This window comes from Winkia neuii subsp. neuii DSM 8576, from assembly GCF_000420405.1.
GTDB classification, from domain to species: domain Bacteria; phylum Actinomycetota; class Actinomycetes; order Actinomycetales; family Actinomycetaceae; genus Winkia; species Winkia neuii.
This window is the reverse complement of sequence record NZ_ATUW01000004.1, coordinates 1-57,671: the sequence shown is the minus strand read 5'-3', so window position 1 is coordinate 57,671 and position 57,671 is coordinate 1. Positions and strand designations below refer to the sequence as shown.

The 57,671-nt window shown below is 54.1% G+C and carries 54 protein-coding genes and 1 tRNA gene; 38 read left to right on the top strand and 17 right to left on the bottom strand.

Going from position 1 to position 57,671, the window contains the following annotated elements:
• Positions 1 to 239 precede the first annotated feature (239 nt).
• From G437_RS0104855 to G437_RS0104845, 3 genes are all read left to right on the top strand, one after another.
• Positions 240 to 1,694, top strand: a complete 1,455-nt coding sequence (locus G437_RS0104855) for an amino acid permease (RefSeq protein WP_024331458.1) — start codon at positions 240 to 242, stop codon at positions 1,692 to 1,694.
• A gap of 2 nt (positions 1,695 to 1,696) precedes the next feature.
• Positions 1,697 to 2,689 (top strand): asparaginase, encoded by a 993-nt coding sequence (locus G437_RS0104850; protein WP_024331457.1) that lies wholly within the window; start codon positions 1,697 to 1,699, stop codon positions 2,687 to 2,689.
• A gap of 277 nt (positions 2,690 to 2,966) precedes the next feature.
• Positions 2,967 to 3,209 carry a hypothetical protein gene (locus G437_RS0104845; protein WP_024331456.1) on the top strand — a complete coding sequence of 81 codons (243 nt, stop codon included), beginning with the start codon at positions 2,967 to 2,969 and terminating at the stop codon, positions 3,207 to 3,209.
• A gap of 42 nt (positions 3,210 to 3,251) precedes the next feature.
• On the opposite strand, the gene G437_RS0104840 is transcribed toward G437_RS0104845, so the two are convergent.
• Positions 3,252 to 5,000 (bottom strand): BCCT family transporter, encoded by a 1,749-nt coding sequence (locus G437_RS0104840; protein WP_024331455.1) that lies wholly within the window; start codon positions 4,998 to 5,000, stop codon positions 3,252 to 3,254.
• Positions 5,001 to 5,111: 111 nt separating this feature from the next.
• Here G437_RS0104840 and coaE point away from each other — a divergent pair, with 111 nt between their 5' ends.
• The 4 genes from coaE (at position 5,112) to G437_RS0104820 (ending at position 11,354) form a co-directional block, all read left to right on the top strand.
• Complete coding sequence (gene coaE / locus G437_RS0104835) at positions 5,112 to 5,753, top strand: dephospho-CoA kinase (RefSeq protein ID WP_197409626.1); 642 nt, start codon at positions 5,112 to 5,114, stop codon at positions 5,751 to 5,753.
• Positions 5,753 to 7,846, top strand: coding sequence for an excinuclease ABC subunit UvrB (uvrB, locus tag G437_RS0104830; RefSeq protein WP_024331453.1), 2,094 nt, complete (start codon positions 5,753 to 5,755; stop codon positions 7,844 to 7,846). The genes coaE and uvrB overlap by 1 nt, the downstream gene beginning before the upstream one ends.
• On the top strand, positions 7,847 to 10,225 hold the full coding sequence (locus tag G437_RS0104825) for an HAD-IC family P-type ATPase (protein ID WP_024331452.1): 2,379 nt from the start codon (positions 7,847 to 7,849) through the stop codon (positions 10,223 to 10,225).
• A 142-nt stretch (positions 10,226 to 10,367) separates the two neighbouring features.
• Positions 10,368 to 11,354 (top strand): TerC/Alx family metal homeostasis membrane protein, encoded by a 987-nt coding sequence (locus G437_RS0104820; protein ID WP_024331451.1) that lies wholly within the window; start codon positions 10,368 to 10,370, stop codon positions 11,352 to 11,354.
• Positions 11,355 to 11,389: 35 nt separating this feature from the next.
• Here G437_RS0104820 and G437_RS0104815 read toward each other — a convergent pair whose 3' ends face one another.
• Genes G437_RS0104815 through G437_RS0104800 form a run of 4 tightly spaced genes read right to left on the bottom strand, consistent with a single transcriptional unit; the run spans position 11,390 to position 14,257 of the window.
• Positions 11,390 to 12,658, bottom strand: a complete 1,269-nt coding sequence (locus G437_RS0104815; RefSeq protein WP_051141887.1) for an alpha/beta fold hydrolase — start codon at positions 12,656 to 12,658, stop codon at positions 11,390 to 11,392.
• Between the two features lie 17 nt (positions 12,659 to 12,675).
• Positions 12,676 to 13,650 (bottom strand): bile acid:sodium symporter family protein, encoded by a 975-nt coding sequence (locus G437_RS0104810; protein ID WP_024331449.1) that lies wholly within the window; start codon positions 13,648 to 13,650, stop codon positions 12,676 to 12,678.
• Complete coding sequence (locus G437_RS0104805) at positions 13,647 to 13,940, bottom strand: YciI family protein (protein ID WP_024331448.1); 294 nt, start codon at positions 13,938 to 13,940, stop codon at positions 13,647 to 13,649. Before G437_RS0104805 ends, G437_RS0104810 begins: the two co-directional genes overlap by 4 nt.
• Entirely contained in the window at positions 13,931 to 14,257 is a 327-nt protein-coding gene (locus G437_RS0104800; RefSeq protein ID WP_024331447.1) for a YciI family protein, read from the bottom strand. Before G437_RS0104800 ends, G437_RS0104805 begins: the two co-directional genes overlap by 10 nt.
• 111 nt (positions 14,258 to 14,368) lie before the next feature.
• Here G437_RS0104800 and uvrA point away from each other — a divergent pair, with 111 nt between their 5' ends.
• A complete protein-coding gene (gene uvrA / locus G437_RS0104795) occupies positions 14,369 to 17,206 on the top strand; it encodes an excinuclease ABC subunit UvrA (RefSeq protein ID WP_024331446.1) in 2,838 nt (945 codons plus the stop codon).
• A 52-nt stretch (positions 17,207 to 17,258) separates the two neighbouring features.
• Here the strand turns inward: uvrA and G437_RS0104790 are convergent, their stop codons facing one another.
• Positions 17,259 to 19,067, bottom strand: coding sequence for an AMP-dependent synthetase/ligase (locus G437_RS0104790; RefSeq protein ID WP_024331445.1), 1,809 nt, complete (start codon positions 19,065 to 19,067; stop codon positions 17,259 to 17,261).
• 107 nt (positions 19,068 to 19,174) lie between these two features.
• On the opposite strand from G437_RS0104790, the gene G437_RS0104785 reads away from it, so the two are divergent.
• A complete protein-coding gene (locus G437_RS0104785) occupies positions 19,175 to 19,702 on the top strand; it encodes a methylated-DNA--[protein]-cysteine S-methyltransferase (RefSeq protein WP_024331444.1) in 528 nt (175 codons plus the stop codon).
• A 45-nt stretch (positions 19,703 to 19,747) separates the two neighbouring features.
• On the opposite strand, the gene glnA is transcribed toward G437_RS0104785, so the two are convergent.
• Together glnA and G437_RS0104775 are read right to left on the bottom strand one after the other, a co-directional pair.
• The gene (glnA, locus tag G437_RS0104780) at positions 19,748 to 21,172 is read right to left on the bottom strand and encodes a type I glutamate--ammonia ligase (protein WP_024331443.1); all 1,425 of its coding nucleotides are present in this window, start codon (positions 21,170 to 21,172) and stop codon (positions 19,748 to 19,750) included.
• A gap of 140 nt (positions 21,173 to 21,312) precedes the next feature.
• Positions 21,313 to 22,812, bottom strand: a complete 1,500-nt coding sequence (locus G437_RS0104775; RefSeq protein ID WP_024331442.1) for a L,D-transpeptidase — start codon at positions 22,810 to 22,812, stop codon at positions 21,313 to 21,315.
• A gap of 112 nt (positions 22,813 to 22,924) precedes the next feature.
• Between G437_RS0104775 and uvrC the strand changes: the two genes are divergently transcribed.
• The 9 genes from uvrC to G437_RS0104730 all read left to right on the top strand — a co-directional run bounded on the left by uvrC (position 22,925) and on the right by G437_RS0104730 (position 33,296).
• The gene (uvrC, locus tag G437_RS0104770) at positions 22,925 to 24,907 is read left to right on the top strand and encodes an excinuclease ABC subunit UvrC (RefSeq protein WP_024331441.1); all 1,983 of its coding nucleotides are present in this window, start codon (positions 22,925 to 22,927) and stop codon (positions 24,905 to 24,907) included.
• A 36-nt stretch (positions 24,908 to 24,943) separates the two neighbouring features.
• The gene (gene rapZ, locus G437_RS0104765; protein ID WP_024331440.1) at positions 24,944 to 25,882 is read left to right on the top strand and encodes an RNase adapter RapZ; all 939 of its coding nucleotides are present in this window, start codon (positions 24,944 to 24,946) and stop codon (positions 25,880 to 25,882) included.
• A gap of 8 nt (positions 25,883 to 25,890) precedes the next feature.
• Positions 25,891 to 26,883 carry a gluconeogenesis factor YvcK family protein gene (locus G437_RS0104760; protein WP_024331439.1) on the top strand — a complete coding sequence of 331 codons (993 nt, stop codon included), beginning with the start codon at positions 25,891 to 25,893 and terminating at the stop codon, positions 26,881 to 26,883.
• A 21-nt stretch (positions 26,884 to 26,904) separates the two neighbouring features.
• On the top strand, positions 26,905 to 27,885 hold the full coding sequence (whiA, locus tag G437_RS0104755) for a DNA-binding protein WhiA (protein ID WP_024331438.1): 981 nt from the start codon (positions 26,905 to 26,907) through the stop codon (positions 27,883 to 27,885).
• Between the two features lie 162 nt (positions 27,886 to 28,047).
• Positions 28,048 to 29,052, top strand: a complete 1,005-nt coding sequence (gene gap / locus G437_RS0104750) for a type I glyceraldehyde-3-phosphate dehydrogenase (RefSeq protein WP_024331437.1) — start codon at positions 28,048 to 28,050, stop codon at positions 29,050 to 29,052.
• Between the two features lie 81 nt (positions 29,053 to 29,133).
• Positions 29,134 to 30,327, top strand: coding sequence for a phosphoglycerate kinase (locus tag G437_RS0104745; RefSeq protein WP_024331436.1), 1,194 nt, complete (start codon positions 29,134 to 29,136; stop codon positions 30,325 to 30,327).
• Positions 30,328 to 31,104, top strand: coding sequence for a triose-phosphate isomerase (gene tpiA / locus G437_RS0104740; RefSeq protein WP_024331435.1), 777 nt, complete (start codon positions 30,328 to 30,330; stop codon positions 31,102 to 31,104). It begins immediately after the preceding gene.
• Between the two features lie 85 nt (positions 31,105 to 31,189).
• Positions 31,190 to 31,435, top strand: coding sequence for a preprotein translocase subunit SecG (gene secG / locus G437_RS0104735; RefSeq protein ID WP_024331434.1), 246 nt, complete (start codon positions 31,190 to 31,192; stop codon positions 31,433 to 31,435).
• A 247-nt stretch (positions 31,436 to 31,682) separates the two neighbouring features.
• Entirely contained in the window at positions 31,683 to 33,296 is a 1,614-nt protein-coding gene (locus tag G437_RS0104730; RefSeq protein ID WP_024331433.1) for an inorganic phosphate transporter, read from the top strand.
• On the opposite strand, the gene pgl is transcribed toward G437_RS0104730, so the two are convergent.
• From pgl to tkt, 4 genes are all read right to left on the bottom strand, one after another.
• Entirely contained in the window at positions 33,297 to 34,001 is a 705-nt protein-coding gene (gene pgl, locus G437_RS0104725) for a 6-phosphogluconolactonase (RefSeq protein ID WP_024331432.1), read from the bottom strand.
• Entirely contained in the window at positions 33,991 to 34,935 is a 945-nt protein-coding gene (locus G437_RS0104720; protein ID WP_024331431.1) for a glucose-6-phosphate dehydrogenase assembly protein OpcA, read from the bottom strand. The genes pgl and G437_RS0104720 overlap by 11 nt, the downstream gene beginning before the upstream one ends.
• On the bottom strand, positions 34,932 to 36,452 hold the full coding sequence (zwf, locus tag G437_RS0104715; protein WP_024331430.1) for a glucose-6-phosphate dehydrogenase: 1,521 nt from the start codon (positions 36,450 to 36,452) through the stop codon (positions 34,932 to 34,934). The genes G437_RS0104720 and zwf overlap by 4 nt, the downstream gene beginning before the upstream one ends.
• A 75-nt stretch (positions 36,453 to 36,527) precedes the next feature.
• A complete protein-coding gene (gene tkt, locus G437_RS0104710; RefSeq protein ID WP_024331429.1) occupies positions 36,528 to 38,603 on the bottom strand; it encodes a transketolase in 2,076 nt (691 codons plus the stop codon).
• A gap of 128 nt (positions 38,604 to 38,731) precedes the next feature.
• Here tkt and xerD point away from each other — a divergent pair, with 128 nt between their 5' ends.
• The 8 genes from xerD to G437_RS0104670 all read left to right on the top strand — a co-directional run bounded on the left by xerD (position 38,732) and on the right by G437_RS0104670 (position 46,149).
• Positions 38,732 to 39,655 carry a site-specific tyrosine recombinase XerD gene (xerD, locus tag G437_RS0104705; protein ID WP_316145262.1) on the top strand — a complete coding sequence of 308 codons (924 nt, stop codon included), beginning with the start codon at positions 38,732 to 38,734 and terminating at the stop codon, positions 39,653 to 39,655.
• Positions 39,656 to 39,816: 161 nt separating this feature from the next.
• Positions 39,817 to 40,572 carry a ParA family protein gene (locus tag G437_RS0104700; protein ID WP_391592318.1) on the top strand — a complete coding sequence of 252 codons (756 nt, stop codon included), beginning with the start codon at positions 39,817 to 39,819 and terminating at the stop codon, positions 40,570 to 40,572.
• Entirely contained in the window at positions 40,556 to 41,332 is a 777-nt protein-coding gene (locus G437_RS0104695) for a segregation and condensation protein A (RefSeq protein WP_024331426.1), read from the top strand. Before G437_RS0104700 ends, G437_RS0104695 begins: the two co-directional genes overlap by 17 nt.
• The gene (scpB, locus tag G437_RS0104690) at positions 41,325 to 41,891 is read left to right on the top strand and encodes an SMC-Scp complex subunit ScpB (RefSeq protein WP_024331425.1); all 567 of its coding nucleotides are present in this window, start codon (positions 41,325 to 41,327) and stop codon (positions 41,889 to 41,891) included. Before G437_RS0104695 ends, scpB begins: the two co-directional genes overlap by 8 nt.
• A complete protein-coding gene (locus G437_RS0104685) occupies positions 41,884 to 42,630 on the top strand; it encodes a pseudouridine synthase (RefSeq protein ID WP_024331424.1) in 747 nt (248 codons plus the stop codon). Before scpB ends, G437_RS0104685 begins: the two co-directional genes overlap by 8 nt.
• Positions 42,627 to 43,730 carry a prephenate dehydrogenase gene (locus G437_RS0104680; protein WP_024331423.1) on the top strand — a complete coding sequence of 368 codons (1,104 nt, stop codon included), beginning with the start codon at positions 42,627 to 42,629 and terminating at the stop codon, positions 43,728 to 43,730. Before G437_RS0104685 ends, G437_RS0104680 begins: the two co-directional genes overlap by 4 nt.
• A complete protein-coding gene (der, locus tag G437_RS0104675; protein WP_029769290.1) occupies positions 43,730 to 45,841 on the top strand; it encodes a ribosome biogenesis GTPase Der in 2,112 nt (703 codons plus the stop codon). Before G437_RS0104680 ends, der begins: the two co-directional genes overlap by 1 nt.
• Positions 45,841 to 46,149, top strand: a complete 309-nt coding sequence (locus G437_RS0104670; protein WP_024331422.1) for a DUF4298 domain-containing protein — start codon at positions 45,841 to 45,843, stop codon at positions 46,147 to 46,149. The genes der and G437_RS0104670 overlap by 1 nt, the downstream gene beginning before the upstream one ends.
• 42 nt (positions 46,150 to 46,191) lie before the next feature.
• On the opposite strand, the gene G437_RS0104665 is transcribed toward G437_RS0104670, so the two are convergent.
• The gene (locus G437_RS0104665) at positions 46,192 to 46,428 is read right to left on the bottom strand and encodes a hypothetical protein (RefSeq protein WP_024331421.1); all 237 of its coding nucleotides are present in this window, start codon (positions 46,426 to 46,428) and stop codon (positions 46,192 to 46,194) included.
• Positions 46,429 to 46,689: 261 nt separating this feature from the next.
• Between G437_RS0104665 and G437_RS0104655 the strand changes: the two genes are divergently transcribed.
• Both G437_RS0104655 and G437_RS0104650 read left to right on the top strand, forming a co-directional pair.
• Entirely contained in the window at positions 46,690 to 47,568 is an 879-nt protein-coding gene (locus tag G437_RS0104655; RefSeq protein ID WP_024331420.1) for a pseudouridine synthase, read from the top strand.
• 68 nt (positions 47,569 to 47,636) lie between these two features.
• Positions 47,637 to 48,035, top strand: a complete 399-nt coding sequence (locus tag G437_RS0104650; protein ID WP_024331419.1) for a hypothetical protein — start codon at positions 47,637 to 47,639, stop codon at positions 48,033 to 48,035.
• A gap of 38 nt (positions 48,036 to 48,073) precedes the next feature.
• On the opposite strand, the gene G437_RS0104645 is transcribed toward G437_RS0104650, so the two are convergent.
• Entirely contained in the window at positions 48,074 to 48,667 is a 594-nt protein-coding gene (locus tag G437_RS0104645) for a DJ-1/PfpI family protein (protein WP_024331418.1), read from the bottom strand.
• 168 nt (positions 48,668 to 48,835) lie between these two features.
• Here G437_RS0104645 and G437_RS0104640 point away from each other — a divergent pair, with 168 nt between their 5' ends.
• The 7 genes from G437_RS0104640 to G437_RS0104610 all read left to right on the top strand — a co-directional run bounded on the left by G437_RS0104640 (position 48,836) and on the right by G437_RS0104610 (position 53,008).
• Positions 48,836 to 49,165: a hypothetical protein gene (locus tag G437_RS0104640; RefSeq protein ID WP_141739499.1), complete on the top strand. Its 330-nt coding sequence runs from the start codon at positions 48,836 to 48,838 to the stop codon at positions 49,163 to 49,165.
• A 15-nt stretch (positions 49,166 to 49,180) separates the two neighbouring features.
• Positions 49,181 to 49,882, top strand: coding sequence for a metal ABC transporter ATP-binding protein (locus G437_RS0104635; RefSeq protein ID WP_029769288.1), 702 nt, complete (start codon positions 49,181 to 49,183; stop codon positions 49,880 to 49,882).
• Positions 49,876 to 50,784 carry a metal ABC transporter permease gene (locus tag G437_RS0104630; protein ID WP_029769287.1) on the top strand — a complete coding sequence of 303 codons (909 nt, stop codon included), beginning with the start codon at positions 49,876 to 49,878 and terminating at the stop codon, positions 50,782 to 50,784. The genes G437_RS0104635 and G437_RS0104630 overlap by 7 nt, the downstream gene beginning before the upstream one ends.
• Entirely contained in the window at positions 50,784 to 51,689 is a 906-nt protein-coding gene (locus G437_RS0104625; protein ID WP_024331415.1) for a metal ABC transporter permease, read from the top strand. The genes G437_RS0104630 and G437_RS0104625 overlap by 1 nt, the downstream gene beginning before the upstream one ends.
• 58 nt (positions 51,690 to 51,747) lie before the next feature.
• A tRNA-Pro gene (locus G437_RS0104620) sits at positions 51,748 to 51,821 on the top strand.
• Between the two features lie 387 nt (positions 51,822 to 52,208).
• Complete coding sequence (locus G437_RS11510; protein WP_197409627.1) at positions 52,209 to 52,733, top strand: phospholipase A2 family protein; 525 nt, start codon at positions 52,209 to 52,211, stop codon at positions 52,731 to 52,733.
• A complete protein-coding gene (locus G437_RS0104610; protein ID WP_024331413.1) occupies positions 52,730 to 53,008 on the top strand; it encodes a hypothetical protein in 279 nt (92 codons plus the stop codon). The genes G437_RS11510 and G437_RS0104610 overlap by 4 nt, the downstream gene beginning before the upstream one ends.
• Positions 53,009 to 53,362: 354 nt before the next feature.
• Here G437_RS0104610 and G437_RS0104605 read toward each other — a convergent pair whose 3' ends face one another.
• Both G437_RS0104605 and nrdF read right to left on the bottom strand, forming a co-directional pair.
• Positions 53,363 to 53,929: an NADPH-dependent FMN reductase gene (locus G437_RS0104605; protein WP_024331412.1), complete on the bottom strand. Its 567-nt coding sequence runs from the start codon at positions 53,927 to 53,929 to the stop codon at positions 53,363 to 53,365.
• The gene (gene nrdF, locus G437_RS0104600; RefSeq protein WP_081638910.1) at positions 53,929 to 54,930 is read right to left on the bottom strand and encodes a class 1b ribonucleoside-diphosphate reductase subunit beta; all 1,002 of its coding nucleotides are present in this window, start codon (positions 54,928 to 54,930) and stop codon (positions 53,929 to 53,931) included. The genes G437_RS0104605 and nrdF overlap by 1 nt, the downstream gene beginning before the upstream one ends.
• A 634-nt stretch (positions 54,931 to 55,564) precedes the next feature.
• Here nrdF and G437_RS11320 point away from each other — a divergent pair.
• Positions 55,565 to 55,783, top strand: coding sequence for a hypothetical protein (locus G437_RS11320; RefSeq protein ID WP_155845683.1), 219 nt, complete (start codon positions 55,565 to 55,567; stop codon positions 55,781 to 55,783).
• Between the two features lie 405 nt (positions 55,784 to 56,188).
• Here the strand turns inward: G437_RS11320 and dtd are convergent, their stop codons facing one another.
• Positions 56,189 to 56,614, bottom strand: coding sequence for a D-aminoacyl-tRNA deacylase (gene dtd, locus G437_RS0104590; protein WP_024331409.1), 426 nt, complete (start codon positions 56,612 to 56,614; stop codon positions 56,189 to 56,191).
• 124 nt (positions 56,615 to 56,738) lie between these two features.
• On the opposite strand from dtd, the gene G437_RS0104585 reads away from it, so the two are divergent.
• Both G437_RS0104585 and G437_RS11315 read left to right on the top strand, forming a co-directional pair.
• Positions 56,739 to 57,023 (top strand): hypothetical protein, encoded by a 285-nt coding sequence (locus G437_RS0104585; RefSeq protein WP_024331408.1) that lies wholly within the window; start codon positions 56,739 to 56,741, stop codon positions 57,021 to 57,023.
• A gap of 98 nt (positions 57,024 to 57,121) precedes the next feature.
• Positions 57,122 to 57,274: a hypothetical protein gene (locus tag G437_RS11315; protein WP_155845682.1), complete on the top strand. Its 153-nt coding sequence runs from the start codon at positions 57,122 to 57,124 to the stop codon at positions 57,272 to 57,274.
• The last annotated feature ends 397 nt before the right edge of the window (positions 57,275 to 57,671 follow it).

Sequence of the window (57,671 nt, the reverse complement as noted above, 5' to 3'; positions counted from 1 at the left end):
GGCTCGTATTTTAATACCCGCAGTTCAGAAGGAGTGTGAAGGGTTCAAGAACAGTAAAATGACGCAGCGCTCAATGAGGAGCGTGAAGCTAGTTCAGATATCAGAGCTCCACGTGTTAATTATGAATCTTAGGTGCAGTCTTTGTAATCTCTTTACCGCCCGTGACTTAAGACTCAGAGGGAGCGATTGATTGGGTGGTAGATAGTTACTGTTTCAAATCTACAGAAAAGGACCTCAAAATGTCTGAGGTAGAACACCACGAAGTTAGACAAGACAAGTCAGACGTCGGCTACGAAAAAGCGTTGAAGAACCGACACGTCCAAATGATCGCGATTGGCGGATCGATTGGGACCGGGCTCTTCTTAGGGGCCGGTGGTCGATTAGCGCAAGGCGGTCCCGCGCTGGCGATCTCATATGCGCTTTGCGGATTTTTTGCATTCATTATGGTAAGAGCTCTAGGGGAACTTACAATTCACCGCCCCTCTTCGGGTGCGTTCGTATCTTACGCGCGTGAATTCTTAGGTGAAAAGGCAGCCTATACAACTGGCTGGCTATTCTTCTTGGATTGGGCGGTTACGGTGATGGCAGATATTACTGCAGTCGCCCTTTATCTACACTACTGGGCTGCATTTAGCCATATTCCGCAATGGATATTGGCGGCTCTTGCGCTTGCCGTGGTCTTCACTCTGAACATCTTTTCCGTAAAGTTCTTCGGCGAGTTTGAGTTTTGGTTTGCTGCCATTAAAATTGCGGCTATTTTGGCGTTCATGGTGATCGCGATTTGGGCAATTGTTACAGGAGCTGCAGTTGGCCAGGAAACTGCCGGCATTCACAATCTGACTGCAAACGGCGGTTTCTTCCCCATGGGGGTACTGCCAATGTTTACCCTTTCTTTGGGAATTATCTTCGCTTTTGGTGGCACCGAGATGGTAGGTGTAGCTGCAGGCGAGGCTGCCGAGGCGCGCCACGTGCTTCCCAAGGCAATTAACTCCATGATTTTCCGCATTGCCTTCTTCTATGTCGGCTCGGTCATTCTTATGACTTTGGTGCTCCCGTGGACTGCCTATTCTAAAGATGAATCCCCATTCGTCACCTTCTTTACCGGCATTGGAGTTCCGCACGCCGGAGACATTATGCAGGTGGTCGTGCTTACCGCGGCGCTGTCGTCGCTAAACGCCGGCCTCTACGCGACTGGTCGTACTCTCCGCTCAATGGCGGTTGCCGGGGAAGCGCCGCGAATTGCTGCGAAGCTGAACAAACACAAAGTTCCCACCGGGGGGATTGCAATTACCGCGCTGCTAGGCCTCCTCGGGGTTCTAATTAACTACATCTATCCCACAAATGCCTTCGAAATTGTCATGAATCTGGCCGCTATCGGCATCGCGGGGACCTGGATTTCGGTTCTGGTTTCCCACTGGGTGTTTGTGCGCAAAGCGAGGGCCGGTGAAGCGACGCGTCCGGATTACCGATTGCCGTTTGCACCGTGGTCTAACCTCATAGCAATCATTTTCTTCGCCGGGGTCATTGTTTCGATGGCATTCGATACAGAGGGTATTGGCAGGCAGACGCTGCTAATGTTCTTGGGGGTTGCCCTAGCGATGATAATTGGGTGGTTCGCCGTTCGAAATAGAATCGATCCAGACCTGATGGATTCGATGCTAGATAGCGAAATTGAGGAGCTTCCTAAGGAGTAAAAATGCGGATTTCGGTAATTTACACCGGGGGTACCATTGGCATGGTATCTTCCCCGAACGGTCTAGTTCCCGGGGCTGATCTGCAGGGATGGCTCGAAAAATTGCTTGCCGGCACTGACCTCGACGGCGTAGCCGAGCTGACTGAGCTTCCCAGGCTTATAGATTCTTCGAACGCAACCCCCGCCGACTGGCAGGCAATATTGGATGCCATTAAGGCGGAAGATGCGGATGCTTTCGTGATCTTGCACGGTACTGACACGATGAGTTATACGGCAGCAGCACTGTCATATGCCCGCGTGGGAGCAAAAGAGCCAGTGGTAATTACCGGTTCGCAACTACCTCTGGGAGCGCCTGGCTCTGATGCGGGCAAGAATGTTATGGGAGCCCTCACTGCTGCGTCTTCGGGGAAAGTGGGCGGTGTGAGCCTCTACTTTGGTGACCACCTACTTGCGGGCAACCGGACCACGAAAGTCTCTTCGTGGGGTTTCGAGGGGTTTGCTTCGCCGGTAATTCCACCCCTGGCCACGGCAGGCGGGCCCTGGCATTGGAATAGCCTTGAAATGGGAGCGACCGCAGGGAACCTTCCCAAAGAAGAGATACGCAGGTACGCCCGTCACGACGTAACAGTTGTAGATCTAGTCCCGGGTATTACGGCGCAGAGGTTGCGGGCGTTGCTTACTCCGGCTCCAGAAGCAGTGATAATTCGAGCCTTTGGGGTGGGAAACTGTCCCTCGGATGAACCGGGCTTTGTGGACGTGATAAAGGACCTGGTCTCGGGCGGAGTTCCCGTGGTTATCTCTTCGCAGTGTATGCAGGCTGAGGTGGTGCTCGGAGCGTACGAAACAGGCGAGGTGCTCGCCAAAGTCGGTTGCGTCGGAGCTGCAGACATGACCCTCGAGGCAGTGTACGCGAAACTCGTCTTTTTGCTTTCGCAAGGGCTGAGTGCCAGTGAAATAAGGGATTGGATGCAAAAGCCTATCTGTGGCGAGCTATAACAAGCAAGGAGCTAAAAGAGGGGAGGGGAACCTCCCCTCTTTTAGCGCGCTCTAAAAATCTTGAATTCTATAAATGTAACTAAGGTTACAAGGGTTACAAAAGGGTTGTGATTTGGCCAAACTGGAGCAGTGGCCGGAGCCTACGGGAAGTGCTTTTCCATGTTAATGAAAATAGCGCGCGCTAATGGAGAGCAGTGCACTTGTATGCGCGGGATTACTTCCCCCAAAATAATAAGCGCCTAGTAGGCAGAGGCTACGAGGATGGAAGGAAAATGCGATGGTAAAGGTAAAAGCAGTAACGGGTGTAAAGAAAGACGTGAGGTCGATTTGCTACGCCTGCGTATTTAGCGCAGGGCTACTGCTAATAATCGCTGGAGCAGTGCTGTCTTCGCCGATTCCTGCGATTATCGGGGCCCTTTTGTTGGTAGGTTGCTCAGTGGCCGTTATGATAACTGAACCCGAAGCCCTGGATATCTACGCGCAGACCTATTCAGATTCAGATGCCTATTCTCTAAAGTAGACATAAAAATACTCCCCGCAAGGGGAGTATTTTTATGTCTACTTACTTATGCCTTCTTTGGGCGCGGAAGGAACGCAGATACCGTCGCACTTCGGGGGCAACCGTGATTGGCCTGGGGCGGTGTCGCGTACCGGCCTTCTCTGAGGTGATGTTTTCGGTAACCTCCTCGGATATTGCCTGTACTAGCATGGCGTGGCGAATCTGCCGATCCTGCTTGTCCAGCTCTTTTTTGGTTTTTCCGAGGTTTTTCCAGATAGATACCGCCATTCCAATTATTACCAGCGAGAATGGTAGCGCTCCCATAATAGAGAGCGACTGCAGCGCAGCCAGTCCGATATCTGCCGAAGCCGAGCCCAACACTGCGGCGGTTACGATTCCCGTCATAGCTGCCCAGGTTAGTCGCACCCACAGTGAGGGATCCGGGTTGCCTGCGGTCGAGAGCATCGAGATTACGTATGAGCCCGAATCTGAAGATGTGACGAAGAAGATCACGATCACGATCATTGCCACACCGCACAGTATTTGTGAGGCCGGCAAATGCTCTAGCGACTGGAAGAAGGCGGTGTTGGCGTCTATATTCCCGTCAGCTCCTGCGAAAGTAACATTGCGGAACATCTCTTGGTAGAGCGCATTTCCGCCCATAATTGCGAACCAGACGAAAGTTACTAACGTGGGTGCCGCAATAGTTCCGACAATGAATTCGCGTACCGTGCGTCCTTTAGAAATGCGTGCAATGAACACACCTACGAACGAGGACCAGGCCATCCACCAGCCCCAGTAGTACGTGGTCCAAGAAGCAAGCCACTCGGTACCTTTTATTCCTTGGAAGGGGAAGGTTCTAAAAGACATGTCAATTAGATTTCCAAAATAGGTACCCAAATCTTGCACGAATTCGTTTAGCAAGAATGTGGTGGGGCCTAGAGCTGCTACTGCAAAGGCGAGCAGGGCAGCTACTACTAGGTTGGTGTTCGACAGAAATTTGATGCCAGCATCCAAACCAGAGGCTACGGAAAGTGCAGCCAGCGCAGAGATTACAATCACGAGGATGATTAGGACGGTCTTGGTGGCGTGGTATCCGGTTAGGTATTCGATTCCTGCAGCAACCTGGTTCACCCCTAGCCCTAGAGAGGTGGAAATGCCTAGTACGGTGCCAATTACTGCCACCGCGTCGACAACGTCTCCGAAGTGTCCTTTGACTCGTTTTTCGCCGAGTACGGGCTCGAGAGTCCAGCGGATGGACATGGGCCGTCCCCTTCGGAATCCGGCCCAGGCGATGGCGAGCCCGACTATCGCGTAGATGGCCCACGGGTGCATGCCCCAGTGCAAGAAACTAGTGCCTATTGCCATGCGTGCATGCTCTGCCTCGGTAGTGGAGGCTCCCGGCGGGGGAGTCATGAAGTGTGAAAGAGGTTCCGCTGCGCCGTAAAAAACCAGCCCAATGCCCATGCCTGCCGCAAAGAGCATGGCGAACCACGAAATTGTGGAATATTCAGGTTCCTCGTCATCTTTGCCTAGCTTTAGGTCGCCGAACTTGCTAAATGCCACGACGAGGGCGAAAATTACGCAGCCGGTGGCGACTAGGACGTAGTACCAAGAAAAGGAGTCTACGATCTGGCTAGAGACTGTAGAAATGGCGGCTTCGAATTGCTGCGGAAAAACGATCGCGCTCAGTACAAACAGTATTAGCAGCACCACCGACGGGTAAAACACCCACTTGGAAACCCCCGCTACTGCATAATCTACTTTTTTCCTTTTAGATTTGTTCTGCGAAACTTCGGTTGACGATGTCATTACGCTCTTAACTGTCAGGGAATAAAAAACATTTATCAGTGTTTCACTAATTATTGTCTCTGACTAGTGCTTTCGGCATGCATTAGCACACGTGCAGGATAGACTGGCATGGTGGGCTCTGAATCACCAATCTTGTTCTTAGACTTACCTACCGACACTGGCAGCGGGCTGCAAGTAGCTGTTTCTGGGGGAATCGGGGCCGGTAAGTCCACGGTATCAGCCGCGCTTGCCTCGTTGGGAGCAAAGGTCGTAGACGCCGACCAGATATCTCGCGAGCTCACGTCCAAGTCAGGGCTTGCACTGCCGCAGCTGTGGGAGGCGTTCGGCCCAGGCGTGTTCACTCCAGATGGGGCCCTGGATCGCCAACAACTCGCAAAGCTGGTGTTTGCCGACCCGGCGGCGCGCACTGAGCTAGATAGGATAATGCACCCGCTAATAAACCTGAGGGCACGCGATTTCTTAGCGCAGGCGGACCCGGGGCAAATATGCGTCTACGACATCCCACTGTTAGTCGAGACCGGTTTCCGGGCGGCGGTGAACGTGATCGTTTGGGCCCCGACCCCAGTGCGCATCCAACGGTTGGTAAAGCGGGGCCTGAGCGCAACAGACGCCCGCGCTCGGATTCGCGCCCAGGCTACCGACGCTCAACGGTTCGCGGTAGCGAACGTAGTGGTGAACAACGCTGGTGAACGTGACAAAGTAGAAAAGGCCGTGGCCACCGAGCTGTGGCCGGCACTGCTAGAAAGGGCATGATGAGCGATTTTCCAACTGTAGAACGCAAGGACAAGCGCTTTGAAGTCGTTAGCGAGTTCTCGCCCTCGGGCGATCAGCCTGCGGCAATTGCCGAACTTGCCGAACGCATTAATAACGGTGAAAAAGACATAGTGCTACTCGGTGCCACTGGCACAGGTAAGTCAGCTACGGCAGCGTGGCTTATAGAAAAAATACAGCGACCCACCCTGGTTATGGAGCCTAACAAGACTCTGGCCGCCCAGCTGGCGGCCGAGTTTAGAGAGTTGCTGCCAAACAACGCGGTCGAATATTTCGTTTCCTACTACGACTATTACCAGCCCGAAGCTTATGTGCCGCAGACGGATACCTACATCGAGAAAGATTCGTCTATAAATGACGAGGTCGAAAGGTTACGCCACTCTGCTACAAATTCGCTCCTTACCAGGCGCGACACCGTAGTAGTATCTTCGGTTTCCTGCATCTACGGTCTGGGCACTCCACAAGAATATGTAGAGCGCATGGTGGCTCTGGAGGTGGGGATGGAGATCGACCGCGACACCCTGCTGCGCCAGTTCGTGACTATGCAATACCAGCGCAACGACATGTCCTTTACCAGGGGCACCTTTAGAGTGCGCGGAGACACTATCGAGATCATCCCCGTCTACGAAGAGCTAGCCATCCGAATCGAGATGTTTGGCGACGAGATAGAAGCCTTGACCACGTTGCACCCACTGACCGGCAACGTCGTGCGCAGGGAAGAACAGGTGTTCATTTTTCCTGCCTCGCACTACGTAGCAGGCCCAGAACGTATGGAACGGGCCCTTGAATCTATCGAGAAGGAATTGGGGGAGCGACTGGCTGTTCTGGAACGCGAAGGAAAAATGCTGGAAGCTCAGCGTTTGCGCATGCGCACAACCTACGACCTCGAGATGATGCGCGAAGTGGGCACTTGCGCGGGCATCGAGAACTATTCGCGGCACATCGACGGGCGCGGTCCCGGTACTCCGCCCAACACGTTGCTGGACTACTTTCCAGATGATTTTGTACTTATTATCGACGAATCCCACGTTACCGTTCCGCAGATTGGAGCAATGTACGCGGGGGATATGTCCCGCAAGCGCACTCTAGTTGATTTCGGCTTCCGGCTCCCGTCCGCAATGGATAACCGCCCTCTAAAGTGGGAGGAGTTCCTCGAGAGGATCGGCCAAACGGTATACCTCTCGGCCACTCCCGGGAAATACGAGTTGGACCACTCAGACGGGGTAGTTGAACAGATTATTCGCCCCACTGGATTAGTGGATCCAAAGGTGGTCGTGAAACCCACAGAGGGGCAGATTGACGACTTGCTGGGCGAAATTCAAAAGCGGGTCGAGAAGAGCGAGCGTGTGCTGGTTACGACTTTGACCAAGAAGATGGCGGAGGATCTGACTGATTATTTTGCCGAGCGGGGCGTTCGAGTCGAATACTTGCACTCTGACGTGGACACGTTGCGGCGTGTGGAGCTACTCCGCGAATTGCGGCAGGGCAAATTCGATGTGCTCGTAGGTATAAATTTGCTGCGCGAAGGGCTAGATCTGCCCGAGGTTTCACTAGTGGCAATTTTGGATGCGGATAAAGAGGGATTCTTGCGCTCTACCACCTCACTCATTCAAACCATTGGGCGAGCTGCACGAAATGTATCTGGCGAGGTGCACATGTATGCAGACAACATCACCGAATCTATGCGTTTTGCTATAGACGAAACTGAACGCAGACGCGAAAAACAGATTGCCTACAACAAGAAACACGGAATCGATCCGCAGCCGCTACGCAAGAAGATCTCTGACGTAACAGATATGCTGGCCCGCGAGGATATCGATACAGAGGAACTACTCGAAGGCCATTACCGGAACGCGCGCTCTGGACCCACGCGGAAAGATATTTCTGAGGCCGACCTTTCTGTGCGAGCTCGGCTTGCCTCAGCTGCAGAAGGCGATCTCACAGGTCTGATTGAAGATCTTACAAAGCAAATGCATGCGGCCGCCGCTGAATTACAATTTGAGGTGGCAGGAAGACTGCGCGACGAAATTGCTGATTTGAAGAAGGAACTGCGGCAGATGAAGGCAGCTAACTAGATGAGGGGGCTCAGTAGCGCCCAGGCCGCTGAACTAACCGCGGCCGGCAAAGTCAACGTTCAAGACATATCTACTTCCCGTCCTCTTAGCGAGATTGTAAAAGCAAACGTTTTTACTCTTTTCAACGCTATCTTGGCGGTTTGTCTAGTAGTAGTGATAGCACTCGGATCCTGGCCAGATGCCGTATTCGGGATCGTCTTGGTTACAAATGCTGCAACCGGAATTTTTACGGAGTGGAAGGCCAAACGCACGCTAGACAAAGTGGCGATTTTGAACACTGCTCCGCTGCAGGTGCTCCGGGATGGGCAGGCGGTAAGCCTGCGCCCCGATCAGATAGTGCTAGGAGATTGGCTGACTTTGCGCAGAGGCGACCAAATACCTGCCGATGGGACTGTAAAGGAAGCCGATTCACTGACCTGCGACGAGTCAATCCTTACGGGTGAGGCGCGTCCGCAGAAGAAAAAACCGGGGGACCGAGTCCTGTCGGGTGCTACGGTCACTGCGGGTACTGCACTAATCCAGGTCGATGCCGTAGGAAAAGAATCCTATGCCGGCAGGCTAGGAGCTGACGTCCGCAAGTTCCGTCTTGCCAAATCCGAAATAGCGGATGGGATCAAGCGGATCATTGTATTGATTGGCAGAGCAATCCCGTTTTTGGTAATCATCCTTGCCTGGTCCCAATTGCACGTAGCAGGGGGGTGGGCCAATGCCATTGGTGGCGGAGCGTGGAAGGGAGTAGTACTTGCTGTAGTGGCCGGCATCGTCGGTATGATTCCGCAAGGGCTAGTGCTTTTAACCTCTGTAAACTTCGCTACCGCCTCGCTGTCGCTAGTGAAAAAGGGGGTACTGGTGCAGCAGATGCCCGCAGTGGAGGTATTGGCGCGAGTAGATACTCTTTGCCTGGATAAGACGGGCACACTCACCAGCGGGAAAATAGAGCTTGGCGACATCGTCTACCTTTCTGCCGACCCGCGGCCTATTCACATATGGGACAGTCCAAAGGATCCGGGCAAAGCCTTTGCCGACCAAAGTCTCCAAGATGCGCGGGCGCTCGCAGCCTTAGTTCAAGATCGGGTTAACGAAACTGCGGCAGCCATCGCCGAGGGGCTACAGGTCGATCCACTAGAGGGTGAATTGGACCCGTTCGATTCCCAGCGCAAGTGGTCCTCGTTTAGCTCGCAGGGCAGCACATGGTATTTGGGGGCCCCTGAGCTCATTTCTCAAAAGCCCCACACCCTGCAGCTGGTGCAGCAGGCAGCCCAGACCGGGGCGCGGGTACTGCTGCTAGCTAAAGCCCCAATTGGGGCGGGATTAAGAACAAAAGAGGCCGTTGACTGCGCGCTAATTGCCTGCACGGAACAGCTTCGCCCGGATGCGGCCCAAACCCTAACCTACTTCAGGCAGCAGGGGGTGCGCCCTCTGATCGTTTCTGGCGACAACCCGGTGACTGTCTCTGCGGTGGCAACTAAGGCGGGCCTTGCGGGAGGCCAGTTCTTGGATGCGCGCGCCCTGCCCAACGAAGTTGGCGAGCTAGCGCAGAAGCTGCAAGACGTAGCAGTGCTTGGCAGGGTGTTACCTGAGCAAAAAAAACAAATTGTGCAGGCACTGCAGAGCCAGGGTCATACAGTAGCTATGACGGGCGATGGGGTCAATGACTCGCTAGCCCTTAAAGAAGCCGACTTGGGGATTGCCATGGGATCCGGGGCGCCCGCTACAAAGGCGGCAGCAAAGATTGTCCTGCTAAACGGAGAGTTTTCGGCACTTCCGCCCGTGGTAGCTGAGGGAAGAAGAGTACTCGCCAACATGGAACGCGTATCGTCTCTGTTCTTGACTAAGACGGTCTACGCCACGCTAATAGCAGCGTTGGTTTCCATGTTTGCCATCCCGTACCCGTTCCTGCCCAGGCACCTGACGCTAATAAGTGTCTTCTTCATTGGTCTGCCTGCCTTTATTTTGGCTTTTTCCCCAACCAATCAGCGCTACCGCAAAGGATTCCTGCGAAGAACACTTTCGCTGGCTCTCCCTGCCGGCATCGTTGCCGCCGGAAGTGTATTTTTCGCCTACTGGTGGATTTCTGAGCAGCTGCAACTGCAGCGCGAGGTAGCTGCGACAGCTGCCACCATGACCTTGGCGCTGATCTCTGCGACCGTGCTCGCCCTCGCTTCAAAACCCCTTTTCACCTGGCGTGGAATACTCCTTCTGGCTATGGTAGCGGGCGTGGCGACCGTGTTGTGGAACGGGGAGTTAAGGGAGCTGTTTTCGTTGGTGGTGCCCCCGTCAGCGGCCTGGCAAGTGATCGCTGTGGCGGGGCTAATAGGGATAGTTCTGGTACTAGTTTTCAACCTCATGCGAAAGGCCACATTCGCCCGAGCGAGTTAACGCGGGGGCCGCTGGACCTGTAGACTTGCCTGCGGAGGGGAGTACTTCCACAAACAGTGGGGTCGTCATCACGGCAAAGGCCCGGTCCCACAGCCTCAGGGCGGAAAGAGACCTCCGTGTATTTTTAGTACCGGAGGATAATTTGGACGTTCATGTTCTTGGGTGGATAGGTCTATCCGCCATGATCATCGCAATGATCGTATTCGATATATTCGCCCACATTCGCACTCCCCACGAACCAACTCTTAAAGAGGCCGCGATCTGGTCTGGCATCTACGTTGGCATTGGGCTCTCGTTCGCGCTGATCGTATGGGCGATCTGGGGAGGTACGTACGGGACCGAGTACCTGGCCGGCTTCCTAACCGAGAAGTCTTTGTCGCTAGACAACCTGTTCGTCTTCATAATAATCATTACAGGATTCCGGGTGCCCAGACGCGACCAGCAAATGGTGTTGCTTTGGGGCATCGTTATTGCCATCCTGGCTCGGCTCGTATTCATTTTGATGGGGGCGGTTATTATCAACCGCTTCGCGGCGGTGTTTTACCTTTTTGGTGCGTTCTTGGCTTATACGGCAATCAGCCAGGCGCGCGAGGGCGTGGGTTCTCTCGAGGACGAACAAGCTGAGGAATACGAAGAAAATACAGTCACGAGGTGGGCTCGCAAGATTTTCCCCGTAACCGAAGGATTTATTGGGGACAAGTTCATTCACCGCCACTCCGGAAAAACGTATGTCACTCCCATGGCATTGTGCGTAGTCGCAATTGGGTCAGCAGATATTATGTTTGCAATGGATTCTATTCCGGCGATTTTCGGACTAACCCACGAGGCATTTTTAGTATTCGCAGCTAATGCCTTTTCGCTTCTTGGACTTCGGCAGCTTTACTTTTTGATTGATGGGCTTTTAGAACGCCTGGTGTTTTTGCACTATGGACTGGCTCTGATCTTGGGATTTATCGCTGTGAAGCTGATAGTCCACGCCCTCCACGAGGCTCCCATTCTGGGGGCTGAGCGATGGGCGCAGGCGATCCCTGAACCGTCAATTAGCTTCTCGATGGCCTACATCGTGGTGGTCTTGGTTATAACCACGGTGTCTTCGCTGTGGTATTCCAAGAAGGTAAAGGCGAGCTAGGGGCTGCCCCAGGCAAGTAGGGGCAGCCGCGAGCTCTAATAGGTCATTTGCAGCAGGTCTGCGACCATGGTTGGGCGGGTGCGGATGCCGTCGTGCTGGTACTCGTTAGTGCGCAGCAGTCGAATGCCCCTAATTTCAGCAGCCGTGCGGGTGGAAAGTGGTTCTGGCACGAACATGTCGTTCTGATATACCGCTGCCGCTACTGGCACCTGGTTCGCATTCAGCACCTCGGGAAGGTAGGTGAGTGGTAGATCTGTTGCCTCAGCAAGCACATCCATCGCTCCGACAGTGCCGGAAAGTGCCGGGTCTTCGGTAAAGGCCTCCCTGTAGAAGTGTTCGCCGGTTAGGTAGAACGGTTCGGGGCTGGCAGGGTCAGTTGTGAAAATGGGGTCCGCTAGCCTCTGAGCGGACCAATTCGTAGGCTTGCCAGCAGCTTCGGGGCCAGCCCCCGCATAGGTAACTTCGTGAAGCAGGGCATAGAGGGGAGCGGAGGCATTTGAAATTACACCGGCCAGATCCGACAGGAAGGAATAACTGAGCCTCCTTGCCGCTCCCTTTGAGGAGGCGAATGGGTCCTCGAAAAGGTAGTGCAGGGAATCGAAACCGGCGCTCATGCCCAACCCCAAACCGGCCATGCGCAGCCTGGGCACGGTTAGTTTTTCCCCGGTGGGCAAATATTCGTCTACCTCGCTAATATGGCGGGCCACGTCGCGAATAGTTTGCGCGGACCCCGGGTAGACCTGCTCGAATTGTTCATTTCTGCGTGCCGCCTGGGCAAAGGTGAGTTTGTATATATCGTCGATGTGGCCCAGATGCGGTAGTCCACCGGTTAAAACCGCCCTCTCAATTCCTTCCGGGAATAGCGAGAGATAGGCGGTAATACAAAATCCGCCGAAGGATTGGCCCACTAATGTCCACGGTTTTGCGCCCAGTGCGTGCCGCAGTGACTCGCAGTCTGCAGCAATGGCGTCCTGCCTGAAAAAGCTCAGGTATTTTGCGCCTTCCTTAGGCCCTAACTGCGAGATGAGCTTTCCGTCGATTGGGCTAGACAGTCCCGTGCCGCGCTGATCAATTTGTATTACGCGGTAGTGGTCTAAGGCCCAATCCATCCACCCTGAGGTGGGATTTGCTGGGCGCATGCCTTTAGTACCGGGGCCGCCCTGCAAATACAGAAGGCGAGGACGATCTTCACCCGAGCGCCTGACATACTCCCTAGAGAAGAACGTTACTGTTTGCCCGTTTGAGGGATTGCGAAAGTCTAGTGGTACTTCTAACCAGCGTTCGACAATTTTATGTCCGCGCATTACAAAGGTTGAGCTCTTCAAAGCTGGGACCTCCTTGCTAAGGTTTGTGCCAAAGTGGCACAAACTATGAGTTGTAGTTGGTGGAAAACAATAATGGGTACTGTAACTGCCGCGAGAGTGCTGGCAGGGAAGATTATTGCGGCCATGGGCAGGCCGGTAGCTAAAGATTTCTTGGAGCCGCACATGAGCACCACAATCTGATCCCCCTTAGGCATGTGCAAGGCTTTTGCCCCAAACCAGGTTAGGCAGAGCATAATTGCCAGAATAATCGCGGAGGCGCCCACTAAAAGCAGAACCTGGCCGAGGGATATTCGGCTCCACAGCCCGCGTGCTGTGGCTCCCGCTACCGAAGAGGCAACGATTACCAGGATGGTTCCCTGATCTACGGCTTTGGTAAGCCCACGATGAGCGCGCAGCCAAGTACCGATCTTCGGTTGTAGCAGTTGCCCTGCGACAAAAGGCACCAGTAACTGCAGGATAATGTTGCCGATAGACCCCAGCGAAACTCCAGCAGAAGCACCCATTAGGAGCATTACCAGCAGGGGAGTAATTACCATCCCAGCAATGTTCGAGATGGTAGCTGAACACACTGCTGCCCCAATATTTCCGCGCGCAATGGAAACAAATGCGACCGAAGATTGCACGGTGGAAGGCAACAGGGTCAAATACAAAATGCCGGTTGCAAATGTGCCCCCTAACAGATGTTCCCAAAGTGGGAAACTCACTGCCCCTAAAATCGGAAAAATTACGAAGGTAGCAAGCGCAACTGAACCTTGCACCTTCACATTCTTTAGACCCGCCACCACCTCGGCTGTAGAAAGTCGCCCTCCATACAGAAAAAAGAGGGCGACAACCGCCCAGGTCCCGATTATTCCTAGCACAGAGATTGCTCGGGGTGGTATGGGAACCATAATCCCAATCGTCAAAACGACCAGGATCCCGATAATGAAGGGGTCAGCTAGCGAAGAGAGAGCCGGGGGCAGCTTCCTCACTGAGCAAATATCCCGATCACCGGGTTCCAGACGCGCGCAGTACGCTTGCAGATGAAACCATTTTCAAAAAAGGGATCGGAGGAGAGCAAATCTAAAGCCTCGCCCTCGGAGGTAGCATTCAGTAAAATTACGGCTCCTGGGGCTCCGGACCCCTGCAGGGGGCCAGAGGCAACAACGACGTCTTTTTCGAAAAGATCTTGCAAGTGCGCCCGGTGCCTAGGGCGCACCTGATTCATTTGCTCCGACTTGGACTCGTCGTAGAGATATTCCACCAAAACTTTCACTGCCACGGAACCTTCCGTTCTTGTTGTTGTTCGATAAATGCAACGTTTCCGGCGACCGGCTGCCACTCCCGGACGATCCGATCACTTACCAAGCCGCCCTCAACATAGGGGTCGGCCTCCAACAGCTCGAGGGCACGTTGGGCACTTTGTGCTCGAACAATAGACAGTGACCCCTCGTGGTTGAACGACTTCAGCTTGCCCGTTGCAAGTACCTGGTTTTTATCAGCGAGTTTACGCATGAACGCGCGGTGATTCGGACGCAGTTCATCTTTGAGCAGCTGCAGGTCCGGATGATAGACGTATTCGACCACGTAAATACTCATGGTTCAAGTATCACCCTAGTTTTGGCAGAGGGAAAGCAGAATAAGGTTCGCTGCCAGGCGAAGGAAGGGCGCTAGGGGGAGTTTTTCACCTGGTACCGGTAAATTTGAAGGGTGAGTGAAAACCTATTAGTTCGTGGCGCCCGGCAACACAATTTGAAGGGAATAGATGTCGATCTTCCCCGCGATAGCCTAATTGTATTTTCGGGCCTGTCTGGGTCCGGCAAGTCGTCTTTAGCCTTCGACACTATTTTTGCTGAGGGGCAACGCCGCTACGTGGAATCTTTGTCCTCTTATGCCCGCCAATTTCTGGGACAGATGGATAAACCGGATGTGGATTTCATCGAAGGACTTTCACCGGCGGTGTCGATCGACCAAAAATCTACCTCGCGCAACCCGCGCTCGACGGTAGGGACTATTACCGAGGTCTACGACTATTTGCGCCTGCTATTTGCTCGTGCAGGAGTTCCACACTGTCCCGAATGCGGGCAGAAAATATCTTCCCAATCTCCCCAGCAGGTGGTGGATAAACTACTCGAATATCCCGAGGGCACCCGATTCCAGGTGCTGGCTCCGGTAGTGCGCGGCCGCAAGGGTGAATATGCTGACGTCTTCGACGACATGCGGGCACGAGGTTTTTCTAGGGTAAAGGTGGACGGCGAGCAAATACGCCTGGAAGAGGCTCCAAAACTAGAAAAGAAGCTGAAGCACAACATCGAGGTGGTGGTGGACCGTATTGTGCTGCGCGAGGGCGTACGAGTGCGGCTGACCGATTCGGTAGAAACTGCTATGGAACTTGCTGAGGGGCGCGTTTTCATTGAGTTTATCCCCAAACAGGACGGAGATATTTCAGGGCTGCGCAAGTTTAGCGAGCACCGGGCCTGCCCTAATGACCACGAGTTGGTACTCGACGAAATTGAACCTCGCACCTTCTCTTTCAACGCTCCTTATGGAGCTTGTGACGCCTGCGACGGCATTGGCTATAAGTTGCAGGTAGACCCCGACCTTTTGGTTCCCGACGAAGAACTGTCCTTGGGCGAGGGCGCAGTGTCGATCTGGTCGCCCTCGAACAAATACTTTATGAGACAGCTTGACGCACTAGGTAAGGAACTGGGTTTCAGTCTAGACACGCCTTGGAAGGAGCTTCCAAAAAAGGTTCGCAACGCACTAATCAAGGGGAAAGATTACAAAGTCAAAGTGCGCTACCGCAACCGGTGGGGCCGCGAGCGGGTTTACGCCTCTGGTTTTGAAGGAGCGGTGCACTACGTAGAGCGCAAACATGCCGAGACCGAATCGGATACGCAGCGGGCTAGGTACGAGGATTATATGCGCGACGTTCCCTGTGCGAAATGCCATGGGAAGCGACTAAAGCCGGAGGTGCTCGCAGTTACAGTAGGCGGAAAATCCATCGCCGAAGTCACTGACATGTCCATCGAGCGTTCGGCGGAGTTTCTTTCTGCCTTGCAGCTTGAGGGGCCGGGGAGGAAGATTGCGCGGCCAATTCTGACTGAGATAAAAGCACGTTTGGCCTTTTTGAACGATGTTGGGCTTTCGTATTTGACGCTGTCGAGGGCGGCGGGCACACTTTCTGGCGGGGAAGCCCAACGTATCCGCCTTGCAACTCAGATAGGCTCGGGGCTGGTGGGGGTTCTCTACGTTCTCGACGAGCCTTCGATTGGTTTACACCAACGCGACAATGCCCAGCTCATAAAGACTTTGGTGCGTCTTCGCGACCTGGGGAACACCTTGATCGTGGTCGAACACGACGAGGAAACTATCCGTAGCGCAGACTGGATAGTCGACATTGGCCCGGGTGCTGGCGAAGGAGGCGGGCATGTGGTCTACTCTGGGCCGGTGAAGGGCATTGAGGCAGCCAAGGGCTCCCTGACAGGCGACTATCTGGCGGGGCGCCGTAAAATTGAGGTTCCCGAGGCTCGGCGCAAGTTTGACAAGAGTTCTAAACTGTCGGTACATGGAGCTCGCGAGAATAATCTGAAGAATATTGACGTGGATTTCCCGCTGGGTCTGTTCACGGCAGTCACTGGGGTTTCGGGGTCTGGAAAGTCAACGCTGGTGAATCAGATTTTGTACCAATCTTTGGCACGCACTCTGAATCGGGCCCGCACGGTTCCCGGGCGGCACAAGTCGATTTCCGGGATGGAGCAGCTGAGGAAGGTCGTCCACGTCGACCAGTCGCCTATTGGGCGCACCCCGCGTTCGAATCCTGCGACCTATACCGGGGTGTGGGATAGTGTGCGCAAGCTTTTCGCCGAAACCCCCGAGGCAAAGGTGCGCGGGTATGGTCCGGGGCGCTTTAGCTTCAATGTGAAGGGAGGGCGCTGTGAAACCTGCAAGGGCGACGGCACCATAAAAATCGAGATGAACTTTTTGCCGGATGTGTATGTTGCCTGCGAAACTTGCCATGGGGCCCGCTACAATCGCGAGACTCTCGAGATCCGCTACCGCGGCAAAACAGTCGCAGACGTGCTGAATATGCCAATCTCGGAGGCGGTCACATTCTTCGAGGCAATTCCGCGTATCTCCAGGTACTTACAGACCTTAGTAGATGTTGGGCTGGGGTACGTGCGCTTGGGGCAGTCTGCAACTACTTTGTCTGGCGGCGAAGCACAGCGTGTAAAGCTGGCCTCCGAATTGCATAAGCGCTCCAACGGCAAAACGGTCTACATCCTCGACGAGCCCACAACCGGGTTGCACTTAGAAGATATCCGCAAGCTATTACTGGTGTTGCAGGGACTAGTTGACAAGGGCAATACCGTAATAGTTATTGAACATAACCTGGATGTCATAAAGTCAGCAGACTGGCTTATTGACATTGGCCCCGAGGGCGGCGAGGGAGGCGGCACAATTGTTGCAACGGGTACCCCCGAGCAGGTGGCAGCTAATGAGGCTTCCTGGACTGGCAGATACCTAAAACCCCTGTTAGAGGCGTAAAGGAATGAGGCGGGCTAGGAAGCTAGCCCGCCTCATTCCATATCTATTTAATTTAGCCGCGTTTAGCGCCCTCGTACATTTTGTCGATAACGTCTGCGAATCGATCCAACACTTTGGTCCGCTTTACCTTTAAAGATGGTGTGAGTAATCCATTTTCTTCGGTAAAATCGGTAGGCAGAACTGTGAACTTGCGGATCGATTCGGCCCTAGAAACAGCCTTATTCGCACGTTTAACAGCCCGATCCAATGCTGCGAGCACATCCTTGTCCTTGGCGGCTTCTACGACCTCCATATGGGTAAGCCCATGGTTTTCTAGCCAGGAAGGCAGCATTTCGGAATCGAGGGTAATAAGTGCGGAAATGAAATTGCGCTGATCGCCAACTACAACTACCTGTGAAATTAGGGGGTGTCCGCGCAGGCGGTCCTCAAGCACTGCAGGCGAGACATTTTTGCCGCCGGCGGTCACAATTATCTCTTTCTTGCGCCCGGTAATTTTGACCCGGCCCATATCGTCTATAGAGGCTAAATCGCCAGATTTGTACCAGCCGTCCGGTGTAAAGGCCTCTTTGGTGGCTTCGGGATTATTGCGGTATCCGCGCATAATTCCTGGACCATAGGCTTCCAACTCGCCGTCGGAGGAGAGCCGAACCTGGTTGCAAAGTAGAGGGGCCCCAACCGAGCCGGTCTTGTTAGTTTCGGGCATCGAAATAGTGAGCGGGCCGCCCATCTCGGTAGTTCCGTACCCTTCTAACACGTCAAAGCCAAGCCCGCGGAAGAAGTAGGCCAACGTAGGCGAGAGGGGGGCGCCGCCAGAGACAATAACCCGCAGATTTCCTCCCAGCAGCTCCGGAATTTTAGCTAACACCCGTCGCGCTATTGCTGCGCTGGCACGCACAGACGTTGTGAGAGTGCCCTCTTCTTCATGTTCAGCGTAGGTTTCGAGGGCGTGGGCCGACCAGCGGAACATTTTCAATTTCATTCCGGATCCGGCTTTGGAATCAGCTGCGTTATAGACCTTTTCGAGGACCCGGGGAACTACGAGTAGGGAAGTGGGCCGGAAGGTGGTCATGTCTCCCATGAGGTTCTTAATTGAGGAGGAATGTCCCACTACTCCGTGTCCAGCCAACGCCATGAAATTGATGAAACGCGCTAGAACGTGGGCCACCGGCAGGAACAATAGTACGCGCGTATCCGGATGGACGATCGCCTGCGGCAACATCTGCTGGGCCGCCTCAATTTGCTTGATGAAATTAGAGTGGGTAAGTTCGACACCTTTAGGGCGGCCGGTGGTACCGGAGGTGTAGATAATTGTGGCAACATCCTCACTATCAAGCCCGTCCAAACGTTCCGCAAGGGCGTTTTCGTCGACCTCTTCAGAACGCTCAATAATTTGGACCATGGCGTCGGAATCATGGGCAAGCACCCCTAATACCGTGGGACGGTCGCGGACCAGAGAATCAATTACGCGCGCTTGGATAGAGGTGTCAGTGACAACAAAACGGATGTCCGAATCCTCGATAATCCAGCTGATCTGCTCGTTGGAATCAGATTCGTAAATCGGGACTACCACGCACCCTGCGCTTTGGGCGGCCAGGTCCAAGACAGTCCACTCGTAAGAGGTGGCCCCAAAAATTGCTACTGAATCACCAGGCTTTAGCCCGTATGCCATCAATCCCCGGGCGACCACGTGAACCTGGTCCCGCAGCGCCTCGGCGGTAATTTTCTGCCACTGGGTGCCAATCTGGTTGCGCAATTCGACTGCCACCTCAGTGGGGTACAGGCTAGCTCGCTTCTCGACTATTCCGGGAATAGTGCCGGCAGCTAGATATTCCTTCTTAGGGCGGCGACGCAGTAAGGCCATAGCGACCTCCTAACTAGAGGAACAAAACGTTATACTTACGGTACCGTAAGTTAGTCCTCTTAGGTATATTTCGTTCGCCGAGTACCGATATTGCTAACCTGTAACACATGAGCTACTCGCATCTGCTACCCAGGCGGTACACCGTTATTCAAACCGGGCTCGGAGACATTGCACTGCGGGCGGATGCAGCTGTGCTCACTGGAGTGTGGTTTGTGGGCCAGCGCCACTACCCGGATGCACAGATGCTCGGGATTGTAGCCAGGCCCCTGGATCCGATCCTCACCCCGGCCTCTGACCAGATCAAAGACTACCTGAGCGGAAAACAAGAGAAATTCGATCTGGACTACCAGCTACTCGGTGACGCCTTCTCACTGCGGGTATGGCATTACCTAGAAACGATTCCACGAGGGCAGGTACGCACCTACGGACAGGTGGCGGCCGCCCTCGGGAACCGTTTCCTGGCGCGAGCAGTCGGAGCGGCGGTAGGGAAGAACCCAATATCAATAATCGTTCCCTGCCATCGAGTAATAGGTGCAAACGGCTCCCTGGGTGGCTACGCGGGCGGACTCGAGCGCAAACGCTACCTACTCGATTTAGAAGACTCTCAATTGCCCGGAACAGCGCGACTCTTTTAAAAAATTTTGGGCCCGGCCGAAGCCGAGCCCAAAACACTTACTGACTTACAGTCCGTAGTAGAGCTGGAATTCGTAAGGATGCGGATAAGCTCGCATAGGCGCAATCTCGTTTTCAGTCTTGTAGTCGATCCAGGTATCGAGCAGATCCTGAGTGAACACGTCGCCCTCGGTGAGGAAATCAGAGTCTGCACGAAGGGCATCAAGTGCCTCCTCCAATGAAGCTGGCAGTTTCTTGATGTCAGCGTATTCTGCCGGAGGCAACTCGTACAGATCCTTGTCCACGGGCTCTGGCGGCTCAATGCGGTTACGAATGCCATCAAGACCAGCCATTAGCGAAGCCGAGAAGGAAAGATACGGATTAGCTGAAGGATCTGGCACGCGGTATTCCACCCGCTTTGCCTTGGGGGAGGTGCCGGTAACCGGAATACGAATACAAGCGGAACGGTTACGTGCAGAATAAACCAGGTTTACCGGAGCCTCAAAGCCCGGTACCAAGCGACGGTAGGAGTTAATCGACGGGTTAGTAAATGCCAGCAGAGCCGGGGCATGTGCCAGCAGACCGCCAATAAAGTAGCGCGCCATATCGGAAAGGGCGCCGTAGCCGCGCTCGTCATAGAACAACGGGTCGCCGTTCTTCCACAGAGAAAGGTGAGTGTGCATACCCGACCCGTTGTCCCCAACCAGCGGCTTCGGCATGAACGTGGCAGTGCGACCGTCAGCAATCGCAGCATTCTTGATCACGTATTTGAATTTCATCATGTCGTCAGCAGCAGCCTGCAGCGAATTGAAGCGATAGTTGATCTCTTGCTGGCCCCCGGTGCCAACTTCGTGGTGGGCACGTTCCAACTTCAGTCCCACCTGCCCCAGCAAAGTAGACATAGTGTCGCGCAGATCTGCAAAATGGTCGGTAGGTGGTACAGGGAAATACCCGCCCTTCAAATCCACCTTGTAACCGTCGTTGTGTCCGTCCTCTTCGGCACCCATGCGCCATTCGCCCTCGACGGAATCAATCTGGTAAAAACTGTGCTCACGACGCGTTTGGAAACGCACCGAGTCGAACAAGTAAAATTCGGCTTCAGCACCAATGAAACAGGTGTCTGCAATGCCGGTAGACTTCAAATATGCCTCGGCTTTAGCTGCTACCTGACGCGGATCGCGCGAAAAAGGTTCATCGGTAAAAGGGTCGACAATGGAAAAATTGACCACTAAGGTTTTGGCTTTGCGGAACGGATCAATAAAGGCCGTGCTCACGTCTGGAATAAGCTTCATGTCGGATTCGTTGATGGCAACAAAACCGCGAATAGAAGAACCGTCAAACATAAGCCCGTCAGTTAGAGCCGCATCCTTGAACTCGCTCGCAGGAATGGCGAAATGTTGGGAAACGCCCGGCAGATCGCAAAAGCGAACGTCGACGAATTCGACCTTTTCCTTATCGATGTACTCAACAGCCTCTTCCGTGGACTGGAACATGTGATCTCCCGGAAAAAATAGAGATTAAAGGTGGTGTCAAAGACAGCTCTAATCTAACAAAAGCCGCCGCTAGTTATCCAGCTAAAAGCAAGATAACTAGCGGCTGTGGTAAAGGGCACTAGTTCAAAATATTTTCGAAATTAGTAGTGAACCACCGTGGTTGTACCCACCGGCGCCCACTCGAAATACCAGCCGGCCAGCGACACTGGCAAATTCACACAGCCGTGCGAACCCGAAGGGCCGGCGTAACCGAAGGTGGAACGCCAAGGAGCGCCATGCAGAGCATATCCTCCCGAGAAATACATGGCGTAAGGCACGTCAGGGGTGAAATAGTCTTCCCCGCGCATGTCGTCGTAGCGATACTTGCGTTGAATCTTGAAGATGCCCTGCACTGTCTCGTAACCGGGCATGCCATCTACCATGTATTCAGGGCCGCGAATCATTTGGGCGCCCACATAAGCTGAGACAGTGTGATTTGAAAGATTGATGTCAATCCACTTTTCGCCCTCCGTGGCAGGGTAGGCTAGCTTTTCGGCCCCTTTGGCAATAGTGCGGGTGTCCCATTCGGCCTTTTTAGGCTTAGAAGTAAATTTGCCAGTGTAGTCCTTACCCGCGTTAAGTGAGTCAGTACCGGACTTGGCAAGTTCTTCAGCGTTGTCGATCGCATAGCCGTCCTGCGGTTCGCGGACAGTGGCCAGAGTTTTGCCAGTCGAATCAACGTTTTTTAGACCATTTTGAGGGGCTTTGCTCACCTGCCCAGCAAGTTTTGACACCCACTCTTTGACGCGCTCGCCATTCATCTTGGGAGCCTGTTGTTTGCCAGATCCGTTTTCGGCAAAGTCTACCCAAGCGCGTTTCTTCTGCGCGCTTGGCTCGTAAGTTTCGCCCTCGTAAGTGATGGTAAATGGAGTGCGCGCAAGCTTATTTGCCCTATCCAAAAAGCCCTTGGCCTGTTCGTCGGTAATCGTCGGTTCCGACCTCACTGCTTTTACAGTGATCGACTGACTGGTGAGTGTGTTTATCGCCTTTTGGGCGGCAGCGTCTATTTGGTCGGGGTTGATGCCGCGCCCCGGCTTGCCTGACTGTAGCCGGAACGCAGATCCGTCCTCGGCAAGTACAACTTTGGCGTTCACCGGGGTGTTGTCCTTGCCTCCTAGTAAGTGGGAAGCGAACTCGCCAACCTTACCGGGGGTTTGCGAAAATGCGGGCCTGACCTGTGCGGGAGAAAACAATCCTTTTAGGCGTTGGCCAAAACTATGGGAAGAGGCTAAAGCGCGCTCGGCAGTCTTTTTGGAATCTACCGCGTACCCAAGCTCCGACAGGGGAGCGGTCTTAGTAGCATCCCCGCTGATGCGCACCGCTAGCTGGGAGGCATTTTGGGCAACCTGTTGCTCGATCTGGGAAGCCTTCATAGCGGTGACCGGCTTACCGGCAACCGTGGTTCCGGGCAGTGCCCTGTCCTTAAAATAAAAGCCGTAGCCAGCGATTGCGGCGGCAAGCAGGACTAGCAGGCCGCCCAAGACAGCCGCCACAACCCATTTTTTCTTGGAAGAACTTGAGTCGGGGGAAACCGTCGGGCCCGGAGCAGGTGCGAAGGCGTTTCCGGCGGCGGAATTAGAAAGCGGATTTTGGGTACTCATCATCACATATGGTACCGGTACTAGCTCTGCTAGCAACCCTCTGACCCGGAGATTTGCCGCACAAGTGCTAGCCTTATTCGGCTCCTCCGGCCTGCTGCCATAGACTGGCGAGGTGACTGATCCAGCATCGTACAGGCCTGCCCCCGGCGAGATTCCCACCGACCCCGGTGTTTATCGCTTTATAGATTCACATGGGCGCGTCTTGTATGTGGGGAAGGCAAAGAATCTGCGCGCGCGCCTCGCGAACTATTTCCAAGATCCTGCTAGCTTGAATCCGCGCATAGCGCAAATGGTTCGCTCTGCCTCGCAGGTGCGCTGGGTGGTAGTGGGCACGGAAGTAGAATCTCTTTCCCTCGAATACGCGTGGATCAAGGAATTCGAGCCGCGTTACAACGTCATGTATCGCGACGATAAGTCGTATCCCTACCTGGCTGTCACCATGAGCGAGCCTTTCCCTAGGGTGGAGGTCACTCGGGCCAAGCACAAAAAAGGAAACCGCTACTTTGGCCCGTACACGAAGGTGTGGGCTATACGCGAGACACTCGAATTGTTGCAACGGCCGTTTCCAGTGAGGACCTGTACCAACGGGGTCTTCAATCGTGCTAAGGCCCAGGGACGTCCCTGCCTACTGGGATACATAGACCGCTGTTCAGCCCCCTGCGTGGGAAGGATCAGTCAGGAAGACCACCGTCAGTTAGCAGTCCAATTATGTGATTTTATGGCGGGGAAAACTGGCCCACTTATCCGCCAACTCACAGCCCAGATGAAGGACGCTGCCCAGCGGCAAGAATATGAGCGGGCTGCTTCGCTGCGGGACACATTAAAAGCTGCCAAAACGGTACTCGAGAAGAATACTGTAGTGCTTGAAGATGGCACCGACGCAGACATCTTCGGGCTGGCCACCTCCGAACTAGTGGCCTCTGTGCAGGTGTTTATGGTGCGCGGCGGGCGTATTCGCGGGGAACGCGGTTGGGTTATAGAAAGGGCCTACCAGGAAACCGAGTCGGAGTTAATTGAAAAGCTCTTGGAGCAGGTCTACGGCGACTATCAGCCGTCGGATACTCCTACCCAACGGGATGTTGGGAAGAGCGTTGACGATCGCGTGCACACACCCACCTCAGCTATGCCGCGCGAAATTTGGGTGCCTGCTCTGCCGGCCGACAGCGAAACTGTAACTAAGTGGCTAGCCCAAAAACGCGGGGGTCCGGTAAGGCTCCGTCAGGTTCAGCGAGGAGATAAGAAGGCTTTGGCTGAAACCGTGGAAAAGAACGCCAAAGACGAACTTAGATTGCACCTGTTGCGGCGTTCGGGCGATTTGACTGAGCGTTCCAAGGCCCTCGAAGAGCTAGCCGATGCGTTAGAGCTGGACACTGCTCCTTTGCGTATTGAAGGCTTCGATATTTCACATATCTCTGGCACCAATCAGGTCGCCTCGATGGTCGTGTTCGAAGATGGCGCTCCCAGGAAATCTGCCTATCGCCATTTTGCGATCCGAGGCAAACACGGGGAGGGAGCTAGCGACGACACAGCTGCAATGGCCGAGGTACTCACCCGGCGCCTGGCGCGCCTGCAGGCAGAAGAGAAGGGAATAGAAGGTGAGGACGAAGACGGCATTCCGTTTGAAGTAGGTCCGTTGGACGAAGAGGGCTCGCCGCGCCGCTTTAGCTACAGGCCTGATTTGCTGGTGGTTGATGGGGGCCTACCACAGGTAAACGCCGCCGCCCGAGTTGTGGCGGATATGGGTGCCGATATTCCGGTTGTAGGCCTAGCTAAGCGACTGGAAGAGATCTGGATTCCAGGGGAAGATTTGCCCGTGATCTTGCCACGCACTTCCCCTGCCTTGTTTATGCTGCAGTATTTGCGCGACGAATCTCACCGCTTTGCCATCACCTACCACCGCAAGAAACGCGGCAAGGCTATGACACGCTCCGTACTGGACAAGATTGAGGGGTTGGGTCCGGCTCGCCAGAAGGCGCTTCTGAAGCACTTCGGTTCGGTAGCTAGGATACGTGCGGCTACCCCGGAGGAACTGTCCGAGGTCGAGGGCATAGGGCCGGCACTTGCGAGCAAGATTAGTGAAAAGTTAGCCAGGTAAACCCCATTCGCCGTCTGGGTGGGGCAAACTATAAGTATGGAGCAAGAACCTAAAGCGAGCACTGTACCTGCGGGAATCCCAGAACTCGACGAAGCTACTGAACACAGGGCGCGGCAAGTGCCCGAAATCCTAATTATTACCGGACTTTCAGGGGCGGGCCGGTCCCGGGTGGCGAACGCCTTAGAGGACCTGGATTGGTATGTGGTGGACAATTTGCCTCCGCAGATGCTGCCGGCTTTTGCCCATATGATGACCCCGGCTGGAGGCGGCGTACATATATTAGCCGCTGTGGTGGACGTGCGCTCGGGCCGGTTCTTCCAAGAATTTCTCTCTATGCTCGACACTCTTTCGCGCGAGGGGATCCAGTACCAGATCGTCTACCTGGAAGCCTCCGACCAGTGTTTGGTCCGCCGTTACGAGCAGGTGCGCAGGCCCCACCCGCTCCAGGGGGACGGACGCTTGCTGGACGGCATTCAAGCTGAACGCGAGCTACTGAAGGGAGTTAGGGACCGCTCGGACGCGGTGATTGATACATCTGGACTTTCGGTACACGATCTGGCGCGGCATATGCGCGACGTAATAGGTGGGGCTAGCCAGAGGCCTTTGAACCTGACGGTCATGTCCTTTGGTTTCAAACATGGCCTGCCTCTCGACGCTGACCATGTGGTTGATGTTAGATTCTTGGCGAATCCCTATTGGGTGAGCGAACTGCGCAATCTCACGGGCCAAGACGAACCTGTAGCTAAGTATGTGCTAGAGCAGCCGGGTGCGCTCCAATTTGCCGACGGCTACGTGGATTTGATGGCTCCGATGCTAAAGGGTTACCTGTCCGAGTTGAAACCGTTTGTCACCATCGCAGTTGGTTGTACGGGCGGCAGGCACCGCTCAGTGGCGATTGCAGAACATATCTCAAGTAAATTCCGCGACCTGGGATTTCCTGTAAAAACGCTGCATCGCGACATGGGGCGTGATTAGCTTAGAAGATGCTATACGACAACCAAGGTTGGGCCACGCGTGGTGAATATGGGCCAAAAGTTGTGGCCTTTGGGGGTGGACACGGCCTCTCGGCTACTTTGAGGGCGTTGCGCCACCTGTCCAAACAGATCACGGCAGTGGTTACGGTTGCCGACGACGGCGGTTCGTCCGGTCGGTTGCGCCAAGAGTTAGATGTGCTTCCTCCCGGGGATTTGCGCATGGCGCTTTCCGCCCTCTGCGACGACTCCGAGTGGGGACTCACCTGGCGTGATGCTCTGCAACACCGTTTCCATACCGACGGCCCGCTGGACAACCACGCGATGGGCAACCTGCTTATCACCACCCTTTGGGACCTACTGAAGGACGAGGTCGCAGGATTGGATTGGGTGGCAAAACTCCTGCACTGTGAGGGCCGCGTTTTGCCCATGGCTGCGGTTCCCCTAGTGATCGAGGCGCAGGTAGATTTTGCAGGACAGATAAAAACTGTGGTGGGCCAGTCCAAAGTGGCGAAGACCGACGGCCAGATCAAATCGATAAGGTTAGTTCCCGATGACCCGCCGGTGCGTCCGGAAGTCTTACAGGCAATTGATCAGGCTGACTGGATCGTGATGGGGCCTGGATCTTGGTATACCTCTGTGTTGCCGCACCTGATGCTTCCCGAAATCGAGCAGGCGCTTGCCCGCTCTCAAGCACATAAGGCTTTAGTGGTGAACCTTGCCCCCGATGGCACCGAAACCTCTTCGATGACCATCGCCGATCATCTGAATGTGGTTCGAGAGTTTTCAAAAGAGCTCACCTTCGATGTGGTAGTAATAGATCCGTCCACCCTCGAGGACTATTCGGCTGCGGAAGCAGCTGCTAAAGAACTCGGGGCGAAAATACTTCTTCGGCAAGTTTCGATGGGTCCCGGACATTTGCCCTATCACGATCCACTGCGACTTGCTGCCGCGTTGCGGGACGCCTTCGAAGGTTTTTTCGGAGACGTCGGAGACACTGAGTAATTCACGAAAGTTGAGCAGTTAATGTCGTTGACTAGTGACATGAAGTCCGAGCTGGCAAAGGTCGTCCTCGACACTCCTGCAGAAAAACATGCGGAACTTGCTGCCATGCTTCGGTTCGCCGGAGGGCTGCACCTAGTTTCGAGGCGTATCGTTATTGAGGCCGAGGTCGATTCCGAAGAAGTAATGGAGCGAACTACTGCTCTCTTGGACGAGCTTTACAATATCGATTCGCAGGTAATCGTCGTCTCTGGCGGGGGGCTTCGGCGCGAGGGGCGCTATGTCATCCGGGTGGTGGCCGGGGCCGAGAGATTGGCGCGGCTTACGGGTCTTATCGATAGGCGAGGGCGCCCGGTGCGGGGGTTGCCCGCAGCGCTGGTATCCGGTGCTAAGGAGCAGGCGCTCGCCGTTTGGAGGGCGGCCTTTATGGCACGCGGCTCGCTTACGGAACCGGGCCGTTCCTCCGCCCTCGAAATTACCTGCCCGGGGCCCGAGGCAGGCTTGGCCCTAACCGGTTGCGCAAGGCGTCTGGGGATCACTGCGAAGACACGTGAGGTGCGCAATGTGGACAGGGTGGTAATTCGCGATGGAGACCACATTCAGCGTATTGCGAAGATGATGGGATCGGTAACTACAGTTGCCACTTGGCAGGAACGCCGGCAAAAGCGCGAGATGCGTGGTTCAGTGAATAGACTGGCTAATTTTGACGACGCCAACTTGCGCAGGTCCGCCAGAGCAGCCGTAGCTTCTGCCGCTCGAGTCGAGAAGGCTTTCGAAATTTTAGGTGCCGACATCCCGCCCCATCTGGTTCAAGCAGGTCAGCTGAGAGTGAAATATAAGGGTGCCTCTTTGGAGGAGCTAGGCCAGCAGGCGGATCCTCCTCTTACCAAAGATGCGGTAGCAGGCAGAATCCGCCGTTTACTTGCAATGGCAGACAAAAAGGCGATGGAACTTGGAATCGCAGGAACCGAGAGTGCCCTTACCCCAGAAATGCTAGACGGATAAAAAAGTCTGATTATTCGAGATTTTTGGACCTTTGACCCGAGCTAGATATGTGATTTCCGTGTAATTTAAGAGGTGTCGACCGCTAAGCGGACGAATTTGGGGAGATTCCCCTTTCTGAAAACATGACTATCGCTGTGTTTGCAGCGAGACCAGGAGGACATAGTGACCACTCGCGTCGGAATCAACGGCTTCGGCCGCATCGGCCGTAACTTCTTCCGCGCCGCCCTGAAGCAGGGCGCCGATCTTGAGATCGTTGCAGTCAATGACCTTACTGACAATAAGACTCTCGCACACCTGCTCGAATGGGACTCCATTCTTGGGCACCTCGATTCCGAGGTAACTTACGACGACGAGTCCATCACTGTTGGTGGCAAGCGCATCGTTGCACTGGCAGAGCGCGACCCCAAGAACATCAAGTGGGGTGAGCTGGGCGCCGACATCGTAATCGAGTCCACCGGCTTCTTCACCGATGGTGAAGCTGCTAAGGCCCACATTGACGGTGGTGCCAAGAAGGTCCTGATTTCTGCCCCCGGCAAGAACATCGACGGGACTTTCGTAATTGGTGTCAACTCTGACCAGTACGATCCGGAAAAGCACAACATTATTTCGAATGCTTCGTGCACCACTAACTGCTTGGCTCCGCTGGCTAAGGCCCTGAACGATTCGATTGGCATTGAGCGCGGCCTCATGACCACCATTCACGCCTACACCGGTGACCAGCGCCTGCACGACGCTCCTCACAAGGATCTGCGTCGCGCCCGTGCCGCTGCCTTGAACATCGTCCCCACCACCACCGGTGCGGCAAAGGCTGTGGCCCTGGTTCTGCCGGAGCTGAAGGGCAAGCTCGACGGCTACGCAGTGCGCGTGCCTGTTCCTACCGGATCTCTGACCGACCTGACCTTCACTGCCTCGAAGGAAACCTCCATCGACGAGGTCAATGCTGCGGTCAAGGAAGCCTCTGAAGGTGCCCTCAAGGGTGTTCTCGCCTATTCGGATGGTGCACTCGTCTCCACTGACATCGTGACCGACCCGCACTCTTCGATCTTCGATGCTCCGCTCACCAAGGTCATTGGCGACCAGGTCAAGGTCGTCTCTTGGTACGACAACGAATGGGGCTACTCCAACCGCCTCGTCGATCTTGCCGTGCTAGTCGGCCAGAAGCTCTGAGACTTTAGCAAATGAGTGACGCCCGCGTATCCGTAAGGGTGCGCGGGCGTTGTTCGTAAAAATGTGTTAGGGGACAATATGTTGAAAACTATCGAATCTCTCGGTGATCTAAAGGGCAAACGCGTACTGGTGCGCTCTGACTTCAACGTGCCTTTGCAAGACGGGAAAATCACTGACGACGGCCGTATCCGTGCTGCTCTTCCAACTCTGAAGAAACTTGTCGGCGCGGGGGCAAAGGTTATTGTAATGGCCCACCTTGGCCGCCCCAAGGGCCAGGTTAAGCCGGAGTTCTCGCTAGCTCCTGTTGCTGAGCGTTTGGGCGAACTAATCGACGCAAAGGTAACTTTGGCCGAGGACACTACCGGAGAATCTGCTAAGAAAGTTACCTCCGAACTTGAAGACGGCCAGATCGCATTGCTGCAGAACGTGCGTTTTGACCCTCGAGAAACCTCGAAGGATGAGGCTGAACGTGAGGCGTTTGCCTCCGAGATGGCGGAACTTGCCGACGTCTTTGTTTCGGACGGCTTTGGGGTAGTTCACCGCAAGCAGGCTAGCGTTTACGACGTTGCCAAGAAGCTGCCGGCAGCTGCCGGATTGCTCGTAGTTAAAGAAATTGACTCGCTTTCAAAGGCCACCCAGGATCCGGCTCGCCCTTACACCGTTGTTCTTGGCGGCTCTAAAGTTTCGGACAAACTTGGAGTCATAGCAAATCTGTTGTCCAAGGCGGACACTTTGCTGATCGGAGGCGGTATGGGCTACACCTTCTTGAAGGCCAAAGGGTACGAGGTTGGTAAATCCCTTCTCGAGGAGGATCAGCTCGAAACCGTCAAGGAATACCTAGAAGAAGCTAAGCAGAAGGGCGTAGAACTACTTGTTCCGCTCGATAGCGTGGTGGCTCCGGAATTCGCCGCGGACGCACCGGCTTCAGTGGTGGCAGCGGAGGAAATCCCCGACGACCAGATGGGCCTAGACATCGGACCTAAGACAGCCGAAGCCTTTGCGGCGAAGATCGCCGAATCTAAGACGGTTGTCTGGAATGGGCCTATGGGGGTATTCGAGTTTGACGCCTTTGCTAAGGGCACCGAGGCCGTGGCGAAGGCCATGAGTGAATCTGAAGCGTTCACTGTTATCGGCGGGGGCGACAGCGCTTCTGCAGTTAGAGGGCTCGGCTACAACGAAGATTCGTTCTCGCACATTTCTACCGGCGGTGGGGCCTCACTTGAGCTCCTAGAAGGAAAGACGCTGCCGGGCATCGAAGTATTGGAGGAAAAGTAAATGGCACGCACACCGCTAATGGCAGGAAACTGGAAGATGAACATGGATCATCTGGAGGCAATCCACTTGGTCCAAGGCCTTGCTCTAGACCTGCAAGACAACAAATTTGAGAAGGGGAGCGTGGACGTGGTGGTAATTCCCCCGTTCACAGACATCCGTTCGATCCAGACACTGGTGGACTCCGACGAGCTGCCGATAGCCTACGGCGCCCAGGATGTGTCGGTACACGACAACGGTGCCTACACCGGCGAGGTATCCACTGCGATGCTAACAAAACTGGGATGTACCTATGTGGTGGTCGGGCACTCCGAACGTCGTGAATACCACAACGAGACCGACGAAGTGGTAAACGCTAAGGCACGCAAGGCCCTTGCTGCCGGACTGACCCCAATTATCTGCTGCGGTGAGGCACTTGAGGTGCGTAAGGCTGGCGAGCAGGTAGCTCACGTCCTCGGGCAAATCGACGGCGCCTTCAAAGACATTTCGGCTGAGGAAGCCGTCAAATGCGTCGTAGCGTACGAACCTATCTGGGCAATTGGCACCGGCGAGGTTGCCACTCCGGAGGATGCTCAGGAAGTATGCGGAGCAATTCGTTCCCACCTTGCCGAGCTGTACTCGGCTGACGTTGCTAACCAGGTACGCGTCCTCTACGGCGGCTCGGTTAAGTCCGCAAACGTGGCAGATATTATGGCCAAAGAAGATGTCGACGGAGCTCTGGTGGGCGGCGCGTCCTTGAAAGCCGAGGAGTTCGGCAAGATTGTGCGTTTCAACGCCTAAATGTGGTTTTGGCCCGCGGGTTCGCCCTGCGGGCCAAACTGCGTTAGTATTGCCAAGTTAGACCTTATAAATAGCGGAGGTTAGAGTGCACGTTATCCAGATTATTTGCCAAGTCCTATTGGTAATAACGTCCCTCTTGCTCATCCTTACCATTCTTATGCACAAAGGTAAGGGTGGCGGCCTATCCGATATGTTTGGTGGCGGTTTCAGTTCCTCGGTTGCCTCTTCGGGCGTCGCTGAGCGCAACCTCAATCGCATCACTATCGCGATAGCACTAATCTGGACTGTGGTGATAGTGATCTTAGGTATCATCACCAAGGTCCAATCCTAAGCATTGCTCAAAAGGCGGGCGCTAGGCGCCCGCCTTTTTGTTTAAGGATTTTTTCTAACAGCCGGGCGCGATCTAAAAATGCGTTCGGTGCAGATGAGCTGCGGATACTCCGTCCTGCCCAAAAATACGCCTACTATGCCATATTCCCTGGAGGAGCTTACACGTAAGAATTAGGGGAGAGTTTACCTACTAGTAACTCGCGGGGGCTAGGTTTTTACTAAAAAGACTAAGTGGAAAGTTGGTCCCCATGGCAAAACAGGATGCCAAGGAACAAGGTAGTACCACGTATTTGTCCGCCGAAGGCAAATCAGACAGGAACTGGCATCTGTTTTTTGGAATTTTGCTAGTTGGCACCGTCATTGCCTTCGTTTTGTGGGCAATAGGGTACGTCTCAGACTCGGCTAATAATATCGTTCTCATCTTAACTGTGTTGTTCGGTGTCTTTATGGCCTTCAACATAGGTGGAAACGACGTGGCGAACTCGTTCGGTACTTCTGTAGGGGCGGGCACGCTTTCAATGAAACAGGCCCTCGTAGTAGCCGCGGTCTTTGAAGTCTCCGGAGCTGTAATAGCAGGTGGTAACGTTACTGAAACTGTGCGCTCAGGAATCGTAGACTTAGATTCGATAAGCGGCTCTCCAAGCGATTTTGTCTACATCATGATGGCGGCCTTACTTGGCGCCGCAGTTTGGCTGTTAGTTGCCACACGCATGGGATGGCCTGTATCGACCACCCATTCGATTGTGGGCGGCATAGTAGGGGCCGCGGTAACTGTAGGATTCATAACCCACACCGGTGGCTTTGACATGGTCCAGTGGAAAGAGATCGGCAAGATCGCAATCTCCTGGGTCCTGTCGCCGGCCTTAGGGGGAGTCGTAGCCTACTTCCTGTTTAAGGCGATCAAAGATAATATCTTGGTCTACAACGAAGAAGCAGACAAACAATTGCGTGAAATCAAGAAGCAACGCATGGAGCTTAAGAATAAACAAAAGGATGCCTTCGGCAAGCTAAACGAGATTCAACAGCTCGCATACACAAACGCAATGGTGCGTGATGCGTTTACTACCTCGCAAGACCACTTTGATTCAGACGAAATTGAGACCGACTACTACAGGCAGCTCCACCGTATTCAAGAGCAGACCGAAAACGTGAAGGCTCACCGCGCCCTAGACGTGTGGGTGCCGCTCCTAGCAGCAATAGGCGCCATGATTATAACTGCAATGTTGCTGTTCAAAGGGCTCTCCAACCTTGATATCAACATTGATTCGCTAGGTTCGTACCTAATTATGGCAATGGTTGGGGCAGCAGTCTGGATGGCAGTATTTATCTTCGCTAAACAGTTGAAGAACTACGACCTTGAAAAATCTACATTTCTACTTTTTTCGTGGATGCAGGTGTTTACTGCCTCCGCGTTTGCCTTCTCTCACGGATCTAACGACATTGCAAACGCAGTGGGGCCTTTTGCGGCCGTACTGGACGTATTGCGCACCCACAAGATCGGCAATGAGGCAACCGTCCCAGCCGCCGTCATGGTAGCTTTCGGCGTAGCACTCATCGCCGGGCTGTGGTTTATAGGCAGAACGGTTATTCACACGGTGGGTACGGGCCTTACCGAGATCCACCCGGCCTCAGGCTTTGCAGCTGAACTTTCCGCGGCAGCAGTAGTAATGGGAGCATCCTTGTTGGGTTTGCCGGTATCGTCCACGCACATTTTGATCGGGGCGGTCCTGGGGGTAGGCATTGTAAACAGAGCAGCGAACTGGAAATTGATGAAACCGATTGCTACTGCCTGGGTTATTACTCTGCCGGCGGCAGCAGTGGTAGGAGCCGTGACTGTCGCAATTTTGCGCGCAGTCTTTTAGTCAGTTTCCGGCAGCGGCGAGGTCTGTTAGCCAATAGGTTCCGGACATATTTAGCGCCGCTGCCGGACATTTCTCGCTACTTATTCCCGCAGCAATCGCCTTTGCAAAGGCTGTAGATTTTTCCTCTCCGGACAAAATGATGAAGCGTTTCTTGCACGCTCTTAGCAGCCCCATAGAAACAGTCACCCGAATCGCAGGAGGCTTGGGGCTGTCAAAGACAGCATAGGCGCTTTGCTCGCCGGCAGGCCGGGACGGAAAAATAGAGGCCACGTGTCCGTCTGGTCCCATTCCTAAAATGGCCAAATCGAAACTTGGTGTTAACTCAGCCTCCAACTCTGCCTGATACGCCTTAGCGGCTTCGGTAGCGGTGGAAAAATCGTTCGCGGACCCAATGCGATGGAAATGAGCTGAATCCCAAATTCCGTCCAAGGCAGCAAGTGCCTGTGCGTCATTGCGCTCGCTCCGGTCAGAACCTACAAAGCGCTCGTCCACCCACCACACGTGCAAGCCCGACCAATCTAAATCTGCGCTCAGGGGGAATCTTGCTACCTCTTTGAGCACGTGGTTCGAGACGAACCCACCCGCAATCCCCACGTGTACGGCCTCTTTAGAGGCGAGTAAGTCAGACAGGGCTAAAACTATACGGGCGGCACTAGCCCGCGCCAAGATATTTCGAGTCGCATAAACAATGGTTTTACTTGGCACTAGAATCTTCTTTCAACTTTGCCAGCCCTTCCGTAATAACTATTTCATAGATTGGGTCAGGATCTAGGCGACGAAGGTCTTCCATTAGACAATCCTTGAGCTCCCGCCTGGCCAAATTGACAAATGTTGTAGACAGGCCAGGCCTGTGTAGATGCGCCACATCGGAGCCCTCGCGACGAGTCAACGATACCTCTTCACCGGTATCGTCGGTAAAGAAAATCCCAGTGACTGTCTTCGCGCTATCGTCTTGGCACACCGTGACCTCAATCTCAAGCTTCCAGGCGAGCCAAGCTGCGATCAAGTTAGGGGAGGGGTGGGCAAGGTTGCCCCTAACACGGGCGCGAACAATTCTGTTCGTACGAGCTTCGTCGACAGTTGCCGCAAGTACTCCTCGCCAAAGTGTATTAGCAGACCAAGAGAGATCGCCGTCCCCGTCTGTGTAGTTCCTGGCGAGTTTAGCTAGAGTTTTCATGGGATCTGGGGTCTGCCGTGCGTCAGTGAGCCGTTTTGTAGCGAGCTTGCCCAGGGGATGGCCAGCCGGATTTGTAGGTGGGTGTAACGGCCAATACACCACAATCGGGACGTCCGACAGCAAGAGCGGGTTGACCAGCGTATCGAGACTCTGGGCTGTTTCCCCAAGCGGCTCGAGTACCACTACCTCGGAAGCGCCCGCCTGTCCGCCAACGCGAATCTGTGCATTGAGCGTCGCAGATTGGGTTTCTTCTGCGTCCTCAACCACGATAAGCACCCGGCAAGGGTGCTCCTTGGAGGCGGCATCCGAGATCTCGATAGCCCGATCCACGTCTGCAACAGTGGGAACACAGATTATCAATGTCAGCACACGTCCGAGGGCGCCGGCCCCCTGTTCGGAGCGCTCTCTGTTCAAAATTGCGGCTACCTCGGAGCCACTGGTGCCTTTCAAGGTCTGAATCACGGGATCCTCCAAGCTCTACCGGTTCGTCCTAACATTTGATGGGCGGAATCAGGTCCCCAAGTACCAGGAGCATATAGATCTGGTCTTCCATTTTCTGCCCAGAAATCAAGTATCGGATCCAATATTTTCCACGACAGTTCCACTTCGCGTTGACGGGGGAAGAGCGGCGCGTCCCCAGTAAGTGCGTCTTTGATGAGCTTTTCGTAGGCTTCCGGAGAATCTTCGGTAAAAGCATGCCCGTAGCCGAAATCCATAGTTACGTCGCGGACTTGCATGCCTGCCCCGGGAACCTTAGCGCCAAAGCGTATAGTCATACCTTCGTCTGGTTGTACTCGTATGACCAGCGCATTCTGCCCAAGTTCGGAAGTAGAAACGTTGTCGAAAGGCATGTGCGCCGCCCTCTTAAATACCACCGCTATCTCGGTAACCCGCTTTCCTAGGCGTTTGCCTGTGCGCAGATAGAAAGGTACCCCTGCCCAGCGCCGATTTGCGATTTTTAAGGTGATAGCAGCGAATGTGTCGGTGGTTGAGTCCGCAGGAATATTATCCTCTTGCAAATACCCTGCAACTTTTACTCCCCCCTGCCAGCCTCCGGTGTATTGACCGCGGGAGGTGCTAGTAGCTAGATCGGTAGGAATATGCACCGCAGAAAGGACCTTTTCCTTCTCGATGCGCAAATCCTCCGGGTCAAAGGTAGAAGGTTCTTCCATAGCTGTAAGCGCTAGCAGCTGCAACAGATGGTTTTGCATAACGTCGCGCGCTGCCCCAATCCCATCGTAGTAGCCGGCTCGGGAGCCAATACCAATATCTTCGGCCATGGTGATCTGAACGTGATCGACATAGTTCGCATTCCAAATAGGCTCGAACATGGTGTTGGCAAACCGTGTAGCGAGCAAATTCTGCACAGTTTCCTTACCTAGATAGTGGTCGATTCGGAAAATGTCGCCCTCGTCAACCAGGGAAGTGAGCTGGTGAGCTAGTTTTTTCGCCGAATCCAGGTCGTGGCCAAAAGGCTTTTCAATGATCACTCGGCGAAACTGCCCTGGGGCTTTCTTCGTTAGTCCAGTATTAGCTAGGTTGTTACAGACCATCCCAAAATACTTTGGCGGGACCGAAAGATAAAATGCATGATTGCCGCCGGTACCGCGATTCTCGTCCAGTTCCTCAACAGTGCGACGCAGCTTTTGGTAGGCTTGCGCGTCGTCGAAAGTTCCCCCAACAAAGCGGATTCCCTGGGAAAGCGTTTTCCACGTACGCTCGTTAAAATCAGTGCGGGCATACTTTTCGATACTGGAGCGCACAAAATCCTCGAAAGTGCTTCGGTCCCAGTCTCGACGGGCAAAACCAGTAAAAGCAAATGCCGGGTGCAAAAGCCCGCGATTGGCAAGATCGTAAATAGCAGGCATCAATTTTTTTCTTGCCAGATCCCCTGTGACCCCGAAAATCACCAGGCCGCACGGAGGGGCAACTATAGGCAGCCTCCGGTCGCGTGGATCGTAAAGGGTTTGCGCGCTCACGCGGGCTCCTTTCTGCAAAGTAAAAGGTGGGCGGGGATCATGATCCCACACCCACCATTGGGTTTTGTATTTAGACTACTTGCTGGACAGAACTTCTTTGGCTTTCGCCACAACCGCGTCGGCAGTAAAACCGAAGTGTTCAAATAGCTCGGCAGCCGCCCCCGGCAGCCCGAACGAAGCCATTGCCAAAGCCTTTCCCCTGCAACCGAGGTACTTATACCACGGCGTAGCTAGTCCTGCCTCGACGGAAACCCTGGCCGTTACCTCCTTGGGCAAGACCTTCTCTTTGTAGTCGGAGTCCTGCTGATCGAACCATTCCATGCAGGGGACGGATACCACCCGAGCGTGGGTGCCCTCCGCTGCTAATTTTTCTCCTGCCTCGACCGCCAGGTGTACCTCGGAACCGGAAGCAAGCAAAATCACGTCGGGAGTGCCCTCACAATCTTTCAGAATGTAGGCCCCCTTAGCTACGCCCTCGGCGCCTGCCAGGCCATCCTTGCCACGGTGCAAGGTGGGCAACCCCTGGCGAGTAAGGACGATGCCTGCAGGGCTATCGCGGCGCAATACCTCGAGCCAGGCTTGAGCTGTTTCCGGCCCATCCATTGGGCGCACTACCGAAAGATTCGGAATAGCCCGGTAGGCGGCGAGGTGTTCAACAGGCTGGTGAGTGGGCCCGTCTTCGCCAACACCAATGGAATCGTGGGTCCAAACGTAGGTCACAGGCAGATTCATGAGTGCGGCCAGGCGTACTGCCCCGCGCATATAGTCGGCGAACACGAAAAAAGTCCCCCCGTAGGGGCGAGTTAGCTCGTCGGCAGCAATGCCGTTGAGGATGCCTGCCATGCCATGCTCACGAATCCCGAAGTGCAGATTGCGCCCGTATTTGTTGCCCTTGAATTTTGCTGACGAGCGCTCCTGGGGGAAGAACGAAGGTTCCCCTTCCATCATGGTTTTATTAGATCCGGCCAGATCAGCAGAACCGCCCCAAAGCTCTGGCACGTGCGGGGCCAGCGCGTTTATAACCTTGCCAGAGGCAGCCCTAGTTGCCAAGGATTTGCCCTCTTCAAAGGTGGGCAGTTTGTCCTGGAGTCCCTCGGGCAGCTTGCGTTCGAGTGTACGCTGGAGTTGCACGGCAAGTTCGGGATGGCTCTGGCGCCACTTGTCAAAGCGCTGGTCCCAATCTTTCCGAAGCTTTCTGGCCCTAGAGGCAGCATTGTCGCGAGCGTGGCGAACAGCCTCCTCGTCGACGTCAAAGTGCTTATCCGGATCCAGGCCCAGAGTTTCTTTCAGTGCCCTCAGAGTTTCCTCGCCAAGAGCGCTGCCGTGAATGGTACCTGTGTTCTGCTTGCCTGGGGTAGGCCAGCCGATGATGGTCCGAATGGAAATTAGGGAGGGCTTGTCTGTAACCTTCTTAGCCTCTTCGATAGCGGCGTCGAGAGCATCTATGTCCTCGCTGTAGGAGCCATCGTCCTTCAAGAAATTGACCTGCTGTGTATGCCAACCATAGGCGTTGAAACGAGCTGGAACGTCCTCGCTAAAAGCGATAGAAGTGTCGTCTTCAATCGAGATCAAGTTCTGGTCGTAAAAAACAATCAGGTTGCCCAATTCCTGCGTTCCCGCCAAGGAAGCCGCTTCGGAGGTAATGCCTTCTTCTAGGCAGCCTTCGCCGACAACGGTGTAGATATGGTGGTCGAAGGGCGAAGTGCCCTGAGGAGCGTCGGGATCGTACATGCCACGCGTACGCCGTTGGCTCATGGCGAAACCAACTGCGGCAGCAAAGCCAGATCCTAGGGGGCCGGTGGTAATTTCCACGCCCTTAGTGTGGGAATACTCTGGATGCCCGGGAGTCTTCGACTCGAACTTTCGGAACTTCTTCAAATCCTCGAGTTCCATATCCATGCCCGCCAAATACAGCTGAATATATTGGAGGAGTGAAGCGTGCCCGATCGAGAGCATGAAGCGGTCGCGTCCCAGCCACCGCTCGTCCTGAGGATCGAAATTCAGGTGGCGCTGGTAGAGCAAATATGCGAGTGGAGCAAGTGAAATTGCGGTACCGGGGTGGCCTGAGCCGGCTTCTTCCACGGCGTCGGCGGCGAGAACCTTTGCTGTAGTAACTGCCCTTTGGTCAAGTTCATCCCACTTCACTGTCATGTATCTGCGCTTTCTCTTAGAAAAAGAATTAACACTATCCCTGATAAGGATAACTTATTGTGATGGTACCCACGCTAGGCGGGGTATGAATTTGGTGCGTTCCGCCATCAGCGGATTATGGTTATTCCATGATGTCGCTTGAGGAGCTCATCTCTGCCTATTTGACCCACGTGGAAGTGGAACGCGGGGCCTCGCCAAATACCGTGGCCGCTTACCGCCGGGATCTTTCCCGACTGTCGCATTGGGCGCAGCAAGGAACGCTGAAACTAGCTGATCTGGACGCTAACAAGGTAGAGGACTTACTTGCGGCGGTCCGCTCCGGCGAGGACGGAGGAAAACCTTTGTCGGCCTCTTCGGCGGCGCGTTTGCTGGCCTCGGTACGTGGGGTCGCCCGGTTCGCCCGCGACGAGGGCATACTCGCGACTGATTTCTCGGAGGGGGTACTCACTCCTAAGCAGCCGCAGCGCTTGCCTAAAGCACTAACTATTGGAGAGGTAGAAACGCTGCTAGACGCTGCGGGCTCTGGCGAGGGACTCACGCCGCTGCGCGATAGGGCTCTGCTAGAGGTCCTTTACTCCACGGGCGCGCGTATAACGGAAGCTATCTCGCTAGCAGTGGACGACATCAATACCACCGAAGACTTTTCAACTTTGCGCGTTGTGGGCAAAGGCAGAAAAGAACGCTTTGTGCCCTTGGGGCACTACGCGCTAAAAGCAGTAGAGGCTTACCTGGTGCGCGCTCGTCCTGCGTTCGCCGCTAAGGGCAAGGGCAGCCCCGCCCTATTTCTTTCCAGCAGAGGAAATCCGCTCACGCGCCAGGCGGCGTGGGTAATTTTGCAAAATGCTGCGACAAAGGCAAAACTGCACACCCACGTTTCCCCGCACACTTTGCGGCACTCTTTTGCAACGCATCTGCTCGAGGGAGGCGCCGACGTGCGAGTAGTGCAAGAATTGCTCGGGCATGCTTCGGTAACAACCACCCAGATTTATACCAAGGTGACGGCCCAAACATTGCGCGAGGTTTACCGTTCTTCACACCCGCGTGCGCTATAAAAGTATGTAACGCTTCCGCACCGGCGATAAAATAACGATAGTTTAAGAGGGTGAGTAAACTGCAGCCAGGATTGATACCAGTTCCGCCAGAGGGAGGTGCCGACCCGGAGTTTCCGGAACCGGCTCCACTCGAGGCACATGGCCCCGCGCGCATTATTGCTATGTGTAACCAGAAAGGTGGCGTGGGCAAGACTACAAGCACCATCAACCTGGCAGCTGCTCTTGCCGAATACGGCAGGCGGGTGTTGATTGTCGATTTCGATCCTCAGGGGGCAGCTTCGGCTGGGCTCGGTATCATGAGCCACGAATTAGACAAGACTATTTACACTCTGATGACCAACCCGCGCATGGACGTGCACGAAGTAATAGAACACACTGATTACGAAGGTCTCGATGTAATCCCCGCAAATATTGATCTTTCCGCAGCTGAAGTGCAACTGGTAAACGAGGTGGCTCGTGAACAGATACTTGCTTCAGTTTTGCGCCCGGTGCGCGAGGAGTACGACCTCATAATTATCGACTGCCAACCTTCTTTAGGGCTCTTGACTGTAAATGCGCTTACCGCCGCTCACGGGGTGATGATTCCCATGGAAGCCGAGTTCTTCGCCCTGCGCGGGGTGGCCTTGCTGGTGGAAACCATCGAAAAGGTGCGCGACCGGCTAAACCCGCGTTTGAAGATCGACGGCATATTAATCACTATGGTCGACATGCGAACGCTGCACGCTCGCGAGGTCGTAGATCGGCTAATCGAGGCCTTCGGCGACAAGGTGTTTAAAACCATGGTCAAGCGAACCGTCAAGTTCCCCGACGCCACCGTGGCCACAGAGCCTATAACGAGTTTCGCTCCCTCCCACGAGGGGGCACAGGCTTACCGGAGGCTAGCCCGGGAGTTGATTTCTCGTGGCGACGCAGCCTGAATTTTCCGTAAACCTCAGTAACTTCTCGGGCCCCTTCGAGCTGCTTTTGGGGCTGCTTGCCAAACGCAAACTCGACATAACCGAGGTCGCCCTCGCCCAGGTTACGGACGAGTTTATTGCCTATATGAAGGCTAGCCCAGACCTATCGCAGACCAGCGAATTTTTGGTAACTACCGCTACGTTGCTGGCGCTGAAGGCCGCCTCGCTGCTACCTAAACAGGAAACTGCTCGCGAGGACTTGGAGTTGCTTGAAGCCCGCGACTTACTCTTTTCCCGGCTCCTTCTGTACCGCGTCTTTAGTGAGGCAAGTGACGTAATCGAGGCGCGCCTGCGCGAGCAAAGGAGCTTCTTTGCGCGCTCGGTTCCGCTAGAGCCACATTTTGCGGCTCTGGAGCCAAGCCTTGTTCTAAAGGCTACCCCGCTGGATCTAGCCCGCCTCGCTGCCGATGCGATTACTCACCAGGAGCCGCAGGTGGCACTGGCACATTTGCACGATCCGGTAGCGCCGGTCAGTCGCGAACTGGCGATCATCTCGGCCAAACTGCGCCTCTCAGGACGAGCTTCTTTTGACGAACTCACAGCAGATGCTCAAAATCTCCCCGTAGTGATCTCTAGATTTTTGGCCTTGCTCGAACTCTTTCGGGCAGACCAAGTAACCTTCGAACAGGCTGGCCCCATGGAGACCCTTTGGGTCGACTGGATCGGCGCAGACACCAATATTGCTTTGGCCGACGACTACATTGGAGAACAGAGTGAATGAGCTACTGGCGCAGTTGGAGGCTATCTTGGCCATTGCCTCCGAACCTGTAGACGAGGTCGACCTTGCCGCAGCGCTGGAAACGCCGCTGGGACAAGTGAAGGCGGCGTTAGAGACGCTCAAGAACGAATATGAGGAGCAGACCCCGCGCCCTCGCGGGTATCGATTGCGCCACGTAGGTGGGGGGTGGCGCCTGTACTCGGCTCCCGCATATGCCCCAGTGGTTGGGAAGTTCATCACTAGGGGTAGGCGCGCCCGTCTTTCTAGAGCCAGCCTGGAAACCTTAGCTGTTATAGCCTACCGCCAGCCCTGCAGCCGTAGTCAGATTGCACAAATCCGCGGCGTGGCAGTCGATTCTGTGGTCCGTACGCTGCTGGCCCACGAACTAATAGAAGAGGCTGGAGAGGCGCCCTCGGGAGCGGTACTATACAGGACGACCTCCCTATTTTTGGAACAAATGGGCATGAACAGTCTTGATGAGTTGCCACCGCTGTCGCCTTTTATGCCACAATCAGAGGACTTAGATAATATGCTCGCCGCGATGGAGGACCATGATGAATAAGCGCGACCCACATGTACCGGGCGGAATTCGCCTGCAGAAGATTTTGGCGCAAGCCGGAGTAGGCTCGCGCAGGATGTGCGAAAAGCTAATTGCCTCGGGCAGGGTAAAAGTAGATGGTCAGGTTGTCCGCGAATTAGGCACGAGGGTAAGGCCCGATGCGGTCCTGCATGTGGACAATCAGCGGGTATTTGTAGATGATTCCCATATCACTATTGCTGTTAACAAACCCTACGGAGTTATCTCTGCAATGTCAGATCCGGAGGGGCGCGAAACTCTTGCGGACCTCCTTGTCGAATATCCTGAAAGGCTTTTCCACGTGGGGCGCCTGGATCAAAATTCTGAAGGCCTCATTTTGGCAACTAACGATGGGGAACTGGCCAATCGGCTAACCCACCCCTCTTACGAAGTCCCCAAAACCTACCTGACTACCGTTGCCGGAATCGTCACGCCTGCCGAAGTGAAGCAGGCTCGCGAGGGGGTGTTGCTCGATGACGGCCCAATTGCCTGTGACGAGTTCGTGGTCAAGGACCAGCATTCGAATCGCTCACTGGTTAAAGTTACAGTCCACGAGGGGCGTACCCGGCTAGTGCGTCGTCTGATGAAAGAGCTTGGCCACCCCGTGGAACGCCTTGTGCGCACTAGGATAGGTAACATCTACTTAGGCAAGTTGCACTCGGGCGCTACCAGAGCGGTTGACGGGGACCAGCTGGCGCAGCTCATGAAGCTGGTTGGGCTGTGAGAACTCCCTCGGTACTCATAGTTGGTACCGGTCTGCTTGGCACTTCGCTGGGACTGCGTTTAAAGGAAAACTGGCAAGTTTGGTTGTCAGATCTTTCTCCGGCTGCCGAAGCATTGGCTCGCGACATGGGGGCAGGCTCTTGTTACGACGGGGCGGCACAGCCCGATTTAGTGGTTGTTTGCGCTCCTCCCGATGTTGCAGGCAGGTGCGTGGTGCAGGCCTTAGAAAATTTTTCAGAGGCAGTAGTAACGGATGTGGCATCTGTTAAGGAAGCGGTAGCTGAGGTGGTGCTCGGATGCGAGGTCGATTGGTCTCGTTATGTGGGCTCGCACCCCATGGCTGGCCGTGAACGGTCGGGGGCAGCTGCTGCCGATTGTGACCTGTTTGAGGGTAACCCGTGGGTAATTGTGCCCACTGAGTATTCAGCTGCCACCGCCCTCCAAATGGTGCGCTCGGTGGCGCTAGAGGTAGGAGCCATCCCCAGACAATTGTCGGCGGAGGAGCACGACGCGGCGGTGGCCCTCGTTAGCCATGTACCTCAGCTGGTGTCCTCTTTGCTGGCAGCTAGGCTAAAAGAGGCTCCGCAATCCGCTTTGGGACTGGCTGGTCAAGGACTACGCGATACGACTAGAATTGCTCGCTCTGACGCAGAGCTGTGGGCGGCAATCGTCTCCCAAAATTCTGAGGCTGTGGCACACGTCCTCGGTGAATTTGCTGCTGACCTGCGGGGACTGCTCGCAGGGCTAGCGGAAACGGGTCCGTCTGGGTTGGATCAACCCGGCCGCATGGGGGCAGTAGCTAAGGTCGTGCTTGCGGGCAACCGCGGGGTTGAGCGCATTCCTGGCAAGCATGGGGGGCCGCCGCGCCGATATCTAGAGGTGTCAGTTTTAGTCCCAGATAAGCCGGGCGAGTTTGGTCGCCTCTTTACTGAAATTGGTGAAGAGGGGGTAAATATTGAGGATTTTTCTATCGAGCATTCTGCCGGTGCCGCTGCGGGGGTGGCCCGCTTGCTAGTAATGCCTACGGCAGGACAGCCTTTAGTAGAGGCATTAAAGAGACGCGGATGGCAAGTTCCTTCTGCAATGAATAGAGGTCAGTGATGCTAGACAAAAAATTAGTAGTGGCTATTGACGGGCCTTCGGGTTCTGGCAAGTCTACTGTTTCGAAGGCGTTGGCCCAGGAATTAGGGGGAGCCTATATAGACACTGGGGCCACCTATCGTGCCCTCGCATGGTGGGCGATTCAGCAGGATTTGGACAGAGCTGACGAGGAGACTTTGGCACGTGCGGCCAGGGAGTTTCCTCTGGAACTGTCTATCGATCCTGCCAAACCCGGTGTGCGGGTGGCAGGTAAGGACATTTCGTCGGCCATTCGTACCGGGGAGGTAACTGAGGCCTCTTCGCAGATTTCAGCAATTGGTGGGGTACGCGAGGGACTAATCGCCAAGCAGCGGGAACTGATAGCTGCTGCCCTCGCCCCGGCTGTGGTGGTGGAAGGACGTGACATTACCACCGTGGTCGTGCCTGATGCCCCTGTAAGGGTGCTGCTTACGGCCTCTGAACAAGTCCGAATGGCGCGACGTGGGGCAGAACTCGGTGGGGCTGACGAGGCCGAGTTGGAAAAGCAGATTGTGGCTCGCGATGCCCGCGACTCTAAAACTACGTCTTTCCGGGACGCAGCCGATGGCGTGGAGCTTATTGATTCGTCGGATCTGTCAGTCAGTCAGGTTGTTCAGAAGATAAAGGAGTTGGTGAGCCAGGCCGGTTACGGAGAACTGGTGGACAAAACGGCGCAGGCACTGCGTGCGGGGCTCGACGACTATGAACTGACTAGCGAGGATTTAGCGCTGCTTGAGGCGTCTCCAGACGAGGTGCCAGAGGCGAAAGTAGCGCCTGGAGACCCGGTAGTTGCCATTATTGGGCGTCCTAACGTAGGTAAATCTACGTTGGTCAATCGCATATTGGGGCGGCGTGCAGCAGTAGTGCAGGACGTGCCCGGGGTAACTCGAGACAGGGTTTCTTACCCGGCTGAGTGGGCAGGCCGGCACTTTACCCTGGTAGACACCGGTGGCTGGGAGGTCGACGTAAAGGGGTTAGACCAAACAGTTGCGGACCAAGCTCAAATTGCCATCAGCCAGTGCGACGTAGTGGTCTTCGTGCTCGATGCTTCAGTAGGCATTACCGCTACTGACGAGCGAGTCGTGAAGTTGCTGCGTAGCGCCGGCAAGCCGGTGGTTCTGGCCGCAAATAAGGTTGATTCAGAACAGTTGGAGGCCGATGCCGCAGGGCTCTGGGCTCTGGGAATGGGGGAACCTCATCCGGTATCGGCTCTGCACGGACGCGGGTCGGGCGATCTTTTGGATGCGGTATTGGAAGTGCTTCCAGAAAAATCCGCAGTTGCTAGCGCCAAACCTAATGATGGTGTCTTCCGCATTGCTTTGGTGGGAAGGCCGAACGTGGGCAAGTCTTCTTTCTTGAACGCCCTCGCCGGAGAACAACGGGTGGTTGTTCATGACCTGGCTGGTACTACCCGAGATCCGGTGGATGAGTTGCTGGAAATCGACGGGGAGCCGTGGTGGTTCGTGGATACGGCCGGTATCAGACGAAAGATGCACAAGTCGAAAGGGGCTGATTTCTACGCCTCCTTGCGCACCCAGGCAGCGATCGAACGCTCTGACGTGGCGGTGGTTTTGCTAGACGCGACCCAAACAGTTTCGGAACAGGACGTGCGCATCATCAACCAGGTGATCGAGGCCGGCAGAGCCTTGGTAATTGTGAATAATAAGTGGGATCTCGTAGATGAGGATCGGCAATTTGATTTCAAGAGGGAGGTGGAGCGCGACCTAGGGCATGTCTCCTGGGCTCCTTCGATCAACGTGGCTGCCCGCACGGGGTGGCACACGAATCGTCTCGTGCGCGCCCTTAACGCAGCTATAGACGGTTGGACTACACGCGTTAGTACGGGTTTGCTCAATTCGTATCTTGGCGAGGTAGTAGCAGCTAACCCGCATCCAGTGCGTTCTGGCAAACAGCCGCGTATTCTGTTTGGTACCCAGGTGCATTCGGCCCCTCCACGCGTCGTGCTGTTTACAACTGGGTTTATGGACCCGTCCTACAGGCGTTTTTTGGAGCGCAAGCTTAGGGAACGTTTTGGTTTTGTGGGAGCTCCAATCCAGATTGCAATCCGCGAAAGGCAGAGGCGAAAGAAATAATGTCTGAATCCGAAAAAGTCCGTCTTGCGGCCGAAAATGACAAGTTGTTGAAACAGGTCAGCCGCCAGATCCAAAGCTTGCAGGAACTACCAGAAAAGGTAAGTGGGCTTTCGACTCAGATGAGCAAGCTTATGAAGTACTACTACGGGCCTTGGAGGGATGATCGGGAGGAGCTCGAAAAGGCTGGAAAGGGCCAGTTTGGGGTTCTTAGCGAGGATGCAATTTGGGATCAGATGGGTTCTTACCGGCAGGTGTTAGAGGACTTAAAGGACGCGGTTGGAAAGGCTTTAGAAGAATATGAGCAATAAAAATGTGGGCCCTGCAGGGCCCACATTTTTATTGCTTTTGCCTTAGCGCAGATGAGCTTCGGCATACATGTCGCCGTAGGCTTTCAGTGCTGCCGGGTGCAGGATTGCCCAGGCAATGGACGTGATGGCGAATAGGAAACCACCTGCAATAGCTAGAGGTGCGGTGGCGGTGGCGATGCCGCTGACAATGAGGACGGCGCCAACGATAATTGCCAGCACGAGCGCAGCGTTCTTTAGGTTTAACTTTGAAGCAGTTGATTTAGTAGTTACAGCGTCCATGTTCTTTCCCTTTCTTCTGTCACGCACCTTGCGATCACGGTTATTATCATGCCGCCGCCTGCCCAGCCCCGCAAGGCCTTAGCACGTGCTAGTGGAGAACTTTTTGAAGGGAGTAGAGCAGAACTTTTTTGGACTGATAATTAGCAGGAAAGTAGCCCTTGCAGACGCTGTTATTTGGGGCACAAGGGAGCTGCGTTAGCACTTTTAGCGCGTTCCAATAGCATCGGGGCTTGCTGCAAGAGAACTTATTAGACTGTTTTTATGAGTTCTGGCAAAACTGTGAGGGCAAAAGGCGGTTTAGCGCCTCTTCGTTTGGGGCCGGCTGGTAGGGAGGGAGTTCCGCTGCTGGAGTGGATGTGTGCGCGTTACCCTTCCTTGGAACGGACGAGATTAGCAGAACTCTTTGTTGAGGGCGCATTCGTAGATTCGGACGGTGAACCTTTGGGAGCGCTGGCGCCTTCTACGGTTATAGCGCGGGGCGCATACTTCTATCGTCCGGTAGCTGATGAGGTAGATTCTCCGATAAAAGTTAAGATTATTGCCGAAACCGACAATTGGATTGCCGTTGACAAGCCTGCCGGTTTGGCAACTACGCCCCGAGGTGCCTATGTGGCCCGATCTGTGACCGTTGCCCTCCGTAGGCAGGAGGGCAATGACCAGCTGGTGCCGGCCCATCGGCTGGACAGACCAACTGCAGGGGTTTTGCTGTTTACGAAACGTCGGGAAATGCGCGGGGCATACCAGAAGTTATTTGAGCAACGCCAGGTACAAAAACGCTACCGGCTTTTAGCACCCTATATAGGCGAAAAATTCTCTTTTGAGGGCAAAATCTTTCGCCCTGAGGGCTCTCGTAGGGTGGTGGCAAGTAAAAAGGGAGAGCCGAATTCATTTACGGTGTTCACTTGCTTGGGAAGGTGTGGATCGCAGGCACTGTATGAAGCGCGTCCTACTACCGGCAGAATGCATCAGATACGGGCACACATGGCCTGCCTTGGAGCCCCCATTGTGGGGGACCAGATGTATGGGGGTGTCTCCGCCGGTCAGCTACAGCTGTTGGCCTACTCGCTGGAGTTTAAAGATCCCTTTGGGGAGCAGGTTTATCTGCGTACTAGCCAGCGACTTCCCCTAAAAGGCGCGTAGAACTGGTAAAGGGAATTTCCCACGGCTGCTTGCTAGGATGAAACAGAATCAACAGCGAAGGAGTGAGCATGTCGTTAGCAAGTGCAATCATGCGTGGTGTTACTGGGGCTTTCATCTTGGATTCGGGCATTCGAAAATTGAATATGAGTGACGAGCAGGCGAAGGGACTCCAGCAGATGGCTGTTACCGGAATTCCGGCCCTAAAGGAGCTCGACGTCAAGACGTTCGGCAAGTTCATTTCGGCTTCTGAAATTGCCGTGGGGGGAACTCTTTTGGCTCCCTTCATCCCTAAGAAACTTGCGGGGCTGGCACTGTGTGGTTTTGCCGGGGGAATGCTGACCATGTATTTCCGCAATCCGCAGATGACTGAGGCTGATGGGATCCGCCCTTCTGACGAAGGCATCGCGCTCGCCAAGGATTCCTGGATGTTTGCCATTGGGGCGGGCCTGCTCACTATGAAGGAGTAGTGTTGGCATAGCTTAGCTCACTAGGGGGCTTCGGCCCCCTACTTTTTTGCAAACGGATCGTTTGCTGGGTTGCTACTGGCTGTATATTCAGCCTGCCTTAGCGCAGCGCTAGCGGCATTGGACCCAAAGAGGTGTGCGATCAAAGCGGCAGTCATGTCCATTCCCGCGGCTACCCCAGACGAGGTCCACCTATCCCGATCGGCACACCACCGTGCTCTCTGCTTCCATTCAACTGCGCGGCCGAAGGAAGCGGCCCACGCGAAAGCTTGCTTATTACTAGTGGCCTGATAGCCATCTAGTTCGCCTGCTGCGGCAAGTAGCGCCGAACCTGTACAAACCGATACCACGAGGGCGTGGCTTTTGCAGAGAATGCGCAATTTTTCTAGGAAGGCGGCGTCCCTAACTAGAGCTCGCGAACCAGGCCCGCCCGGCACTAGCAGTAGGTCGCCGCCGCTATTTGAGGTGCTGGCTGAAATAGAAAATTTCTGAGCGCTGAGCACCTTCGGCAGGGTAGCCAAGTAGTGAAAATGTACAGCTGGCACCCAACTGAGAAGCTCTACGGGGCCAAATACGTCTAGCGCTTCAAAGCCATCGTAAAGTAGTACATCAACTAGGTAGGTGTCTTGTTCCATGCCCTATGCTTTCACGGCCCGTATTTCTTCGCCAGGGGAGGGCGACGAAATAGTCTAAAAAGTTAGGTTGACCTAATTCGACTCTATCTGTAAAATGACAACCGTTGTCATTAATGGTAGTGGCTGGCTGGCGAATCTACTAAAACAAATTAACTAAAAGGGGAAACGGTGAAACGGTCACTAGTGGGTATGAGCGCGTTTGTTCTGCTCGCCCTCACCGTGACTGGGGGTGGGGTGGCGCAGAAAGGCGAGGGCCCCACTAAGAAGCCAGCTAATCAGCTAAATGTAGCGGTTACGAATACCCAAATCTGTGACTACGCAACTCAGATTGTTGGCAGTAAGGACGCGGACTCCAAGCTAGCTGTTGCAAAGACCGGTGCTGCAGGAAAAACCAAGCGTATCGGCGCTCATATAAAGAACGCTCAGTTGAGTATGAACTTAACCTGTCTGTTGGCTGCTTACGGAATCGCTTCCTCGCTGCTCCACGCAGCAAAATAAGTGAAAGGTGGCGTATTGACTGCGATATTGCAACTAGCTGGCGCATCGCTAGCCTACGGCCGAAAAATTGTGGTCACGGGCTTAGAAGGTACCTTGAACGAGGGCGAAGCCTTGGCGCTTATAGGGCCAAACGGTTCTGGGAAAACTACTTTGCTAAGGGCCCTGACTGGGGCGGTGCGGATAGCGGAGGGCTCGATAACGATGCCGGCAGGGGCGAGTATTGGCTACGTTCCCCAGCATCTGAATTTAGACGCCACCTTTCCCATAACTGCCTCTCAAGTGGTCGCGATGGGGTTGAGAGCGCAGACAGGACTACTGGGAAAAATACGTTCTAGGCATAGAGAACGTGTGAATAAGGCTCTTGCCCAGGTGGGTTTGGCGAGCAGGGCGAATGAACGTTTTGGGGATCTTTCCGGGGGGCAACAGCAAAGAATTCTGTTGGCGCGCGCGCTCATTGCGAACCCAACTCTGCTTCTACTCGATGAACCTTTCAATGGACTTGACGAACCCAACAGAAAGGCGTTGGAGGAAATAATTACCAGGGCAAAAGCAGATGGGATAGGGATTGTGGTCTCAACTCACGACATTTCGCTAGCTCAAAAGACCTGTGACAAGGCAGTGCTGTTAGCGGGGAGGCAAGTAGCATACGGGCGACTAGATGAAGTTCTACGCGACGAGCTGGTTGATGTGGCTTACGGAAAGAGGCGGTCGTGTTAGGCAGCCTGTTGGAACAGTTGCGTGGAGTATTGCAACCTATTCCCGGCCTAGAATTCATTTGCAGTGCCCCTTACATATTCAAGCCATTTTGCCTGCTAGTAGTGCTCGCTATTGCGGCAGGCATTGTAGGCACTCTAGTGAACTTGCGATGCGCTGAATTTAATGCCGAGGCCTTAGTGCACGGTGTCTTTCCTGGCATCGTGGCGGGGGCCATTTACGGTGGGATAGACATGATCGTTCCGGGCGCTGCAATATGCGCCGTTCTTGTAGTGTTTGCTCTGGTTTGGGCCGGCCGGAAAACCGAGATAAGCGAGGGCGCTACCGCTACTGTGCTCACTACGTTTTTTGCCCTTGGAATTGTGCTGTCTTTGAAAAAGGGCGACATGTCGGGCCAGCTGGAATCGTTGATGTTTGGGCGCCTACTGGACGTTACTGACGTGCGGCTTGCCCAGTCGCTTGTAGCTTGCGCGCTTGCGGTGGCACTGGTGGCTCTAACATGGAAGAGCCAGATTATTGTGGCCTTTGACCGGTCTAGTGCTCCCGTATTGCGAATCAATACGCTCGCGATAGACGTGGTGCTGAATGTTGCAATCGCTGCGGTGGTGGTAGCGGCCGCCTCGGCAGTAGGTGTACTGCTTGTTATTGGCTTTTTGGTTGTTCCTGGGGCTACCGGTCGCCTGATCGCGAAGAAGGTATCTACTATGGTGCCCGTTGGAATTGCCACTGGCCTCTTGTCTTCATATGTGGGGTTGGCTGTTTTGGGGATTTTTTCTGCGCGGCCGATCTCGCCTCAAGGGGTTCTTTCTTTGAGTATGTGCGCGGTATTTGTTGTGGTGCTGGCTGCCCGCTTTTTCTTTAACGCCCTTGGCGCCGAAAAATTGTTGAAACTGAGGAGCAAATAATGGTGAGCATGTGGCAGATCGTGTCGTTGCCACTTCTAGAGGCGATTGCTGTGGGGGCCTTATGTGGACTAGTGGGCGCTTTGGCTCTATTGCACAAGCGGATTTTCTTTGCAGAATCTATCACTCATGCGGCTTTTCCCGGAGCTGTAGTGGGCGTAGTGGTCACCACCTGGTTGGTGAGTGATCATTTTTGGCTTTCGGTGGGTTTGTTTGTCGGTGCGGCCGTTGGGGGAGTGCTGCTTGCCCTGTTTATGCATGCTGTAGCTGCAGTTAGTGGAATATCTGCCCAGGCTGCTGCTGGTATAACGCTCACTTTAGGTTTTTCTGCGGGTTATTTTTTAGATAAGTGGTTTGCTCCGCTACCGCTGAAAATAGAATCCTTTTTGACTGGTTCCTTACTGGCTTGTAGCAAAGTCGATGTTTGGGCAAGTGTAGGGACATTGCTTTTTGCAGCTTTGCTTTGGTGCTTTGGGAAAAGAAGCCTCGTTGGATCCGCATTCGATCCCGTTGGTTTTCGAGCTTCCGGGGGCCAAGTGGGGATCTGGAGGTTTGTTGTAAATGCTCTGCTCATTGCCACTGTAACTGTGATTATTCCAGCTGTCGGGATGGTTGTATCGATCTCCTTGTTGGCGGGGCCGGCTGCCGCGCTGAAGACAAAATTTTCCAGCACTGGTACCTACGTGCTGGCGTCGACCCTTTCTGGGGTAGTGGTTTCTGTGGCGGGGTTAGGGCTGGCTGTGTGGCAGGCGCTTTCTGCGGGAGGCTGCATTGCTCTAGTGGCTGGAATCTTCTTTATTGTCGTAGAGGGCGGCTGGCGGCTTTGGCGGGTAGGTGCGGCTTCCGTAGTGGACTCTAAAGGGGCGCGCAGGTTTGGCAGTAGGTGTTTACCGTCACAAGATGTCTAGTTTTTGCGAATCTGGTTTGGAGTTCGGCTTGGGTGTTGCTATCCTTTTCTAGTCGGAACGGGCTGTGGCGCAGCTTGGTAGCGCACTTGACTGGGGGTCAAGGGGTCGCAGGTTCAAATCCTGTCAGCCCGACAAGCGTGATGTCCCGCGTTTTAGGTTCGCCTTTGACGCGGGACATTGCTGTGTTTCTGGCTGGGGGACTTTGCCTCGCATGACATATGAAAGACCGCGTATCTAAAACAGAAGATTAGCGGATTTACCTGAGGTTCGCTAACACTCTGACCTGGAACACATTCCTGCTGCCTGGCCTAAAACCAGAGTTACGCCAGAAGATTATCGCCGCCGGAGCCGGCGTCTTGAAGGCTAGAAAGGCCCATCCGGGGAGTGTCACCTTGTACCGCGCTCACCGACGAGTCCTAGTTGGCAGAATCCATCTCTGTTCTTGTATCGTACGTCTCAGACTGCTATCCTGGCGGCGCTTGCAGTATCGCCCAAAACACAATGAAGTGGACTCCCAAAATGCGTAAAAGACCCGCGTTATTTTTAGCGCCCTTACTTTCAGTATTATTGCTGGCACCTTCGACGGCTAATGCATCGTTCGGCTCATCAATCTCGACATATTCATTCGAGGACGGGGAAGCCCCAGTATTGCGATATGTAAAGACGATTGGCGGCGTTACTCATTTCGATAAACAAAAAGCTGCTGCCGAGGGAGCATCACCTGAGCTACTAAAAGTTGGAGAAATTATTGAAGAATACTCACTTGCGGCCAACCCTAATGGCGATCGCCTATCTCTCCCCATTTACGGCAACTGGTGCGGGCCTGGATACTCGGGGCCGGGCAAACCAATAGACAAACTTGACACTGCGTGTATGCATCACGATAAGTGCTACGGGAAGAAAGGTTACCTCAACTGTAAGTGCGATCAGCAACTTATCGATGAAATAAATAGGAATTTTTCTAAAATGAAAAAGAAGGAGAAAGCCTTTGCAGTAGCCGTTAAAGCCTACTTCATTGCGCAGAAAGCCTGGTGTAAAAAATGAGCACTCGCTCCAGTTGGGCTTTTCTTGGAAACCCAAAACCTAAATGGTCCCTCGGGCTGGGCTGGGGCAGCATTTACGCCTTCATCCCCGCGTGGTTCATATTTGGCAATGTTCTGCAGAATGCGCCTTACGCTGGATGGTTCTGCTTGCTTGCAGGAGGAATCGCAACAGTAGTGGCCTTCAAGCACAGGAGCTTCCTGCTGCTAAGCTTTGGCATATTAGAGGCCTTATCCTATGGGATTATCGTGATCATCGCTGGGGTCAACACCCCCTGACACAAATTGAGCGGTCTCGCAAATGGATCCCTTAAAAAGCTCGGGCCCCGTAGGGCCCGGCGACAATGTTCCCATACAGGGCTGATCGCGAGCCTTTAGGGCATCTATTTTCTGCCACTAGAACCGTTTACCCGAAAAAGCTGGGCAGGACAATAAAACAAGCCACGACACGCCCGAGTTATACACACAGTTTGGCCATTAACCCCATTTTCTATGTACTTGGCGGTGCGGTAATAAAACGCCACCGAGCAAAGCTCGGTGGCGCTAGAGAAAGGACAGATAGAGATGTATCTCAGCTATCCTCTGGCAGTCTACCGGGTATAATTCCGCAAGTAAATACTGCAAACTTGAGGTTTATGCTTGTTGGGATTGAACCAAATTACATAGCCGGTCGATATACGACCTTAGAAAATCTTCAGTGTCTGGCAGTAGATGTCCGTCCTCGTCGAAGAGTGTGGCGATGCGTCCTAAAAATACTTCGGGCTGGGATGGCATAGGCATGTCAAAGTAGGAAAGAGCAAGGCGCAGGTTCTTGTGCGCGCTGTATCCGCCCATAGCTCCGACGGAGTGAGAGATGATGCCAGCTGGTTTACCGGTGAAAACGGCTTGTCCGTTTGGTTTAGAACCAATGTCTACCGCATTTTTTAGGCACGCGGGTATCGTTCGGTTATTCTCTGGGGTTACAAATAAGATTGCATCTGATGAGGCCAGAGTCTGCCTAAAATACTTGTATCCACAAGGTAGCGGTGTGTCAGATACTTTAGGGTCGTCATAGTCATAGTTGTATAAATCTAGTCCCCAAATCTCTACAATGTTTGCTTCAAAGCCTCGAGGGAAGAATCCGCAAATGGCTTGGGCTATCTTTCGGCTATATGAGCCCGTCCGTAGAGAACCAACTAGAATAGATACTTTCTTGCACATTAGAAATCCCAATCGCTGTCGGAAGTGTCTTCAGATTTGCCAATAACATAGGAAGAGCCTGAGCCAGAGAAGAAGTCGTGATTCTCATCGGCTCCAGGTGATAAAGCGGCCATAATCTCTGGACGCACAGTAGTTTCTTCTAAGGAGAACCTGGCAGGATAGCCTAAATTCATCAACGCTTTATTTGCGTTGTAACGCACGAACGCCGCAACGTCATCCATGAGGTCAAATGGTTCATACAGTGCTCCAGAATAGGTGAGCTCAAGGTTGTAGAGAGTCTCGAGGAGGTCGTAGGTGAAAGTCTCCATTTCTGCTTGCTCAGACTTAGATCTTTCTGCTAGCCCAATCTGGTACTTGTACCCGGAGTAGTAGCCATGGACGGCCTTATCTCGCAAGATAAGTCGAATCATGTCAGCAGTGTTCATCAGGGTTGCCCTCGTAGAAAAATGTAGTGGCAAATAGAACCCGGCATACAAGAGCAAGGACGAGAGCATAGTAGAGGCGACCTTGCGCTTTAGGGGGTGTTCTCCAAAGTAATATCGCAGAACAATCTTTGCGCGCTTTTGCAATATCTCATTACTCGTAGCCCACCGGTAGGCCTCATCAATTTCAGGTGTGGAGGTGAGGGTTGAAAAAATAGAAGAGTAGGAGCGGGCGTGCACAGCCTGCATGAAGGCGATATTGGCGTACACCGCTTCCTCGTGTTCGGTGTGTGCATCCTGTATCTGACTAATCTCACCGACGCTGGCCTGAACCGTGTCTAAGAGAGTTAGCCCAGTAAAGACGTGCATGGTGAGCGTGCGTTCTTCGGGGGAGAGCTTTTGCCACGAGGGCAAGTCGTTAGAGAGCGGGACCTTCTCGGGTAGCCAGAAATTCGCTGTTAGCCGGTTCCAAACCTCCAGATCCTTACTATCTTCCAGATCGTTCCAATTGATCGGACGTAGTGGGGCGTCCTGGTTGAAACGGAATTTTGGGGGACTAATAGCATTCGGCGTTGACATTGCTCTCCTAAAGCGTTTACACAAGATGTAGTTGTTGTGGGCAAGACGACCACAAGGGATAGTATCTAGGCCCTAGCTTGCAAGGTAAAGTTAGACACGCCGAACTATTAAGTATATGGAGGCTAACTATTTCTTGCCGTATCTGGCCCGGGCCTCAGATTCGTGTTCGCGCAACGTGTGAACTCCAGTTTTTACCTTCAACTCAATTAGTCTTAGCGCGCGTTCTCTCGTTAGGGTGAGACGCAAGCGTCTGGTTGATTCGAGCCAGGGAGGCCGCGCCCTCTCTTGGGGCCGCACACGTGCTTGAATCGGTTTGTTACAGCTTCTTTGGGGCTAGCTAAGGCGAGGGGAAAACCGCGCTCTGGAGTATGGGGGCAAGTGTATTAACGTGCAACTACTCCGCTAATGGCTAGAAGCGGTAGTTTATTTGGGGCGTTTTCGGCCCTGAAGTACCGGTGTACCGTTGTGGCGTCTTTTGCGAATGATTTGGCAGCAGGCGGCGGTGGTTAAAACGATGAGGGTGAGGTTGATTGTGGCGTTGAGATAGTGCCATGGGGTGGTTGGATTTTGCCATAGGTCTGCGGCGGCGTAGAGGGCGGTTAGGGCTATGCCGAAGCGGGCGATGTAGCCGACTGTGGCGGCGCAGATTAGGGTGCAGGTGAATGCGGTGATTGTTTCTTTGGCTGTTGTTGACGGAATCCAATTTGTTGGTTTGCTGGCGCTGGCGGCAGTGGCTATGAGCCCGATTTTGAGGGCGAAGCAGGTTTGTAGGGCCGCTTGCGTGTGCGAAGGGAGTGTTTTTGTGCGTATCGGCTTGCGGTGGGGTGGGGATTTTTCTAGTAATAGGTTGTAGCAGGTTTTGGTGAACATGTTGTTATCCTGAGGTCGCGGTGTTTGGCTTTGTAGGATTTAACTTTATAGGATATTCGCTTTATTGGTGCCCAGGGTTCTCGTCGGTTTTGGGTGCACTTCTGTATCTAATATTGCTAAGGTTAAATATTTTTCTAAAATGGTTGCGAAAATTAGGTATGTACAGCCGAAAGTTAGTGGCTAGATTTTTCTTGTGCAGGGAATGTTCTTGCTACGTTTGGTAGCACACTTTCGCCGACGAAGCTTGATTTTACCTAAGGATTTGTCTGCGATCTTTTTCAGATTTGGGAGTCCTAGGGTGGTGCCGCGTAGGTGCCCTAGGGGGCTTTTGAATGCCTCAGTGGGTATGTTGGAGGTGCAGAGGGTGTTTAGTTTTGGCTGGGTTTCACTAGGCTTCTACTAGCAGGGTGTAGGGTCCGTCGTTGGTGAAGGTGACTTTCATGTGTGCGCCAAATTGTCCGGTTTCGACGGGTAGGCCGCGCTCGCGCAGGCCCGCAGCTACGGCCTCGTAGATAGGCTCGGCTACTTTGCTTGGGGCAGCTTTTGACCATGATGGTCGGCGTCCTTTTTGGGGGTTCCCGTAGAGTGTGAATTGGCTGATCAGAAGTATGGGGGCGTTGTTGTCGGTGGCTGATGTTTCGTCTTCAAAAATACGTAGTTCGGCGATTTTGCGTACTATTTTTTTGATTTGCTCTTTGCCGTCATCGTGTGTGATTCCCAGTAGCACCACCAGTCCTGAACCGGTGAATCCTCCAAGACGATCTCCTTCTACGGTTACTTGGGCGCCCTCGGCGCGTTGAATCAGTGCTCGCATGAGCCAATACTAACGCCGTTCTGGTGGCGAGTAGGGGCGGAAAAGTTCCATTAAAAATCGCTCATTCAAAAGTGTAGGTGTATCGTTTTGCGTGCAATTAGGATTTTCACTGAAAGGTTCAGCTATGGCAGCAAGAGTCCTATCGACCGAGCAAGCAAAATCAGCGATATCGCAGCTACAATCGATTATCAATGGTGGGTTTACTGATCAGATTTCTCAGCTAGATGCGCAAGGCAAGATTCTTTCCGATCCGAATGTTTGGGATGGTCCGCTCGCGCAACGTTTCCGTGATCAGACCTGGCCCGAAACTCGTCAGGCATTAGATAAAGCCCGTGCTGAGTTGGAAGAGCTGCGCGGCCAGTTAGATCAGATCTCACAAAACATAATGACCGCGGGCGGTGGTGCATAAAAGAAGAATTGGGTGGAGGGGCCCATCGGTGGGCCCCTCCACAGCGCGTTTTATTCCTTGGGTTAGCCGTAGTTAAACGCAGAGTAAAGGACGGGCGGGTGGATGTTGGTGGTGTCGCTGGGTTGCTCAGCGGCATTGTCAATTCTGAAGGCAGGGCCGATGTGTCGCCTACCGAGCGGCCGGGGGCGGGGTTGCGTGGTTCTGTGGCGGGTTTGACTGGTGGTCAGAAGGCTGGCTTGGGCTTGGCTTAGTTGGCGTATCGGGGGTAGTAAGGCTGCCTTCGCGATGATTGCGGCCTGTGTTTTTTAGGTTCTTTGTCGTAACCTTAGTGGCGGCCTTGGGGCGCATAAACCCTTTATCTTAGTGGGGCTGCCCTTATCCTGTTTTTGGATTTTAAATCCTAGTATTTAGCGTCCTGCCTGCGTAAATGTTGCGTCTGTAGTGGCAAGTCTTGTTGTGGTGGGTGGTTTTAGGATGCGCAAAGTTTTATGCAATTGTAAACTTTTGGCTGTATTGCAGGGTTTACTATGCTTTTGGGGTTGTTGTGAGGCTACGTGGGATAAGTGAGGACGTGTGGGGTCCGGATCAGGAGGGGGTGTCGGAGGGCTTTTTGCAGGCTTGTCGTAGCTTGTTGCTTTCTTTGAGTGA

Coding starts and splice junctions, on each gene's coding strand:
- G437_RS0104785 (WP_024331444.1), top strand. CDS start 19,175: ATGAGCTACTCGCATCTGCTACCCAGGCGGTACACCGTTATTCAAACC.
- G437_RS0104760 (WP_024331439.1), top strand. CDS start 25,891: ATGCTATACGACAACCAAGGTTGGGCCACGCGTGGTGAATATGGGCCA.
- G437_RS0104845 (WP_024331456.1), top strand. CDS start 2,967: ATGGTAAAGGTAAAAGCAGTAACGGGTGTAAAGAAAGACGTGAGGTCG.
- G437_RS0104650 (WP_024331419.1), top strand. CDS start 47,637: ATGTCGTTAGCAAGTGCAATCATGCGTGGTGTTACTGGGGCTTTCATC.
- G437_RS0104825 (WP_024331452.1), top strand. CDS start 7,847: ATGAGGGGGCTCAGTAGCGCCCAGGCCGCTGAACTAACCGCGGCCGGC.
- G437_RS0104790 (WP_024331445.1), bottom strand. CDS start 19,067: ATGGCCTTACTGCGTCGCCGCCCTAAGAAGGAATATCTAGCTGCCGGC.
- G437_RS11510 (WP_197409627.1), top strand. CDS start 52,209: ATGCGTAAAAGACCCGCGTTATTTTTAGCGCCCTTACTTTCAGTATTA.
- G437_RS0104700 (WP_391592318.1), top strand. CDS start 39,817: ATGTGTAACCAGAAAGGTGGCGTGGGCAAGACTACAAGCACCATCAAC.
- G437_RS0104850 (WP_024331457.1), top strand. CDS start 1,697: ATGCGGATTTCGGTAATTTACACCGGGGGTACCATTGGCATGGTATCT.
- G437_RS0104670 (WP_024331422.1), top strand. CDS start 45,841: ATGTCTGAATCCGAAAAAGTCCGTCTTGCGGCCGAAAATGACAAGTTG.
- G437_RS0104730 (WP_024331433.1), top strand. CDS start 31,683: ATGGCAAAACAGGATGCCAAGGAACAAGGTAGTACCACGTATTTGTCC.
- G437_RS0104800 (WP_024331447.1), bottom strand. CDS start 14,257: ATGAGTATTTACGTGGTCGAATACGTCTATCATCCGGACCTGCAGCTG.
- dtd (WP_024331409.1), bottom strand. CDS start 56,614: ATGCGAGCACTGATTCAACGCGCCGAGGGCGCCCAAGTAACCGTAGAA.
- G437_RS0104605 (WP_024331412.1), bottom strand. CDS start 53,929: ATGTGCAAGAAAGTATCTATTCTAGTTGGTTCTCTACGGACGGGCTCA.
- glnA (WP_024331443.1), bottom strand. CDS start 21,172: ATGTTCCAGTCCACGGAAGAGGCTGTTGAGTACATCGATAAGGAAAAG.
- G437_RS0104655 (WP_024331420.1), top strand. CDS start 46,690: ATGAGTTCTGGCAAAACTGTGAGGGCAAAAGGCGGTTTAGCGCCTCTT.
- G437_RS0104775 (WP_024331442.1), bottom strand. CDS start 22,812: ATGAGTACCCAAAATCCGCTTTCTAATTCCGCCGCCGGAAACGCCTTC.
- whiA (WP_024331438.1), top strand. CDS start 26,905: ATGTCGTTGACTAGTGACATGAAGTCCGAGCTGGCAAAGGTCGTCCTC.
- G437_RS0104610 (WP_024331413.1), top strand. CDS start 52,730: ATGAGCACTCGCTCCAGTTGGGCTTTTCTTGGAAACCCAAAACCTAAA.
- G437_RS0104665 (WP_024331421.1), bottom strand. CDS start 46,428: ATGGACGCTGTAACTACTAAATCAACTGCTTCAAAGTTAAACCTAAAG.
- G437_RS0104855 (WP_024331458.1), top strand. CDS start 240: ATGTCTGAGGTAGAACACCACGAAGTTAGACAAGACAAGTCAGACGTC.
- xerD (WP_316145262.1), top strand. CDS start 38,732: ATGATGTCGCTTGAGGAGCTCATCTCTGCCTATTTGACCCACGTGGAA.
- G437_RS0104840 (WP_024331455.1), bottom strand. CDS start 5,000: ATGACATCGTCAACCGAAGTTTCGCAGAACAAATCTAAAAGGAAAAAA.
- G437_RS0104815 (WP_051141887.1), bottom strand. CDS start 12,658: ATGCGCGGACATAAAATTGTCGAACGCTGGTTAGAAGTACCACTAGAC.
- rapZ (WP_024331440.1), top strand. CDS start 24,944: ATGGAGCAAGAACCTAAAGCGAGCACTGTACCTGCGGGAATCCCAGAA.
- uvrB (WP_024331453.1), top strand. CDS start 5,753: ATGAGCGATTTTCCAACTGTAGAACGCAAGGACAAGCGCTTTGAAGTC.
- tpiA (WP_024331435.1), top strand. CDS start 30,328: ATGGCACGCACACCGCTAATGGCAGGAAACTGGAAGATGAACATGGAT.
- G437_RS0104585 (WP_024331408.1), top strand. CDS start 56,739: ATGGCAGCAAGAGTCCTATCGACCGAGCAAGCAAAATCAGCGATATCG.
- G437_RS0104625 (WP_024331415.1), top strand. CDS start 50,784: ATGGTGAGCATGTGGCAGATCGTGTCGTTGCCACTTCTAGAGGCGATT.
- tkt (WP_024331429.1), bottom strand. CDS start 38,603: ATGACAGTGAAGTGGGATGAACTTGACCAAAGGGCAGTTACTACAGCA.
- der (WP_029769290.1), top strand. CDS start 43,730: ATGCTAGACAAAAAATTAGTAGTGGCTATTGACGGGCCTTCGGGTTCT.
- G437_RS0104685 (WP_024331424.1), top strand. CDS start 41,884: ATGAATAAGCGCGACCCACATGTACCGGGCGGAATTCGCCTGCAGAAG.
- G437_RS0104645 (WP_024331418.1), bottom strand. CDS start 48,667: ATGGAACAAGACACCTACCTAGTTGATGTACTACTTTACGATGGCTTT.
- nrdF (WP_081638910.1), bottom strand. CDS start 54,930: ATGTCAACGCCGAATGCTATTAGTCCCCCAAAATTCCGTTTCAACCAG.